49 protein-coding genes (1 of these 49 cut by a window edge) are annotated in these 57671 nt (G+C 52.5%); 36 read left to right on the top strand and 13 right to left on the bottom strand.

Annotated features, from left to right (window positions below; all coding sequences use genetic code 11):
- Positions 1-1235, bottom strand: partial view of a nucleotide 5'-monophosphate nucleosidase PpnN gene (gene ppnN / locus OGY71_RS17660; RefSeq protein ID WP_003034076.1) — the 5' portion only. It extends 130 nt beyond the left edge of the window; 1235 of the gene's 1365 nt are visible here — the first part of the coding sequence; its start codon is at positions 1233-1235; its stop codon lies beyond the left edge, outside the window.
- A 113-nt stretch (positions 1236-1348) separates the two neighbouring features.
- Positions 1349-2197, bottom strand: coding sequence for an NADPH-dependent 7-cyano-7-deazaguanine reductase QueF (gene queF / locus OGY71_RS17655; protein ID WP_003825665.1), 849 nt, complete (start codon positions 2195-2197; stop codon positions 1349-1351).
- Between the two features lie 68 nt (positions 2198-2265).
- Between queF and syd the strand changes: the two genes are divergently transcribed.
- The 8 genes from syd to OGY71_RS17615 all read left to right on the top strand — a co-directional run bounded on the left by syd (position 2266) and on the right by OGY71_RS17615 (position 10648).
- Complete coding sequence (syd, locus tag OGY71_RS17650; RefSeq protein WP_286613502.1) at positions 2266-2811, top strand: SecY-interacting protein; 546 nt, start codon at positions 2266-2268, stop codon at positions 2809-2811.
- Between the two features lie 632 nt (positions 2812-3443).
- Positions 3444-3773, top strand: a complete 330-nt coding sequence (locus tag OGY71_RS17645) for a YqcC family protein (protein ID WP_003825670.1) — start codon at positions 3444-3446, stop codon at positions 3771-3773.
- Positions 3773-4555 carry a tRNA pseudouridine(65) synthase TruC gene (gene truC / locus OGY71_RS17640; RefSeq protein WP_126317471.1) on the top strand — a complete coding sequence of 261 codons (783 nt, stop codon included), beginning with the start codon at positions 3773-3775 and terminating at the stop codon, positions 4553-4555. Before OGY71_RS17645 ends, truC begins: the two co-directional genes overlap by 1 nt.
- Before the next feature lie 19 nt (positions 4556-4574).
- The gene (locus OGY71_RS17635) at positions 4575-5024 is read left to right on the top strand and encodes a flavodoxin (RefSeq protein WP_003825676.1); all 450 of its coding nucleotides are present in this window, start codon (positions 4575-4577) and stop codon (positions 5022-5024) included.
- Positions 5025-5366: 342 nt separating this feature from the next.
- Positions 5367-6719 carry a galactarate/glucarate/glycerate transporter GudP gene (gudP, locus tag OGY71_RS17630; RefSeq protein WP_003825678.1) on the top strand — a complete coding sequence of 451 codons (1353 nt, stop codon included), beginning with the start codon at positions 5367-5369 and terminating at the stop codon, positions 6717-6719.
- Positions 6720-6721: 2 nt separating this feature from the next.
- Entirely contained in the window at positions 6722-8062 is a 1341-nt protein-coding gene (locus OGY71_RS17625; protein ID WP_048215648.1) for an enolase C-terminal domain-like protein, read from the top strand.
- A 20-nt stretch (positions 8063-8082) separates the two neighbouring features.
- A complete protein-coding gene (gene gudD / locus OGY71_RS17620; protein WP_286613501.1) occupies positions 8083-9423 on the top strand; it encodes a glucarate dehydratase in 1341 nt (446 codons plus the stop codon).
- An 82-nt stretch (positions 9424-9505) separates the two neighbouring features.
- Positions 9506-10648 carry a glycerate kinase gene (locus OGY71_RS17615; protein WP_126317475.1) on the top strand — a complete coding sequence of 381 codons (1143 nt, stop codon included), beginning with the start codon at positions 9506-9508 and terminating at the stop codon, positions 10646-10648.
- A 119-nt stretch (positions 10649-10767) separates the two neighbouring features.
- On the opposite strand, the gene barA is transcribed toward OGY71_RS17615, so the two are convergent.
- Positions 10768-13524: a two-component sensor histidine kinase BarA gene (barA, locus tag OGY71_RS17610; RefSeq protein WP_003825687.1), complete on the bottom strand. Its 2757-nt coding sequence runs from the start codon at positions 13522-13524 to the stop codon at positions 10768-10770.
- Positions 13525-13581: 57 nt separating this feature from the next.
- Between barA and rlmD the strand changes: the two genes are divergently transcribed.
- The 5 genes from rlmD (at position 13582) to eno (ending at position 21385) form a co-directional block, all read left to right on the top strand.
- On the top strand, positions 13582-14880 hold the full coding sequence (gene rlmD, locus OGY71_RS17605; protein ID WP_008785684.1) for a 23S rRNA (uracil(1939)-C(5))-methyltransferase RlmD: 1299 nt from the start codon (positions 13582-13584) through the stop codon (positions 14878-14880).
- A 100-nt stretch (positions 14881-14980) separates the two neighbouring features.
- Complete coding sequence (gene relA, locus OGY71_RS17600; RefSeq protein WP_003825690.1) at positions 14981-17215, top strand: GTP diphosphokinase; 2235 nt, start codon at positions 14981-14983, stop codon at positions 17213-17215.
- Positions 17216-17345: 130 nt separating this feature from the next.
- Positions 17346-18137 (top strand): nucleoside triphosphate pyrophosphohydrolase, encoded by a 792-nt coding sequence (mazG, locus tag OGY71_RS17595; RefSeq protein WP_003825693.1) that lies wholly within the window; start codon positions 17346-17348, stop codon positions 18135-18137.
- Positions 18138-18361: 224 nt separating this feature from the next.
- The gene (gene pyrG / locus OGY71_RS17590) at positions 18362-19999 is read left to right on the top strand and encodes a glutamine hydrolyzing CTP synthase (protein ID WP_003034127.1); all 1638 of its coding nucleotides are present in this window, start codon (positions 18362-18364) and stop codon (positions 19997-19999) included.
- 87 nt (positions 20000-20086) lie between these two features.
- Positions 20087-21385: a phosphopyruvate hydratase gene (eno, locus tag OGY71_RS17585; protein ID WP_003034129.1), complete on the top strand. Its 1299-nt coding sequence runs from the start codon at positions 20087-20089 to the stop codon at positions 21383-21385.
- A gap of 55 nt (positions 21386-21440) precedes the next feature.
- Here eno and OGY71_RS17580 read toward each other — a convergent pair whose 3' ends face one another.
- Positions 21441-22265 (bottom strand): MurR/RpiR family transcriptional regulator, encoded by an 825-nt coding sequence (locus OGY71_RS17580; RefSeq protein WP_063940947.1) that lies wholly within the window; start codon positions 22263-22265, stop codon positions 21441-21443.
- Between the two features lie 165 nt (positions 22266-22430).
- On the opposite strand from OGY71_RS17580, the gene OGY71_RS17575 reads away from it, so the two are divergent.
- The 3 genes from OGY71_RS17575 to queE all read left to right on the top strand — a co-directional run bounded on the left by OGY71_RS17575 (position 22431) and on the right by queE (position 25419).
- Positions 22431-23987, top strand: a complete 1557-nt coding sequence (locus OGY71_RS17575) for a maltose/glucose-specific PTS transporter subunit IIC (RefSeq protein WP_164562510.1) — start codon at positions 22431-22433, stop codon at positions 23985-23987.
- A complete protein-coding gene (locus OGY71_RS17570; RefSeq protein WP_126317481.1) occupies positions 23987-24676 on the top strand; it encodes an N-acetylmannosamine-6-phosphate 2-epimerase in 690 nt (229 codons plus the stop codon). The genes OGY71_RS17575 and OGY71_RS17570 overlap by 1 nt, the downstream gene beginning before the upstream one ends.
- A 71-nt stretch (positions 24677-24747) precedes the next feature.
- Positions 24748-25419, top strand: a complete 672-nt coding sequence (gene queE / locus OGY71_RS17565) for a 7-carboxy-7-deazaguanine synthase QueE (protein WP_003034139.1) — start codon at positions 24748-24750, stop codon at positions 25417-25419.
- A gap of 91 nt (positions 25420-25510) precedes the next feature.
- Here queE and queD read toward each other — a convergent pair whose 3' ends face one another.
- Positions 25511-25873: a 6-carboxytetrahydropterin synthase QueD gene (queD, locus tag OGY71_RS17560; protein ID WP_003825707.1), complete on the bottom strand. Its 363-nt coding sequence runs from the start codon at positions 25871-25873 to the stop codon at positions 25511-25513.
- A 305-nt stretch (positions 25874-26178) separates the two neighbouring features.
- On the opposite strand from queD, the gene cysJ reads away from it, so the two are divergent.
- The 3 genes from cysJ (at position 26179) to cysH (ending at position 30526) form a co-directional block, all read left to right on the top strand.
- Positions 26179-27978, top strand: coding sequence for an NADPH-dependent assimilatory sulfite reductase flavoprotein subunit (gene cysJ, locus OGY71_RS17555; RefSeq protein WP_148361526.1), 1800 nt, complete (start codon positions 26179-26181; stop codon positions 27976-27978).
- Positions 27978-29690 carry an assimilatory sulfite reductase (NADPH) hemoprotein subunit gene (gene cysI, locus OGY71_RS17550; protein ID WP_003034148.1) on the top strand — a complete coding sequence of 571 codons (1713 nt, stop codon included), beginning with the start codon at positions 27978-27980 and terminating at the stop codon, positions 29688-29690. Before cysJ ends, cysI begins: the two co-directional genes overlap by 1 nt.
- A gap of 101 nt (positions 29691-29791) precedes the next feature.
- Entirely contained in the window at positions 29792-30526 is a 735-nt protein-coding gene (gene cysH, locus OGY71_RS17545; RefSeq protein WP_003825712.1) for a phosphoadenosine phosphosulfate reductase, read from the top strand.
- 45 nt (positions 30527-30571) lie between these two features.
- On the opposite strand, the gene OGY71_RS17540 is transcribed toward cysH, so the two are convergent.
- The gene (locus OGY71_RS17540) at positions 30572-31615 is read right to left on the bottom strand and encodes an aminopeptidase (protein WP_126317484.1); all 1044 of its coding nucleotides are present in this window, start codon (positions 31613-31615) and stop codon (positions 30572-30574) included.
- A gap of 402 nt (positions 31616-32017) precedes the next feature.
- Between OGY71_RS17540 and cysD the strand changes: the two genes are divergently transcribed.
- The 12 genes from cysD (at position 32018) to rpoS (ending at position 41844) form a co-directional block, all read left to right on the top strand.
- Positions 32018-32926: a sulfate adenylyltransferase subunit CysD gene (gene cysD, locus OGY71_RS17535; protein WP_286613500.1), complete on the top strand. Its 909-nt coding sequence runs from the start codon at positions 32018-32020 to the stop codon at positions 32924-32926.
- Between the two features lie 9 nt (positions 32927-32935).
- Positions 32936-34363, top strand: a complete 1428-nt coding sequence (gene cysN, locus OGY71_RS17530; RefSeq protein WP_003825716.1) for a sulfate adenylyltransferase subunit CysN — start codon at positions 32936-32938, stop codon at positions 34361-34363.
- Entirely contained in the window at positions 34363-34968 is a 606-nt protein-coding gene (gene cysC, locus OGY71_RS17525) for an adenylyl-sulfate kinase (RefSeq protein ID WP_003034157.1), read from the top strand. The genes cysN and cysC overlap by 1 nt, the downstream gene beginning before the upstream one ends.
- Before the next feature lie 47 nt (positions 34969-35015).
- Positions 35016-35339: a DUF3561 family protein gene (locus OGY71_RS17520; protein ID WP_020996298.1), complete on the top strand. Its 324-nt coding sequence runs from the start codon at positions 35016-35018 to the stop codon at positions 35337-35339.
- Positions 35340-35553: 214 nt separating this feature from the next.
- A complete protein-coding gene (gene ftsB / locus OGY71_RS17515; RefSeq protein WP_003034163.1) occupies positions 35554-35865 on the top strand; it encodes a cell division protein FtsB in 312 nt (103 codons plus the stop codon).
- A gap of 18 nt (positions 35866-35883) precedes the next feature.
- The gene (gene ispD, locus OGY71_RS17510; protein ID WP_003825722.1) at positions 35884-36579 is read left to right on the top strand and encodes a 2-C-methyl-D-erythritol 4-phosphate cytidylyltransferase; all 696 of its coding nucleotides are present in this window, start codon (positions 35884-35886) and stop codon (positions 36577-36579) included.
- Between the two features lie 55 nt (positions 36580-36634).
- Positions 36635-37114, top strand: coding sequence for a 2-C-methyl-D-erythritol 2,4-cyclodiphosphate synthase (ispF, locus tag OGY71_RS17505; protein WP_003034167.1), 480 nt, complete (start codon positions 36635-36637; stop codon positions 37112-37114).
- On the top strand, positions 37111-38160 hold the full coding sequence (gene truD, locus OGY71_RS17500; protein WP_048215656.1) for a tRNA pseudouridine(13) synthase TruD: 1050 nt from the start codon (positions 37111-37113) through the stop codon (positions 38158-38160). Before ispF ends, truD begins: the two co-directional genes overlap by 4 nt.
- Positions 38141-38902, top strand: a complete 762-nt coding sequence (surE, locus tag OGY71_RS17495; RefSeq protein WP_003825728.1) for a 5'/3'-nucleotidase SurE — start codon at positions 38141-38143, stop codon at positions 38900-38902. The genes truD and surE overlap by 20 nt, the downstream gene beginning before the upstream one ends.
- Positions 38896-39522, top strand: coding sequence for a protein-L-isoaspartate(D-aspartate) O-methyltransferase (locus OGY71_RS17490; protein ID WP_286613499.1), 627 nt, complete (start codon positions 38896-38898; stop codon positions 39520-39522). Before surE ends, OGY71_RS17490 begins: the two co-directional genes overlap by 7 nt.
- 184 nt (positions 39523-39706) lie before the next feature.
- Positions 39707-40789, top strand: coding sequence for a murein hydrolase activator NlpD (gene nlpD / locus OGY71_RS17485; protein ID WP_223240872.1), 1083 nt, complete (start codon positions 39707-39709; stop codon positions 40787-40789).
- 62 nt (positions 40790-40851) lie between these two features.
- Positions 40852-41844, top strand: a complete 993-nt coding sequence (gene rpoS / locus OGY71_RS17480; RefSeq protein WP_000081498.1) for an RNA polymerase sigma factor RpoS — start codon at positions 40852-40854, stop codon at positions 41842-41844.
- Positions 41845-41986: 142 nt separating this feature from the next.
- On the opposite strand, the gene OGY71_RS17475 is transcribed toward rpoS, so the two are convergent.
- Entirely contained in the window at positions 41987-42391 is a 405-nt protein-coding gene (locus tag OGY71_RS17475; RefSeq protein WP_003825812.1) for a MarR family winged helix-turn-helix transcriptional regulator, read from the bottom strand.
- 160 nt (positions 42392-42551) lie between these two features.
- Here OGY71_RS17475 and OGY71_RS17470 point away from each other — a divergent pair, with 160 nt between their 5' ends.
- Genes OGY71_RS17470 through OGY71_RS17460 form a run of 3 tightly spaced genes read left to right on the top strand, consistent with a single transcriptional unit; the run spans position 42552 to position 44819 of the window.
- Positions 42552-43145 (top strand): non-oxidative hydroxyarylic acid decarboxylases subunit B, encoded by a 594-nt coding sequence (locus tag OGY71_RS17470; protein WP_063940954.1) that lies wholly within the window; start codon positions 42552-42554, stop codon positions 43143-43145.
- Positions 43145-44572, top strand: coding sequence for a non-oxidative hydroxyarylic acid decarboxylases subunit C (locus OGY71_RS17465; RefSeq protein ID WP_003825816.1), 1428 nt, complete (start codon positions 43145-43147; stop codon positions 44570-44572). Before OGY71_RS17470 ends, OGY71_RS17465 begins: the two co-directional genes overlap by 1 nt.
- Positions 44573-44582: 10 nt before the next feature.
- Complete coding sequence (locus tag OGY71_RS17460; RefSeq protein WP_126956672.1) at positions 44583-44819, top strand: non-oxidative hydroxyarylic acid decarboxylases subunit D; 237 nt, start codon at positions 44583-44585, stop codon at positions 44817-44819.
- Between the two features lie 92 nt (positions 44820-44911).
- Here OGY71_RS17460 and mutS read toward each other — a convergent pair whose 3' ends face one another.
- The 3 genes from mutS to OGY71_RS17445 form a co-directional block, all read right to left on the bottom strand.
- Positions 44912-47479: a DNA mismatch repair protein MutS gene (mutS, locus tag OGY71_RS17455; RefSeq protein ID WP_003825819.1), complete on the bottom strand. Its 2568-nt coding sequence runs from the start codon at positions 47477-47479 to the stop codon at positions 44912-44914.
- A 206-nt stretch (positions 47480-47685) separates the two neighbouring features.
- On the bottom strand, positions 47686-48198 hold the full coding sequence (locus OGY71_RS17450; RefSeq protein ID WP_003825820.1) for a YqeJ family protein: 513 nt from the start codon (positions 48196-48198) through the stop codon (positions 47686-47688).
- Positions 48198-48983 carry a winged helix-turn-helix domain-containing protein gene (locus tag OGY71_RS17445; RefSeq protein WP_063940956.1) on the bottom strand — a complete coding sequence of 262 codons (786 nt, stop codon included), beginning with the start codon at positions 48981-48983 and terminating at the stop codon, positions 48198-48200. The genes OGY71_RS17450 and OGY71_RS17445 overlap by 1 nt, the downstream gene beginning before the upstream one ends.
- Positions 48984-49438: 455 nt before the next feature.
- Here OGY71_RS17445 and OGY71_RS17440 point away from each other — a divergent pair, with 455 nt between their 5' ends.
- Positions 49439-50044 carry a helix-turn-helix domain-containing protein gene (locus tag OGY71_RS17440; protein ID WP_003825823.1) on the top strand — a complete coding sequence of 202 codons (606 nt, stop codon included), beginning with the start codon at positions 49439-49441 and terminating at the stop codon, positions 50042-50044.
- A 42-nt stretch (positions 50045-50086) separates the two neighbouring features.
- On the opposite strand, the gene OGY71_RS17435 is transcribed toward OGY71_RS17440, so the two are convergent.
- The 3 genes from OGY71_RS17435 to OGY71_RS17425 all read right to left on the bottom strand — a co-directional run bounded on the left by OGY71_RS17435 (position 50087) and on the right by OGY71_RS17425 (position 55072).
- A complete protein-coding gene (locus tag OGY71_RS17435) occupies positions 50087-51460 on the bottom strand; it encodes an HlyD family type I secretion periplasmic adaptor subunit (RefSeq protein WP_003825825.1) in 1374 nt (457 codons plus the stop codon).
- A complete protein-coding gene (locus OGY71_RS17430) occupies positions 51447-53639 on the bottom strand; it encodes a type I secretion system permease/ATPase (protein ID WP_286613498.1) in 2193 nt (730 codons plus the stop codon). Before OGY71_RS17430 ends, OGY71_RS17435 begins: the two co-directional genes overlap by 14 nt.
- 89 nt (positions 53640-53728) lie before the next feature.
- Complete coding sequence (locus OGY71_RS17425; protein ID WP_286613497.1) at positions 53729-55072, bottom strand: TolC family outer membrane protein; 1344 nt, start codon at positions 55070-55072, stop codon at positions 53729-53731.
- Between the two features lie 332 nt (positions 55073-55404).
- On the opposite strand from OGY71_RS17425, the gene OGY71_RS17420 reads away from it, so the two are divergent.
- Positions 55405-57671 (top strand): retention module-containing protein (locus OGY71_RS17420; RefSeq protein ID WP_286613518.1); only part of this gene is annotated, 2267 nt, incomplete at its 3' end.

The raw sequence follows: 57671 nt of genomic DNA, 5'->3' as shown, positions 1-57671 counted from the left end.
CCAAACTCTTCAATAGCGCGGATCCCGACTTCCTTCACGTTACCTGCCACAATACCGGAGAATGCACGCCGTAAATCGGCGGCCAATACTTCAACGGGTTGATCCGGGTACAGCTTCAGGTTGGCCATGTTTTCATGGGACGGCTCGAACGGCATCTGCAGATCGGGCGCGATACGAATCGACCAGTTAAAGCTGTAAGCATCTCCTGTGTCGCGACGGTTTTCTTTCACCAGCGGCATCGCTTTTTTCATCAGACGCGCCACTTCTGCCGCATCGTCAATGATGATGCGATAGTGGCGACGCGCATCTTCCCCCAGCGTGTGCACGATAAATTCGTCCAGCACGCGGAAGTAATCCGCACTCTCTTTTGGTCCGGTCAGGATCAGCGGTAGAACCTGATCTTTGTTGGCAGGATTCATCAGGATCCCCAGCAGATACAGCAGCTCTTCTGCTGTCCCTACGCCACCCGGGAAGATGATAATACCGTGGGCGATACGCACGAACGCTTCCAGACGTTTTTCAATGTCCGGCATGATGATCAGTTCGTTTACCAGCGGGTTAGGCGGTTCAGCGGCGATGATTGACGGTTCGGTCATGCCAATAAAGCGGCTGTCTTTGTATCGCTGCTGGGCGTGGCCGACCGCAGCGCCTTTCATTGGCGCTTCCATCGCCCCCGGACCGCAGCCGGTACAGATGTTTAGTTCGCGCAGGCCCAGTTGGGTGCCGACGCGACGGGCGTACAGGTATTCATTCTCGTTGATTGAGTGACCGCCCCAGCAGACGACCATGTTCGGCGCTTCACCAACGTGCAGCGCCCGTGCATTACGCAGGATCGAGAATACGAGGTTGGTAATATGCACCGAGCTTTCGAGATCCAGATGCTGAAAACGACCAGCGTTATGGATCTGGCCATTGACGAACAGAATGTCACGCAGCACGGCAAACAGGTTTGCCTGTAGCGCACGAATAATGCGTCCGTCAACAAACGCATCTTCAGGTGGGTTGATCAGTTCCAGCTTCACGCCCCGTTCGCGGCGCAGTACGTTAATATCGAAACTTTCAAAGCGTGACAGCAGTTCTTTGCTGTTGTCGGTCAAACTGCCGGAGTTCAGAACGGCAAGCGAACAGTTACGAAACAGTTGATACAGGTCGCTGCTGGCCGTGCGTTTAAGCATATCGACTTCCAGCTGCGACAACATGTCCATTGAGCCAAGCGGGCTAATATGTGTAATCAAGTAAACTCCTTATGGGACGCAACACGTCATTCCCTATTGATTACAATAGCCCTGGCTTATGACCTTTCACAACCTTGCGCGCGGAATCCGACACGCAAAATTGAGAAAAAAGATTACTGACGTACCAGACGACCGGTTGCCGGAGTGAAATCGGTGTTGGTGCGCCATGGGTTAATGTCCAGGCCGCCACGTCGCGTGTAGCGTGCGTAGACGCTCAGTTTCTCTGGCTGGCAGAAGCGCAGAATGTCATTGAAAATACGTTCCACGCACTGCTCATGAAATTCATTATGGTGGCGGAAGGAGACCAGATAACGCAGCAGCTTCTCTCTGTCGATTTTCCGTCCACGATACTGAATTTGTATGGAGCCCCAGTCGGGTTGATGGGTAATCAGACAGTTGGATTTCAGCAGGTGGCTGACCAGCGTCTCTTCCACTGCTTTTTCACCGCTCACGGCATTTTCCAGATACGCAGTGCTGAACTGGTAGTTGTCGATGACGATATCCTGATTGTCGATACAGGTCCCATTAAAGTGGGCTATCGGCTGCCCTTCCAGTTCGTCAAGGCGGTACAGCGCCACGCTGACATCACCTTGAGCGCAGGCGCGAAGATCGTTTTCCAGTGTCTGGCGTACCGCGTCCCAGGAATCAAAACGCGTCTGGTTAAAACTGTTCAGGTAAAGCTTAAAGCTTTTCGACTCAATCAGATTTACGCTGGTGTAATCCAGTTCCACGTGACCGACCGCGACTTGCGGTAAGCCGTTGGCATTCAGCCACGACAGTTCATATAGCGTCCAGATATCCGCACCGTGAAAAGGCAAGTTATCGGCCTTTAAATCCAGCGGGTCGCGATTCAGGCTGCGCGGAACGCCCTGCAACAGACTTGCATCGTAATTGTCTCGGTAATCCGTTGATTTACCAAGAGTCAGGCCGTTAAGCGCCTGATGATTTTCATAAGAGGACATGTTTCACCGTCATAAACCAGATACACTATGCGACAAGTGTATCCTGGCTTTTGTGAAGAGAGAAATCAGTGGACGAATTGACAGCGCAGGCGTTGATAGCCTTTACGACGCGTTATTGCGACGCATGGCATGAAAAAAACAACAGTTGGCCGCTCAGCGAAGAGCTGTATGGCGTACCTTCTCCGTGTATCATTTCTTCCACAGACGATGCCGTATTTTGGCGGCCTCAACCTTTTGTCGGCGAAAATAACCTCAATGCGGTTGAACGGGCCTTTGATATTGTGGTACAATCTGCCGTTCACGCTTTTTACACCACCCAGTTTGCTGGTGATATGCACGCGCAGTTTGCGGATGAAAAGCTCACGCTGCTGCAAACCTGGAGTGAAGATGACTTCAGGCGCGTTCAGGAAAACCTGATTGGTCATCTGGTTACGCAAAAGCGCCTCAAGCTATCACCTACGCTTTTTATTGCCACACAAGATAATGAGCTTGACGTCATTTCGGTGTGCAATCTGTCCGGTGAAGTGTGCAAAGAAACGCTGGGAACCCGTAAACGAACGGTGCTGGCGGCTTCACTTGCGGAATTCCTCACTCAACTTAAGCCAGTTCTGTAATCCAGTTTGCCCTGAATCTTGTGAGAGATCTCTTACAAACCCTGTAGGACATTGCCAGGTGATAAGTAAAGACTTAATGAATTGATAAAATAATAATTTATTATTATTCAATTGGTTAGTGTTTTATTGTCAACTTTCATACGAAAATAATCGTAAGGGTAAGCCTGTAAGCATCTTGTAAGACAAAGCGAAACAGGCGATTCTATATCTGTCGACAAGGAGTCGCACAACGAAGAGAACATCAGGATGATGGCTCTTCGCCAGGACACACCAGGACGGTGTTGCAAGGACAGGCTTCAGGACGAAGCAAAGAGGAAGACGCTGGATGCGTTAAAGGACACCTCCAGGATGGAGAATGAGAGCCGGTCAGGATGTTCGGCGGGTCTGGATGGCCAGGATACTTCAGGATGAAGTTTTCACATCGGGGTGATGTGAGCAGGATGCAAAAGTTCAGGATGAACATGGTCGTAAGACCACAGGAAAAGTTGTCACGGATGAGCAGGGAGCACTAAAAGTAGCTGGAATGCTGCGAAACGAACCGGGAGCACTGTTTTTACAGTGCTCCCTTTTTTTATTTCCCTTCACTAGTGTTATTCTCCGCGCCAGATTTTTTCATCATTGAGGTTAATTTCATGACGACTCATGACCGTGTGCGCCAGCAGTTACACGCACTTGAAGCGCTACTGCGTGAACATCATCACTGGCGGATGGATGAGCCAGCAGAGCATCTGTTTACCAGTACGCAGCCTTTTTGTATGGATACCATGGAGCCGGTCGAGTGGCTGCAGTGGGTGTTGATTCCCCGCATGCATACGTTGATTGATAACGCGCAGCCGCTTCCGCAGGCTTTTGCCGTCGCACCGTATTACGAAATGGCGCTGGCAGCCGATCACCCGCAACGCGACATTCTCCTGGCTGCATTGCAGGAGCTGGATGCGCTGTTTACAAGTGATAACGCCTGATGCTGGAAATTCTTTATCAGGACGAATGGCTGGTCGCCGTCAATAAACCTTCGGGCTGGTTGGTTCACCGCAGTTGGCTCGACCGGGATGAGAAAGTGGTGGTGATGCAAACGGTGCGCGACCAAATTGGTCAGCACGTATTTACCGCCCATCGACTCGACAGACCAACCTCCGGCGTGCTGCTGATGGGACTGTCCAGCGAAGCCGGGCGTTTACTGTCCCAGCAGTTTGAACATCATCAAATTCAGAAACGCTATCATGCGATTGTGCGTGGCTGGCTGATGGATGATGCCGTGCTGGATTATCCGCTGGTCGAAGAGCTGGATAAGATTGCCGATAAGTTTGCCCGCGATGATAAAGGCCCGCAGCCTGCTGTCACCCATTATCGTGGCCTGGCAACGGTAGAAATGCCGGTAGCGACCGGGCGTTATCCGACTACCCGTTACGGGCTGGTGGAGCTGGACCCTAAAACCGGTCGCAAGCACCAGCTCAGACGCCATCTGGCGCACTTGCGCCATCCGATTATCGGCGACAGCAAGCATGGTGATTTGCGGCAAAACCGCAGCGCCGCGGAGCATTTCGGTTGCCAGAGATTGATGCTGCATGCCAGCCAGCTTGCGCTGACCCATCCTTTCACCGGCGAACCGCTGGTTATTCGCGCCGGGCTGGATGACGTCTGGATGCAGGCGTTATCACAGTTTGGCTGGCGTGGACTTCTCTCTGAGAATGAAAGGGTTGAGTTCAGCGGGCTGTCAGGTCAGGATGAGCAGATAGATTCTTAAGTCCCAGGAGATTACGGTTATGGCGGAAATTGGAATTTTTGTCGGCACGATGTACGGAAACGCGCTGCTGGTTGCCGAAGAGGCCGAAGCTATTTTGACGGCGCAGGGTCATAAAGCTACGGTGTTCGAAGATCCGGAGCTTAGCGACTGGCAGGCATATCAGGATAAATATGTACTGGTGGTGACTTCCACGACCGGGCAGGGCGATCTGCCGGATAGCATCGTGCCGCTGTTTCAAGGGATCAAAGATAATCTCGGTTTCCAGCCAAATCTGCATTACGGGGTAATTGGGCTGGGCGACAGTAGCTACGTTAATTTCTGCAATGGCGGCAAACAGTTCGATGCCTTGTTGCAGGAACAAAGCGCCCACCGTGTAGGAGAAATGCTGCTGATTGATGCCAGCGAGCATCCTGAACCGGAAAGCGAATCCAATCCCTGGGTAGAAAACTGGGGAACCTTGCTTAAGTAACTCCCTCGCTCGTACGGGCTGCAACCCCCATTTGAACCGCAAGCCGGGCCAGGCGAAGCCGCCACCCGGCAATAAAACCCCAATTACGTGAACTAACTTCCACTACTTTGGGCTTATGCCCCAAACAACTTCTCACTGCCTCCCTAATGTTGTGTTCATGCACGGTGAGGGCAAGTGGCACTCCTTCATATACTTTTCCCGTCAGTTCCCGGAATGGCAGCGAGTCAGAATAAAACGGCCCTGAGCTGTACCAACACTGCCACACACTAACCTCTCATTCTGATCACCCTACAGGTGCTGTACAGAATGAACTGGCGAAAGCCAGGATTCAGGAGTGCAACAATGAGTTCATTAAGTCAGGCGGCGAGCAGCGCGGAAAAACGCACTAACGCTCGCTACTGGATAGTGGTGATGCTGTTTATCGTCACATCCTTCAACTACGGCGATCGCGCCACCTTATCCATTGCCGGTTCGGAGATGGCCAAAGACATTGGTCTGGATGCGGTAGGGATGGGGTATGTATTCTCCGCTTTCTCATGGGCCTATGTTATCGGCCAGATTCCTGGCGGCTGGTTGCTCGACCGCTTTGGTTCAAAACGCGTTTATTTCTGGTCCATCTTTATTTGGTCCATGTTTACCCTGTTGCAGGGTTTTGTCGATATCTTCAGTGGTTTCGGCATTATCGTTGCGCTGTTTACTCTGCGTTTCCTCGTCGGTTTAGCTGAAGCGCCCTCCTTCCCCGGCAACAGTCGTATTGTGGCGGCGTGGTTCCCGGCACAGGAAAGGGGCACGGCGGTCGCTATCTTTAACTCTGCGCAATACTTTGCCACCGTTATCTTCGCGCCAATCATGGGTTGGCTGACCCATGAAGTGGGCTGGTCGCATGTGTTCTTTTTTATGGGCGGCCTCGGGATCATTATCAGCTTCGTCTGGCTGAAGGTGATTCATGAACCGAACCAGCACCCGGGCGTAAACCAAAAAGAGCTGGAGTACATTGCCGAAGGTGGGGCGCTGATCAACATGGATCAGGCGGCAGCCAAAACTAAAGTGCCGTTTAGCGTGAAGTGGGGGCAAATCAAACAGCTGCTGGGTTCACGGATGATGATCGGGATTTACATCGGCCAATACTGCATTAACGCGCTGACCTACTTCTTTATCACCTGGTTCCCGGTTTATCTGGTGCAGGCTCGCGGTATGTCGATTTTGAAAGCTGGCTTTGTTGCTTCGGTTCCGGCCATTTGCGGATTCGCCGGCGGCGTGCTCGGCGGCATTATTTCCGACTGGCTGATGCGTCGTACCGGTTCGCTGAATATCGCCCGTAAAACGCCAATCGTACTCGGTATGCTGCTGTCGATGGTGATGGTGTTCTGTAACTACGTCAATGTGGAGTGGATGATCATCGGCTTTATGGCGCTGGCCTTCTTCGGCAAAGGTATCGGTGCGCTGGGCTGGGCGGTGATGGCTGATACCGCACCTAAAGAAATCAGCGGTCTGAGCGGCGGTTTGTTCAACATGTTTGGCAACATCTCCGGCATCGTCACGCCAATTGCTATCGGCTACATCGTCGGGACTACCGGCTCGTTTAACGGCGCGTTGATTTACGTCGGGGTACATGCGCTGATTGCGGTGGTGAGCTATCTGGTGCTGGTGGGCGATATTAAACGTATCGAACTGAAACCTGTCGCAGGACAATGATGATGACAACACAATCAAGTCCCGTTATTACCGATATGAAGGTCATCCCGGTGGCCGGTCATGACAGCATGCTGCTCAATATTGGCGGCGCGCATAACGCATACTTTACTCGTAATATCGTGGTGCTCACCGATAATGCCGGAAACACCGGTGTCGGTGAAGCGCCAGGTGGCGAAGTGATTTATCAGACGCTGGTGGATGCGATTCCGCAGGTGTTGGGCCAGGAAGTCGCGCGCCTGAATAAGGTGGTGCAGCAGGTGCATAAAGGCAACCAGGCCGCTGATTTTGACACCTTTGGCAAAGGCGCCTGGACCTTTGAACTACGGGTCAATGCGGTAGCGGCGCTGGAAGCCGCATTGCTCGACCTGCTGGGTAAGGCGCTGAACGTGCCGGTTTGTGAACTGTTAGGGCCGGGCAAGCAGCGCGATGCGGTCACCGTACTCGGCTATCTGTTCTACGTGGGCGATCGCACAAAGACCGATTTACCGTATCTGGAAAGCACGCCGGGAAACCATGAGTGGTATCACCTGCGTCATCAGCAAGCGATGAATAGTGAGGCTGTGGTACGTCTGGCTCAGGCTTCGCAGGATCGCTACGGCTTTAAAGATTTCAAACTCAAGGGTGGTGTACTGCCTGGCGAGCAGGAAATCGACACCGCTCGTGCGCTGAAAAAATGCTTCCCGGATGCACGTATTACGGTTGATCCCAACGGTGCCTGGCTGCTGGATGAAGCCATCTCCCTGTGTAAAGGGCTGAACGATGTTCTGACCTACGCCGAAGATCCATGCGGCGCCGAACAGGGTTTTTCTGGCCGCGAAGTGATGGCCGAGTTCCGCCGTGCAACCGGTCTGCCGGTAGCAACGAACATGATAGCCACCAACTGGCGTGAAATGGGCCATGCGGTGATGCTGAATTCAGTAGATATTCCGCTGGCCGATCCGCACTTCTGGACCCTTTCTGGCGCGGTACGCGTGGCACAGTTATGCGACGACTGGGGCCTGACCTGGGGCTGCCATTCTAACAATCATTTTGATATTTCGCTGGCGATGTTCACCCACGTTGGTGCGGCTGCACCGGGTAATCCAACGGCTATTGATACCCACTGGATCTGGCAGGAGGGCGATTGCCGCCTGACCAAAAATCCGCTGGAGATTAAAAACGGAAAAATTGCGGTACCCGATGCGCCCGGTCTGGGCGTGGAACTGGACTGGGATCAGGTACAGAAAGCGCATGAAGCCTATAAGGCGCTGCCCGGTGGCGCGCGTAATGACGCAGGCCCAATGCAGTATCTGATCCCCGGATGGACTTTTGACCGTAAACGTCCCGTTTTCGGCCGCCACTAATTTTGAATAAGGACTTAATTATGAGCGCACAATTTTCTACCCCATTGGTTACCTCTATGCAGGTTATTCCGGTTGCGGGTCATGACAGCATGCTGATGAACCTGAGCGGCGCACATGCTCCGTTCTTCACGCGCAATATTGTGATTATTAAAGATAACTCCGGTCATACCGGCGTGGGTGAAATTCCCGGCGGCGAAAAAATCCGCAAAACGCTGGAAGATGCGATCCCGTTGGTGGTAGGTAAAACGTTAGGTGAATACAAAAACGTGCTGAATGCGGTACGCAATACTTTTGCCGATCGTGATGCGGGCGGTCGCGGTTTGCAGACCTTCGATTTACGTACCACTATTCATGTGGTTACTGGGATCGAAGCGGCCATGTTGGATCTGTTAGGTCAGCATTTGGGCGTAAACGTCGCCTCTTTGCTGGGGGATGGCCAGCAGCGTAGCGAAGTTGAAATGTTGGGTTACCTGTTCTTCGTGGGTAACCGTAAGGCAACGCCGCTGCCGTACCAGAGTCAGCCGGATGAGAAATGCGACTGGTATCGTCTGCGTCATGAAGAAGCGATGACCCCGGATGAGGTAGTGCGCCTGGCGGAAGCCGCATATGAGAAGTATGGTTTTAATGATTTTAAACTGAAAGGCGGCGTGCTGGCCGGGGAAGAGGAAGCAGAATCTATCGTTGCGCTGGCGAAGCGCTTCCCGCAGGCCCGCGTCACGCTGGATCCGAACGGCGCGTGGTCGCTAAATGAAGCGATTAAGATCGGCAAATATCTGAAGGGTTCTCTGGCCTATGCGGAAGATCCGTGCGGTGCCGAGCAGGGCTTCTCAGGTCGTGAAGTGATGGCGGAATTCCGTCGCGCCACCGGTCTGCCGACCGCCACCAACATGATCGCCACCGACTGGCGTCAGATGGGGCATACGCTGTCGTTGCAGTCTGTTGATATCCCACTGGCGGACCCGCACTTCTGGACCATGCAGGGTTCTGTCCGTGTGGCGCAGATGTGCCATGAGTTCGGGCTGACCTGGGGATCGCACTCTAACAACCACTTTGATATTTCGCTGGCGATGTTTACGCATGTTGCGGCGGCGGCTCCGGGTAAAATAACCGCTATCGATACCCACTGGATCTGGCAGGAAGGCAATCAGCGCTTGACCAAAGAGCCGTTTGAAATCAAAGGTGGCATGGTGCAGGTTCCGGCAAAACCGGGTCTGGGCGTGGAGCTGGATATGGATCAGGTCATGAAAGCGCATGAACTGTACCAGCAACATGGACTGGGTGCGCGTGATGATGCGATGGGTATGCAGTATCTTATCCCGAACTGGACGTTTGATAATAAGCGTCCGTGCATGGTTCGCTAAGTGATCCAGGACCGCTCCTATAGAGTGAGCGGTTTTGCTCCTGGTGTATGCTTAACATAGTCAACATGCGTAAGGATGCTTTATGAAAATAGTAATCGCACCAGATTCCTATAAGGAAAGTTTGAGTGCGCTTGAGGTGGCAACGGCTATAGAGCAGGGGTTTCGTGAGATCTGGCCCGATGCGGATTACGTGAAGATTCCGGTTGCAGATGGCGGTGAAGGAACGGTCGAAGCGATGGTTGCCGCAACGCAAGGTCACCTTGTGCATGTTGATGTTACCGGCCCTTTGGGCAACACAATTCAGGCATTTTATGGTTTATCTGGTGATGAGCGCTCGGCGTTTATCGAAATGGCGGCCGCCAGCGGACTGGAACAGGTTCCTGTGGGGTTACGCGACCCGCTGAAAACGACATCCTGGGGAACCGGGGAGTTAATCCGTCATGCGCTGGACGCTGGCGTTGAACATATCATCATTGGGATTGGCGGTAGCGCCACCAATGATGGCGGTGCCGGGATGGTGCAAGCGCTGGGAGCAAAACTGCTGGATGCGCAAAATAACGAAATTGCGCAAGGCGGAATCGGTCTGGAATCTCTGTCCCGGATTGATATTTCTCAGTTAGACAGCCGTCTTGCCGGGTGCCGTATTGAAGTTGCTTGCGATGTGACTAACCCGTTGACTGGAAAAAAGGGCGCATCTGCGGTTTTTGGTCCGCAAAAAGGGGCGACGCCGGAGATGATTACCCGCCTGGATCGGGCGCTCACGCACTATGCGCAACTCATTGCCCGCGATCTGGACGTCAACGTGCTGGATCTGGCCGGTGGTGGTGCGGCTGGTGGTATGGGGGCGGCGCTGTATGCGTTTTGCGGCGCACAGTTACGCTGCGGTATTGAGATAGTGACCGATGCGTTACACCTTGATGCCTGCGTTGCGGATGCGGATTTAGTTGTCACGGGTGAAGGGCGCATTGATAGTCAGACTATTCACGGTAAGGTTCCGGTTGGCGTGGCGAAGGTCGCAAAGCGTTACAACAAGCCGGTTATCGGTATCGCAGGTAGCCTGACGGCCGATGTCGGTGTGGTCCATGAGCATGGGCTGGATGCGGTTTTCAGCGTCATCTACTCCATTTGTACCCTGGATGAGGCGCTGAAGAACGCGAGCGACAACGTACGAATGACGGCGCGAAACGTAGCCGCAACGCTTAAAGCAGGGCAGCAATTACGCTGAGTTGTAGGGCGTTTACGCCGCATTCGGCGATGTGCCCGATGCGTGACGCTTATCGTGCCTACGGTAAACAGCGAAACCTGTAGACCGGATAAGGCGGTCACGCCGCCTTCCGGCAAATATTACCCCAACAGCTTCTTTGCTTCGCGTGCAACGTTGTCCATCTCATCCAGAAGCTCTAAAAACTCAGGTTCCAGCTCTTCTTCTTTGGTTCCACTGCGTAGCTGTTGTTCAATGAGCTGACACAGGTTTTTCATGCGGGGGACACCACTATAACCGCAACTGCCGTGCAGCTTGTGAATCATATCCACTAGCCCTTCGGGGTTCTCTCCGACCAGTTGCTCTTCGATTTTGTTACGCACCTCAGGCAGAAAATCGATCAGCATTTGCAGCATATCCCGCGCCAAATCGTTCTTACCCGCGGCTTGCCTTAATGCCAGTTGCCAGTCGAGCGTCGTGTTCGGATTGACGACTGGCTCAAGAGGTTCTGCGGTGAGTGCCCGCAGCGATGTGCTTGCACCCGGTTTGTAACGTAACAGCAGATTATGTAGCTTATCTTCCTCGATAGGCTTCGCCAGGTAATCGTTCATCCCGGCGCTGAGCAGCTTCTCTTTCTGCCCGGCCATGGCGTGTGCGGTGACCGCAATGACAGGTGTCTGCTGTTGATGAGGAAGCTGGTGGATAAGTTCACAAGCGCGAATGCCGTCCATATCAGGCATCTGAATATCCATCAGGATCAGATCAAATTGCATTTGTCTGGCGCGATCCACCGCCTGATGCCCGCTGTCGCAGAGCACGACGTGCTGTACCTTATCTTCCAGCAATGCGCCAATCAGCTTGAGGTTCGCCGGGTTGTCGTCTACCGCCATGACGGTCATCGCGATTTTGCTCTCGTCTACCAGCAGCGGATCCGCGCTGTGGTTCAGCTGACAATACTCTGTCAGCGCAGGCAGTAAGCGGGTTGAGGTGAGCGGTTTCAACAGACACGCCGCCGCGCCGCCCTGTTTTAACTTCTCGGCGTTAATCTGCGCATGGCAAGGGAGGGCCAGTAACAAAAAGTCGGTCATCGCCGCTGCGCTTGCCAGCCGCTCATGCTGCATGGTGAGCGGTTCGCGTAAAGTGACCGGAATGCCGAGCAGCAGAATATCGTAGTGATCCTTCGGCAGCCCGGAGAATGAAGGGCTGTAAATCACCTCCAGCGGTGTTTCACTCAATATATCTAACGTGCATTGTGCGGCGGTGGCGTTAGGTTCGACGTAGGCCAGTCGTTTACCGGCCAGGCAGAGTGTGGTTGAGCGGTCAACGAGAACATTAGGGTTAAGATCGAGGCTGATATGGAACCAGAACGTGGAGCCCCGGTTCGGCTGGCTGTGGAAGGAGATATCCCCACCCATTTCGTTGACCAGTTTTTGCGTAATGACCAGGCCTAGCCCGGTTCCGCCATGACGCCGGGAAATACTGGCATCCGCCTGGCGGAAGGCCTGGAACAGACGGGATTGATCGCGCTCAGGAATACCGATCCCGGTATCGCGGATTTGTACTTCAATTTGCACTTTCGTGTTACTAAGGGCTCGCTTCTCGACCAGGATGTCGATGTTGCCGCCTTCGGTAAATTTGATGGCATTGCCGACCAGATTGGTGATCACCTGCTGTAAACGCAACGGGTCACCGATGACGTTGTCCGGTACGTCATTCTTAATATTCAGCGTCAGCTCAAGCCCTTTATCATGGGATGAATGTGCTAACAGTGTGACGACATCATCCAGCGTGCTGCGCAGCGGGAACGGAATGCTTTCCAGAATCAGCTTGCCCGCCTCAAGTTTGGAGAAGTCGAGTACATCATTGATGATGGCCAGCAGATTGTTAGCTGAGCGTTCAATGGTATTCAGGTGATCGCGCTGTGTGGTGTTGAGTTCGGTTTTTAGCGTCAGACGGGTGAAGCCAATCACGCCATTCAGCGGTGTTCGCAGCTCGTGGGACATGTTTGCCAGAAACTCAGACTTAATACGTGCCGCTTCCTGGGCGCGTTTCTTCGCCAGATCCAGCTCGACGTTCTGGATTTCCATCTGCTCCAGCGTTTCGCGCAGGTCAGAGGTGGCCTGATCGATGTTGTGCTGCATCTCTTCATGGTAAGCCGCGAGAGACATTGCCATCGAGTTGATGCCATTTTTAAGCATATCCAGCTCGCCCAGCATGAAACCTTCCACGCGGCTGTCGAGCTGTCCTCTACGTATTCGGTCAACGGTATTCACCATATTGCGAATCGGGCCGGTCACGTCGCGCATAAGACGCCAGCCGAAAATTAACGCGATACCAATACAAAACAGCATCATTACGCTGGAGATAAAGATCTCTTTGTACTGCTGCAATCGTACGGACTTAAGGTCCAGCTCAAGCGCCACATACCCCAGCATATTTTTGGTGTTTTTGGCGTCGCTTACGGCGGATTCATCCGGTGAATAGCTTTCCGATATAATAGGGGTTCGCAGGATCATGATATCCCCGTGCCGGGTGACGCTCAGCTTACGGGGAAACGGTGAACCGGTCGCCAACTGCATTTCAGACGGATCGAGATGAAAATTAGAGGTGACGAACAGTCGGTTATTTTCGTCATAAACAGAAATTGCCCGCACGATATCGGAATGGCGACGATGCAGCACGCTGATAAGCTGGCCGATGGATTCCCTGTTTTGCAGGTTCATGCCATATTCGCTGGAGACCGCGAGTGGTTCAATGATGCTGGCACCAGCATCTTCCAGTTGACGCTGCAAGTCGTTATAGCGATGCACAACAAAAAAGATACTGAGCAACAAACCTATCAGGACGGTCGGGGCCAGGATCAGAATCATCATGCGTGCGCGCAGGCTGTAGTTGGTCATGGAGTTCCGTTATGGGACAATTAGGGTCACACTGTTAAATAGAGAAATATCTCGTCGATGGCGCAATTCTACTCTGCAAAACGACGCGTGACGACGCGTCAGATCATAACCGTTACCGTCAATGACCTCGATCCTTTTGGTCAGGGCGTCGCTCGCCATAACGGAAAGGCGTTGTTTATACCGGAATTGCTACCCCAGGAAAGCGCCGAGGTGGTGATTACCGAAGATAAAAAACAGTTTGCCCGCGCGCAAGTAAAACGACGTTTAAACGACAGCCCACAGCGTGAAGTGCCACGTTGCCCGCATTTTGGCGTGTGCGGCGGTTGCCAGCAGCAGCATGCCAGCATCTCATTGCAGCAGCGTAGCAAAAGCGCGGCGTTGTCGCGTTTAATGAAATGTGAGGTGTCGGATGTTATAGCTGATGCCCCGTGGGGCTATCGTCGTCGCGCACGTTTGAGCCTGAACTATCGGCCAAAAGAACAAAAATTGCAGATGGGGTTTCGCAAATCCGGTTCCAGCGACATTATCGATGTCAAACAATGCCCTATTTTGGTGCCCCAGCTTGAGGCGTTATTGCCCCATCTCAGAGCGTGTCTGGAAAGTCTGCAAGGGTTACGCCATCTAGGCCATGTTGAGCTGGTACAGGCGGGAAGCGGAACCCTGATGATTTTGCGCCACACGGCGCCATTGAGTGCTGCGGATAAAGAAAAACTGGAATGCTTTTCGCATTCTCAGGGGCTGTCTTTGTTTCTGGCCCCGCAAAGCGAGATACTGGAATCAATATCAGAAGAATCGCCCTGGTATGACTCAAATGGACTACGGTTAACCTTCAGCCCGCGCGATTTTATTCAGGTCAATGAAGGGGTAAACCAACAAATGGTCGCCCGTGCGCTGGAATGGCTCGATGTACAACCTGAAGATCGTGTACTCGATTTGTTCTGTGGCATGGGCAATTTTACCCTACCGCTGGCAACTCGGGCAGCAAGCGTGGTTGGTGTGGAAGGTGTTCCTGCGTTGGTGGAAAAAGGCCGAGAAAACGCGCTGAATAACGGATTACACAATGTGACATTCTTTCATGAAAACCTTGAGGAAGATGTTACCCGACAGCCGTGGGCGAAAAACGGATTCGACAAAGTATTGCTCGATCCTGCGCGTGCGGGAGCTGCAGGTGTGATGCAACATATTATAAAATTAGAACCTATACGCGTTGTTTATGTATCCTGTAACCCAGCAACGCTGGCTCGTGACAGCGATGCTTTGCTCAACGCTGGATACGCCATACGGCGACTGGCGATGCTCGATATGTTTCCGCACACTGGACACCTGGAATCAATGGTCCTGTTTGAGCGTTTGTAATGAATTTTGTACCCATTGGATTTCGGGTTGTAATGCAGCATGAAAGACAATGGGTAGGGCTTGTCGACTTCGACAGGCCTGGCCCCTTAAGGAGAGGACAATGGTTGCGGTAAGAAGTGCACATATAAATAAAGCTGGTGAGTTTGATCCAAAGAAATGGATCGCGAGTCTGGGGATCTCCAGCCAGCAGTCGTGTGAACGCTTAGCCGAAACCTGGGCGTACTGCCTCCAGCAGACACAGGGGCATCCGGATGCGGATCTGCTGCTGTGGCGTGGCGTGGAGATGGTAGAAATTCTCTCTATGTTGAGCATGGATATCGACACGCTGCGTGCAGCAATGCTGTTCCCTCTGGCTGATGCCAACGTGGTCAGTGAAGACATCCTGCGCGAGAGCGTGGGCAAATCTATTGTTCATCTTATCCACGGTGTGCGTGATATGGCGGCGATACGCCAGCTTAAAGCCACGCATACCGATTCAGTTTCTTCCGAGCAGGTCGATAACGTCCGCCGCATGCTGCTGGCAATGGTAGATGACTTCCGCTGTGTGGTCATCAAGCTGGCAGAGCGGATTGCCCATCTGCGTGAAGTGAAAGACGCGCCGGAAGATGAACGCGTTCTGGCGGCAAAAGAGTGCACCAATATTTATGCGCCGCTGGCCAACCGTTTGGGAATCGGGCAATTAAAATGGGAGCTGGAAGATTATTGCTTCCGTTATCTGCACCCGGCTGAATACAAACGCATAGCCAAGCTGCTGCATGAACGACGTATTGACAGGGAACATTACATTGATGAGTTCGTCGGTCATTTGCGCTCAGAGATGAAAACGGAAGGCGTCAAAGCTGAAGTGTACGGACGTCCGAAGCATATCTACAGCATCTGGCGCAAAATGCAGAAAAAGCAGTTAGCCTTCGATGAACTGTTCGATGTACGCGCAGTGCGTATCGTGGCAGAGCGTTTACAGGACTGCTATGCCGCACTCGGGATAGTACATACTCACTATCGCCATCTGCCGGATGAGTTCGATGATTACGTTGCTAATCCGAAACCCAATGGCTACCAGTCAATCCATACGGTTGTGCTGGGGCCGGGCGGGAAAACCATCGAAATTCAGATCCGTACCAAACAGATGCACGAAGATGCCGAACTGGGCGTCGCGGCGCACTGGAAGTACAAAGAGGGTACCGCTTCAGGCGCGGCGCGTTCTGGTCATGAAGATCGCATTGCGTGGCTGCGTAAGCTGATTGCCTGGCAGGAAGAGATGGCGGATTCCGGTGAAATGCTGGATGAAGTCCGTAGCCAGGTCTTTGATGACCGCGTGTACGTCTTTACGCCAAAAGGCGACGTTGTAGACTTACCTGCGGGCTCCACGCCGCTCGATTTTGCTTACCACATTCATAGCGATGTGGGGCATCGATGCATTGGAGCGAAAATTGGTGGGCGCATTGTACCGTTTACCTACCAGCTGCAGATGGGCGATCAAATTGAAATTATCACCCAGAAACAGCCAAACCCAAGCCGCGACTGGTTGAACCCTAACCTTGGCTACGTAACCACCAGTCGTGGGCGTTCGAAGATCCACGCCTGGTTCCGTAAACAGGACCGCGATAAGAACATCCTTGCAGGTCGCCAGATCCTCGACGATGAGCTGGCGCATTTAGGCATCAGCCTGAAAGAGGCGGAAAAACACCTGCTACCGCGCTACAGCTTCAATGAGCTGGACGAGTTGCTGGCGGCGATTGGTGGGGGAGACATCCGCCTCAACCAAATGGTGAACTTCCTGCAGGCGCAGTTTAATAAGCCAAGCGCTGCCGAACAGGATGCCGCCGCACTGAAACAGCTTCAGCAGAAAACGCAGGCACCGCAGAGTCGTCGTAAAGACGACGGTCGTGTGGTGGTGGAAGGGGTAGGTAACCTGATGCACCACATCGCCCGCTGCTGCCAGCCGATTCCAGGCGATGAGATTGTCGGGTTTATTACCCAGGGACGCGGTATTTCCGTGCACCGGGCGGATTGTGAACAGCTGGCTGAGCTGCGCTCCCATGCGCCGGAACGTATTGTTGATGCGGTCTGGGGCGAAAGCTACTCGGCAGGGTATTCGCTGGTGGTTCGCGTCCAGGCCAACGATCGCAGCGGCTTGTTACGTGATATCACCACGATCCTCGCCAACGAGAAGGTGAACGTGCTGGGAGTTGCCAGCCGAAGTGATACCAAACAACAGCTGGCCACCATCGATATGACCATCGAAATTTATAACCTGCAGGTGCTCGGGCGCGTGCTCGGCAAGCTGAACCAGGTACCGGATGTGATCGACGCACGTCGCTTGCACGGTAATTAATGATTTTGTAGGCCGGATAACCTTGTAGGCCTGATAAGACGCGTTAGCGTTGCCATCAGGCATTGCTATGTTGCTGGATGTCGGTTGTCGCGTTATCCGGTCTACTATATTGAAATTTCAGGACATTCCAATGAATCAAATCGACCGACTGCTCGGTATTATGCAGCGCCTGCGCGACCCGGAAAACGGCTGTCCGTGGGACAAAGAGCAGACATTCTCCACTATTGCTCCTTACACTCTCGAAGAAACCTATGAAGTGCTGGACGCGATTGCGCGTGAAGACTTTGACGACCTGCGCGGAGAGCTGGGCGACCTGCTGTTCCAGGTGGTGTTTTACGCCCAGATGGCGCAGGAAGAAGGACGCTTCAACTTTGATGATATTTGTGCTGCGATAAGCGATAAGCTTGAACGCCGTCATCCACATGTTTTTGCTGATGTTTCTGCCAGTAACAGTACTGAGGTTTTGACCCGCTGGGAAAAAATCAAAAGTGAAGAACGCGCCCAGAAGGCACAGCATTCCGCACTCGACGATATTCCCCGCAGTTTACCGGCATTAATGCGCGCCCAAAAAATCCAGAAACGCTGCTCAAATGTTGGCTTCGACTGGAAAACATTAGGACCGGTTGTCGACAAGGTTTACGAAGAGATCGACGAAGTCATGTTTGAGGCTAAGCAGGCTGTTGTCGACCAGGCTAAACTGGAGGAGGAAATGGGCGATCTGCTGTTTGCTACGGTCAATATGGCCCGGCATTTAGGCACTAAAGCAGAGACCGCATTGCAGAAAGCGAACGAGAAGTTTGAGCGGCGTTTTCGTGAAGTTGAGCGAATTGTGGCTTCGCGCGGTCTGGAAATGACTGGTGTTGATCTGGAAACTATGGAAGAAGTCTGGCAACAGGTAAAACGGCAGGAAATTGATCTCTAAGGGATTTCGTCGGTCAAGGGCGATTTGTGTGATTTTTTAAATAACAAGCGCTTGATTTACGTCAAAAACATTTACCCCAAAGGGGCTATTTTCTCACTCCCGATGTTAATGTGAGCCTGGTGAAGAGGAGGAATAATGAAAGTTTGTGGCGCTCGTCATGTTCGGGTATACTACTTTCCCGTCTTGGTAATTCCATCGTTTCACCCTAACTTCTCAGGTCCAGCATGACAACGAACTATATTTTTGTGACCGGCGGGGTCGTATCCTCTCTGGGAAAAGGCATTGCCGCAGCCTCCCTGGCAGCCATTCTTGAAGCCCGTGGCCTCAATGTAACCATGATGAAACTGGATCCGTACATCAACGTCGATCCAGGTACTATGAGCCCAATCCAACACGGGGAAGTGTTCGTTACCGAAGACGGCGCTGAAACCGACCTGGACCTGGGTCACTATGAGCGTTTCATTCGTACCAAAATGAGCCGCCGCAACAACTTCACTACGGGTCGTATCTACTCCGACGTTCTGCGTAAAGAACGCCGTGGCGACTACCTGGGCGCAACAGTTCAGGTTATCCCGCACATCACGAATGCCATTAAAGAGCGCGTTCTGGAAGGCGGTGAAGGTCATGATGTTGTTCTGGTCGAAATCGGCGGAACCGTTGGGGATATCGAATCTCTGCCGTTCCTTGAAGCGATTCGCCAGATGGCCGTAGAAATTGGCCGTGAGCACACGCTGTTTATGCATCTGACGCTGGTTCCGTACATGGCGGCGGCAGGTGAAGTCAAAACTAAACCGACTCAGCACTCTGTAAAAGAGCTGCTTTCTATCGGTATTCAGCCAGATATCCTGATTTGCCGCTCCGATCGCGCAGTTCCGGCTAATGAACGTGCAAAAATTGCATTGTTCTGTAACGTTCCGGAAAAAGCGGTGATTTCTCTGAAAGATGTCGATTCCATCTATAAAATCCCGGGCCTGTTGAAATCTCAGGGCCTTGACGATTATATTTGTAAACGATTCAGCTTGAACTGTCCGGAAGCTAATCTGTCAGAATGGGAACAGGTTATCTACGAAGAAGCGAATCCGGCAGGCGAAGTGACTATCGGTATGGTCGGCAAGTACATTGAACTGCCGGATGCCTATAAGTCAGTTATCGAAGCGCTGAAGCACGGTGGTCTGAAGAATCGTGTCACCGTCAACATCAAGCTGATCGATTCGCAAGATGTCGAAACGCGTGGCGTTGAGATCCTGAAAGGTCTTGATGCAATCCTGATCCCTGGCGGCTTCGGCTACCGCGGTGTTGAAGGTAAAATCGCGACGGCGCGTTTTGCGCGTGAGAACAATATTCCTTATCTGGGCATTTGCCTGGGTATGCAGGTTGCGTTGATTGAGTTTGCACGTAACGTAGTGGGTATGGACAACGCCAACTCCACGGAATTTGTGCCAGACTGTAAGTACCCGGTGGTGGCCCTGATTACCGAATGGCGCGATGAAGACGGCAACGTCGAAGTCCGTACAGAGAAGAGCGATCTGGGCGGCACAATGCGCCTTGGCGCGCAGCAGTGTCAGTTGAGCGACGATAGCCTGGTTCGTCAACTGTACGGCGCGCCGACAATTGTTGAACGCCATCGCCACCGTTATGAAGTCAACAATATGCTGTTGAAACAGATTGAAGCTGCGGGTCTGCGTATTGCAGGCCGTTCCGGTGATGATCAGTTGGTCGAGATCATTGAGGTACCGAATCATCCGTGGTTCGTGGCCTGTCAGTTCCACCCGGAATTTACTTCCACGCCACGTGATGGGCACCCGCTGTTTGCCGGCTTTGTGAAAGCCGCCAGTGAACATCAGAAGCGTCAGGCGAAGTAAGAAGTAAATAAGTTAGAACGGCAATGCACCCATTAGGGTGCATTGTTTGTCTGGAGTTTTAGTTTAACTTGTACTGAGGAAAATCTAATGTCCAAAATCGTTAAAATCATCGGTCGTGAAATCATCGACTCCCGTGGTAACCCGACTGTTGAAGCCGAAGTACACCTGGAAGGTGGTTTCGTTGGTATGGCAGCAGCTCCGTCAGGTGCTTCTACTGGTTCCCGCGAAGCACTGGAACTGCGCGATGGCGACAAATCCCGTTTCATGGGTAAAGGCGTACTGAAAGCTGTTGCAGCTGTTAACGGCCCAATTGCTCAGGCTCTGCTGGGTAAAGATGCTAAAGATCAGGCTGGCATCGACAAGATCATGATCGATCTGGACGGTACTGAAAACAAATCCAACTTCGGTGCAAACGCCATCCTGGCTGTGTCCCTGGCGAACGCCAAAGCAGCAGCAGCTGCAAAAGGCCTGCCGCTGTATGCACACATCGCTGAACTGAACGGTACTCCGGGTAAATACTCCATGCCGGTTCCGATGATGAACATCATCAACGGTGGTGAGCACGCTGACAACAACGTCGACATCCAGGAATTCATGATTCAGCCGGTTGGCGCTAAGACTCTGAAAGAAGCCGTTCGTATGGGTTCTGAAGTGTTCCACAACCTGGCTAAAGTTCTGAAAGCTAAAGGTATGAACACTGCAGTTGGTGACGAAGGTGGCTACGCGCCGAACCTGGGTTCCAACGCTGAAGCTCTGGCTGTAATCGCTGAAGCGGTTAAAGCAGCTGGCTACGAGCTGGGCAAAGACATCACCCTGGCGATGGACTGTGCAGCTTCTGAATTCTACAAAGACGGTAAATACGTTCTGGCTGGCGAAGGCAACAAAGCATTCACCTCCGAAGAATTCACTCACTTCCTGGAAGAACTGACCAAACAGTACCCGATCGTGTCCATCGAAGATGGTCTGGACGAGTCTGACTGGGACGGTTTCGCATACCAGACTAAAGTACTGGGCGACAAAATCCAGCTGGTTGGTGACGATCTGTTCGTAACTAACACCAAGATCCTGAAAGAAGGCATCGAAAAAGGCATCGTTAACTCCATCCTGATCAAATTCAACCAGATCGGTTCTCTGACCGAAACTCTGGCTGCGATCAAAATGGCGAAAGACGCTGGCTACACCGCTGTCATCTCTCACCGTTCTGGCGAAACTGAAGACGCTACCATCGCTGACCTGGCTGTTGGTACCGCTGCAGGCCAGATCAAAACTGGTTCTATGAGCCGTTCTGACCGCGTTGCTAAGTACAACCAGCTGATTCGTATCGAAGAAGCTCTGGGTGAACAAGCACCGTACAACGGTCGTAAAGAGATCAAAGGTCAGGCGTAATCCTGTTCTTTAACTCTTAACGTAAAAACCCGCTGCGGCGGGTTTTTTTATGCCCTTAAAGCAGTAGAGGAAGGGTTGCGCTGGCGGTTTGCTGGCTCACATCACTGTACTTTTCATCCAGAGCAATCAGCGACGTAGTCAGTAGTTCTACCAACAGCATCACTCCCACCTTGGCGTTTAGCGCGCCAGCACTCAACGGACCTTCTGGTTTGGCTGCGACCAGTTGAATATCGCTTAGCGAAGCCAACGGGCTGCGCGGCGTATTACTTAACGCCAGTACGCGCACGCCTTGCTTACGCGCCAGTTTAACGACATGCAGTAGATCGCGCGTCGAACCTGAACTGGAAATCGCTACCACCAGCGTGTCTTTGTTAAGCGTTGTGGCGTTCATGGCTGCACGATGCATGTCACTGAACAATTGTGCAGGTTTGCCGAGGCGCAGGAGTTTGTAATGTAAATACTCCCCCAGAATAGCGCTGGCCGCTACGCCATAAATCTGTACCGACTGGGCCTGATGCAGTGCCAAAGCGGCGGATTCCAGTAATGTCCTGTCGAGTAATTTTGCTGTGTCCTGCAACGCTTGTACGGATTCATTGACCACATTGTCAATTTCATCCCCGCTGTGCTCTACCGGCTGTCCTTGCTGGAGATCGAGTGCCAGCGCCATTTTGAATTCGTTATAACCCTTACACCCAAGTGCGCGGCACAGACGTGTGACGCTCGCCTCGCTGGTGTCGCTTTCACGCGCCAGTTCGGTAATCGTCAGGTAGACAACTTTTGCCGGATCGCTGAGCACAAACTCTCCCAGCTTCTGCTGTGTTCGGCTATATCCGTCAACGCCCTGGCGCAATCTCAGCAGCAGGTTTTCATTTTCTGACATGCAAAATCCTTAATGCGTTTCTCTGTTGATAGTGTGGCGGAAAGCAGGGGAGAGATGCCAGTCATTTTAAAAAAGTATGATCGGCTTCCTGGATTTTGATGATAATTTTCATTATCTATATTAAATATGGTAAAAATTTTCATCATTAATCGGAGAGATGAAAAAATGATGCAAATGTTTAGCGGCGCTTCATCGGGCGCATGGTTCGAAAAGGCACAGCGGTTCGGCAAATCGTTCATGCTGCCGATTGCGGTACTGCCTGCTGCGGGGCTGTTGTTAGGGATTGGCGGCGCGCTGTCGAATCCAAACACATTGACTGCTTATCCATTTTTGGACGTTGACTGGTTACAGGCAATTTTCACGATCATGACCAGCGCAGGTTCTATTGTGTTTGCCAACCTGTCGGTGCTTTTTGCGGTAGGTGTCGCAGTAGGACTGGCGAAAACGGATAAAGGCACCGCCGGGCTTGCGGCATTGCTGGCATTTCTGGTGATGAACGCCACCATCAACGCTTTATTGACGCTCAACGGAACGCTGGCGCACGAGAATCCCGGTGCCGTAGGCCAGGGGATGACGCTGGGTATTCAGACACTGGAAACGGGTGTGTTCGGTGGGGTGGTGATTGGGCTTGTCACCTGCGCGCTGCATAGCCGTTTCAATAAAGTCTCATTACCTCAGTTCCTTGGTTTCTTCAGCGGTTCGCGCTTTGTACCGATTATTAGCTCCCTTGCCGCGATTGTCGTGGGTGCGGTCATGACGGTGGTTTGGCCGCATTTCCAGAAACTCATTTTTGGACTGGGTGGTCTGGTGGATGCGACAGGCTATCTGGGGACGCTGTTGTATGGCTTCATCCTGCGTATGCTTGGCCCACTGGGTTTACACCATATCTTTTATTTGCCGTTTTGGACGACAGCGCTTGGCGGAAGTGAAATCGTCAACGGCCAGTTAGTTGAAGGTACTCAGCGTATTTTCTTCGCGCAACTTGCCGATCCGAATACGCAGCAGTTCTATGCGGGCACCTCGCGCTTTATGTCCGGGCGCTTCATCACCATGATGTTTGGCCTGCTTGGCGCATGTCTGGCGATGTACCACACCGCCAGGCCTGAGAACAGAAAACTTGTCGCTGGTCTGCTGTTGTCAGCGGCCCTGACCTCTTTCCTGACAGGTATCACTGAGCCTATCGAGTTCTCCTTCCTGTTTGTCGCACCCGTGTTATACGTCATTCACGCCTTCTTCGATGGTCTGGCGTTTATGATGGCGCATATTTTACATATCACCATCGGGCAAACCTTTTCGGGTGGGCTTATCGATTTCCTCCTTTTCGGCGTGCTACAGGGGGAAGCTAAAACCAACTGGACGTACGTCCCCATGGTGGGGATCCCGTGGTTCTTCCTTTACTACTTCACCTTCCGCTATTTGATTAACCGCTTTAACTGGTTGACACCAGGTCGTGAAAACGCAGCGCCGACTGAATCCGGCCTGCCGCAGAGTGAGCGAGCTGCGGCAGTGATCGCCGGGCTGGGAGGCAAAGAGAATCTGGAAGAGGTGGATTGTTGCGCCACACGCCTGCGCGTGACGGTGAAAGAGAGCAGCAAGGTCGATGAAGCGGCGCTGAAAGCGACCGGAGCCCGTGGCGTCATTATTCGCGGCAACGGGGTTCAGGTGATTTATGGCCCGCATGTCACCATCATTAAAAACGAAGTCGAAGAGATCTTATCGTAATGAAAACTGTACTGGATTCCCTGAAAGGTAAATTAATTGTCTCCTGTCAGGCGCTGGAAAATGAGCCCCTGCACAGCCCGTTTATTATGTCACGTATGGCGCTGGCGGCAGCGCAGGGCGGTGCGGTAGGTATTCGTGCGAACAGCGTGGTGGACATTCGCGCGATCAAAGAGAGCGTCTCCCTGCCGGTGATTGGGATTATCAAGCGTGATTATCCGGGTAGCGATGTGTTTATCACGGCCACTTTACAGGAAGTCGATGAACTGATGACCGTTGAGCCGGAAATTATTGCTCTGGATGCGACAGCGCGCCCGCGCCCCGGTGGGCAATCGCTGGAAGAACTGGTCACGCAAATCCGCGCTCGCTATCCGTCCGTACTGCTGATGGCGGATATTGCCACCGTAGACGAAGCGGCGACCGCCGAGCGCCTGGGTTTTGACTGTGTGGGCACCACGCTCTACGGGTATACCGCTGACACTGCCGGGCATGTGCTGGCGGAAAACGACTGCGGTTTTTTACGTGATGTGTTGGCTGCGGTCAGCGTCCCGGTTGTGGCGGAAGGGAACGTTGATACCCCTGAACGTGCTGCACGATGCCTGGCATTAGGCGCTCATACCGTGGTGGTTGGTGGAGCTATCACGCGCCCGCAGCAGATAACGGCACGCTTTGTCGCGGCGATCGCCTCGTAAAGCATCGATGGGGCATGATACTTTGGCGGGGATCTGCGATAATTATCGTTTATCCCCATATTGAGAGCGCTATGCAGTACCCGATTAACGAGATGTTCCAGACCCTGCAAGGTGAGGGTTACTTTACCGGCGTCCCCGCCATTTTTATTCGTTTACAGGGATGCCCGGTTGGCTGTGCCTGGTGCGATACCAAACACACCTGGGATAAGCTTGAGGATCGGGAAGTCTCCCTGTACAGCATCCTGGCCAAGACCAAAGAAAGCGATAAATGGGGCGCTGCGAGCAGCGAAGATCTGCTGGCGGTCATTTCGCGTCAGGGCTATACCGCCCGTCACGTGGTGATCACTGGTGGTGAGCCCTGCATTCATGACCTGATGCCGCTGACTGACCTGCTGGAAAAGAACGGCTTTAGCTGCCAGATTGAGACCAGCGGCACGCACGAAGTACGCTGTACGCCGAATACCTGGGTGACCGTATCGCCGAAGGTGAATATGCGCGGTGGCTATGATGTGCTGTCACAGGCACTGGAGCGCGCGAATGAAATCAAGCATCCGGTTGGCCGTGTCCGCGATATTGAAGCGCTGGATGAACTGCTGGCGACGTTGAGTGACGATAAACCGCGAATCATCGCCTTACAGCCAATCAGCCAGAAAGAGGATGCGACGCGTTTGTGCATTGATACCTGTATTGCGCGAAACTGGCGTCTGTCGATGCAAACCCATAAGTATCTGAATATTGCCTGATAACTGTGCCGGGGGCGTTTCGCTTACCCGGCCATAGTTTATTGCTCAATGCAGGCCGGAGAAGATGCGTTGCCATCCGGCAAGCCTACAATCACTCGCCGCGATAAACGCAGCCCGCTGTGCAGGTCTCTTTCACCATTACAGCACTCAGCAGAGGGACCACAGGTTTAACCTGATCCCAAATCCATTTGGCCAGCACTTCGCTGGTTGGATTTTCTAAGCCAGGAATATCGTTCAAATAGTAGTGATCGAGTCTGTCGTAAGTCGGCTTAAACGCGGCTTTTAACTCAGCAAAATCCATGATCCAACCGGTATGCGGATCGACTTCACCGGTAATTTCAAGACGCACCATAAATGAGTGACCATGCAGGCGGCCACACTTATGCCCTTCCGGTACATGCGGCAGGTGGTGAGCGGCTTCGAAGGTGAAATCTTTAAACAAGGTGGTGGACATTATTTACTCTCAAGAATGCGAAAAACCGCGGTAGGGTACCGTAAAGAGGAAATTTTATCATTATTTAAAAGGGTGCTGAGTATCAGAACGATTCATTCATGACGTTAATATTTGGTAATTTTTTATATATCAAATGCTTATATAATCTGTTTTGCAGTTAATAACTATAACTAAAACAGGTTAGTCCATTTGGTTATTTGTTATTTCCATCCCTTCTTTAGTTGTTACTATCCCCGCCGTTAACCTTATCTTCAGTTTGGGTTTTATTGCTGAAATCCGCTTTGCTTACTGGAACATGACAACGCATGACGACACAGGCCCCACCTTCCGCTTTGCTACCGCTAAACCCGGAGCAACTGGCACGCCTTCAGGCGGCCACGACCGATTTCACTCCCGCACAGCTTGCGTGGGTTTCTGGCTATTTTTGGGGCGTGCTGAATCAGCAGCCTGGCAGCAACGCGGTGGCGCCTGCGCCTGTCGCTGAAATGCCAGGCATTACGCTTATCTCCGCCTCACAAACCGGTAATGCGCGCCGTGTGGCGGAAGCCCTGCGCGATGATCTGATCGCCGCGAAGCTCAACGTCACTCTCATCAACGCTGGCGACTATAAATTCAAACAAATCGCCAATGAAAAACTGCTGATCGTGGTGGCGTCAACGCAAGGGGAAGGTGAGCCGGCGGAAGAAGCCGTGGCGTTGCATAAATTCCTGTTCTCGAAAAAAGCGCCAAAGCTTGATAACACTGCTTTTGCCGTGTTTGGTCTTGGCGACACCTCTTATGAGTTTTTCTGCCAGGCAGGAAAAGACTTCGATACCAAATTGGCTGAGCTGGGCGGTGAACGTCTGCTCGATCGTGTAGATGCCGACGTCGAATACCAGGCCGCCGCTGCGCAGTGGCGTGCTCGCCTCGTTGATGTCCTGAAAGCGCGTGCGCCTGCGGCACCGTCTGTGCAAGTTGCCGCGAGTGGTGCAGTAAATGAAGTACACACCAGCCCATACACCAAAGAAGCGCCGCTGACGGCGTCGCTTGCGGTGAATCAGAAAATTACCGGCCGCGACTCTGAAAAAGACGTGCGCCATATTGAGATTGATTTAGGCGATTCCGGCCTGCGTTATCAACCGGGCGATGCGCTGGGCGTCTGGTATCAGAATGACCCGGCTCTGGTTAAAGAACTGGTTGAACTGCTGTGGCTGAAAGGTGATGAGCCGGTCACGGTTGAAGGCAAAACCCTGTCGCTTGCTGAAGCGTTGCAGTGGCATTTCGAGCTGACGGTTAACACCGGCAATATCGTAGAAAACTATGCCACCTTAACCCGCAGCGAAACTTTGCTGCCGTTAGTGGGTGACAAAGCACAGTTGCAGCATTACGCCGCAACCACGCCCATCGTCGATATGGTGCGCTTCTCTCCGGCGCAACTGGATGCTCAGGCGTTAGTTGATCTTCTGCGTCCGCTGACGCCGCGTTTGTACTCCATTGCTTCTTCCCAGGCGGAAGTGGAAAGCGAAGTGCACGTTACCGTGGGTGTGGTGCGTTATGAGATAGAAGGTCGCGCCCGTGCTGGTGGTGCTTCCAGTTTCCTTGCCGACCGCGTGGAAGAAGAAGGTGAAGTTCGTGTGTTCATTGAACACAACGACAACTTCCGTCTGCCGGCGAACCCGCAGACGCCGGTAATTATGATTGGACCGGGTACGGGGATTGCGCCGTTCCGTGCATTCATGCAGCAACGTGCGGCTGACGGAGCCGAAGGCAAAAACTGGCTGTTTTTTGGTAACCCACACTTTACCGAAGATTTCCTGTATCAGGTGGAATGGCAGCGTTACGTCAAAGAGGGCGTACTGAGCCGTATCGATCTCGCCTGGTCCCGCGATCAAAAAGAAAAAGTCTACGTACAAGATAAACTGCGCCAACAGGGCGCGGAACTGTGGCGCTGGATTAACGACGGTGCGCACATTTATGTCTGCGGCGACGCCAATCGCATGGCGAAAGACGTTGAGCAGGCGTTGTTGGAAGTGATTGCCGAATTCGGTGGTATGGATATCGAAGCGGCGGATGAATTTTTAAGTGAGCTGCGCATTGAGCGCCGTTATCAGCGAGATGTCTACTAATGAGCGAAAAACATCCAGGACCATTGGTGGTCGAAGGCAAACTGTCCGACGCTGAGCGTATGAAGCTGGAAAGCAACTATCTGCGCGGTACCATTGCCGAAGATTTAAACGACGGCCTGACCGGCGGGTTTAAAGGCGACAACTTCCTGCTGATCCGTTTTCACGGTATGTACCAGCAGGATGACCGTGATATCCGCGCCGAACGTGCCGAGCAAAAGCTGGAGCCGCGTCACGCGATGCTGCTGCGCTGTCGTCTGCCGGGGGGGGTGATCACCACCAAGCAGTGGCAGGCGATCGATAAGTTCGCCCATGACAACACCATTTACGGCAGCATTCGTCTGACCAACCGTCAGACCTTCCAGTTTCACGGCATTCTGAAGAAGAACGTTAAGCCGGTACACCAGATGCTGCATTCCGTCGGGCTTGACGCTTTGGCGACCGCCAACGACATGAACCGTAACGTGCTGTGCACCTCCAACCCGTATGAATCTGAGCTGCACGCGGAAGCCTACGAGTGGGCGAAAAAGATCTCCGAACATCTGCTGCCGCGAACCCGCGCCTATGCAGAGATCTGGCTGGATCAGGAAAAAGTCGCGACCACCGACGAAGAGCCGATCCTCGGTCAAACCTATCTGCCGCGTAAGTTTAAAACCACGGTCGTGATCCCACCGCAGAACGACATCGATCTGCACGCCAACGACATGAACTTCGTGGCGATTGCGGAAAACGGCAAGCTGGTGGGCTTTAATCTGCTGGTGGGCGGTGGTTTGTCGATTGAGCACGGCAATAAGAAAACCTATGCCCGTACGGCAAGCGAGTTTGGTTATCTGCCGCTTGAGCATACGCTGGCCGTGGCTGAGGCGGTGGTGACCACGCAGCGTGACTGGGGTAACCGTACCGATCGTAAAAACGCGAAAACCAAATACACGCTGGAACGCGTAGGCGTTGAGACCTTTAAAGCTGAAGTTGAGCGCCGCGCGGGGATCAAATTTGAGCCGATCCGCCCGTACGAGTTTACCGGTCGCGGCGATCGTATCGGCTGGGTGAAAGGGATCGACAATAAATGGCACCTGACGTTGTTTATTGAAAACGGCCGTATCCTCGATTATCCGGGCCGACCGCTGAAAACCGGTCTGCTTGAGATCGCGAAGATCCACAAAGGTGAGTTCCGCATTACCGCGAACCAGAACCTGATCATTGCCGGTGTTCCTGAGAGTGAAAAGGCGAAGATCGAAAAGATTGCGCAGAAGAGTGGCTTAATGAACGCGGTCACTCCGCAGCGTGAAAACTCGATGGCCTGCGTCTCGTTCCCGACCTGTCCGCTGGCGATGGCGGAAGCTGAGCGCTTCCTGCCAACGTTTATCGACAACATCGACACGCTGATGGCGAAGCACAGCCTGAGTGATGAAAACATTGTCATGCGTGTGACCGGCTGCCCGAACGGTTGTGGTCGTGCGATGCTGGCGGAAGTTGGTCTGGTGGGTAAAGCTCCTGGGCGTTACAACCTCCATTTAGGGGGCAACCGTATCGGAACCCGTATTCCCCGAATGTTTAAAGAGAACATCACCGAGCCGGAAATTCTGGCATCGCTGGATGAACTGATTGGGCGCTGGGCGAAAGAGCGCGAAGCGGGTGAAGGCTTCGGCGACTTTACGGTGCGTGCGGGCATTATTCGCCCGGTGCTCGATCCAGCGCGTGATTTCTGGGAATAACCTGAATTGCCGGATGGCGGCATAAATGCCTTATCCGGCCTACAGCCTGCGTAGGCCTGATAAGCGAAGCGCCATCAGGCAAGGCATACAGTGAGGAACTTATGTCCCAACTCGATCTAAACAAGCTAAACGAACTGCCAAAAGTGGATCGCGTATTAGCGCTGGCCGAAACCAACGCCCAGCTGGAAAAACTGAGCGCCGAGGATCGCGTAGCGTGGGCGCTGGAAAACCTGCCTGGTGAATATGTACTGTCATCAAGTTTTGGTATCCAGGCGGCAGTGAGCCTGCATCTGGTAAATCAGATTCGCCCGGATATCCCGGTGATCCTCACCGATACTGGCTACCTGTTCCCGGAAACCTATCAGTTTATTGATGAGTTAACGGACAAGCTTAAGCTTAATCTGCAAGTCTACCGGGCGAAGGAAAGTGCGGCCTGGCAGGAAGCGCGCTACGGCAAACTGTGGGAGCAGGGCGTTGAAGGTATTGAAAAATACAATGACATCAACAAAGTCGAGCCGATGAACCGGGCGCTGCAGGAGCTGAACGCGCAAACCTGGTTTGCCGGTCTGCGTCGAGAGCAATCGGGCAGTCGTGCGCATTTGCCGGTGCTGGCTATCCAGCGCGGTGTGTTTAAAGTTCTGCCGATCATCGACTGGGATAACCGTACGGTTTACCAGTATCTGCAAAAACACGGTTTGAAATACCATCCGTTGTGGGATCAGGGCTATCTGTCGGTAGGCGATACCCACACCACCCGCAAATGGGAACCGGGTATGGCGGAAGAAGAGACGCGTTTCTTCGGATTGAAGCGTGAGTGCGGACTGCACGAAGGGTAACAGGAAAGGGGGCCGGTAAGATTTACATCCTACCGGATCCCTTCTTCAGGATTTACCCGCTTTTGCCAGTTCTTTTACCAGTGGCAGCATAATGCGTACCACGTCGCGGCTACGGTGCTCTATCCGGCCCGGTAACGCTTTATCGATATGCTGCTGGTTATCCAGTCGCACATCGTGCCAGCTGTTGCCTGCCGGGAATGAGGCGCTTTTGGCGCGCTGCTGATAGCCATCTTTCTTGCCCAGGTTCCAGTTGGTCGCTTCAACGGAGAGAACGGCAATCCCCGCGTTGTCGAAGACCTCTGCATCGTTACAACATCCAGTGCCTTTCGGATAGTCTTTGTTCAGACCTGGATTGGTGCTGGCAACGATACCGCGGCTGTGCGCGATAGCCAGTGCCCGGTCGCGCGTCAGTTTTCGCACCGCTTCCGGGGTTTTCTTACCGCTATTGAAATAGAGCTTATCGCCGACGATCAGATTATCGAGGTTGATAACCAGCAGCGTGTTTTTCTTCTCGGCGGCGCTCATTCGCTTCAGGATGTTCTCCGCGCCCAGTTTGCCTTCTTCCTCGCCGCTGGTGGCGATAAATCGAATACCGTATTGCGTCGGCACGTTTTTTAGTTTTTCTGCCAGTTCCAGCATTACGCCAACACCTGCGGCGTTGTCATCGATACCTTGCAGGGTTAATCCACCCAGATTGGCATCGGAATCGGCGTCGCTTTGTGCGGCGTAGGTGTCGAGGTGCGCCATAATAATAATCTGCTGCGGCGCTTTACCTTCATGTGCTGCAATAACGGTGCTTCCCGTTACGTTATGCCAGTTTTTACGGTTATCTTTGGCGGTATAAACATAACGGCTATTAAACGTCCGAATATCGCTGCTATAGCCCATCTGCTGAAATTGTTGACGTATATAATCAGCAGACAACATTTCAGCCGGAGATCCCGTCACGCGGCCAGGGAAAAACGTTGCGATATATCGAGCCTGGGTATTTGCGATATCTCCGGGCTGCGAAGATGTTGCCTGTGCGGGAAGGATGAAGCACGCGCCGAGCGCCAGGGCGGTAGTCAGGTGGCGCGATGCGAGAAACATAATGAGTCCTTAAGAGCCTATCCCATTTGGCTATTTTATTTGTCATTTTGAATACGGGCAGTGCTCACAATCCTCACGTACTGCATGTACGCTCCGGTTGTTCCGCGCTGTCCGTATCCAAACTGACAGCAACAATGTACGCCTAATGGGATAGGCTCTGAATACCAAGCAGAAATTTTTAGCCGCTAGTATGAAACCGTGATCGAGGTAAAACAATTTCATTTGTTCCTAAATGCCCGAATTCCGGTAGCTTAAGCACTTTTTGATATTTGCTTTTCCGGATCGTTATTCCTTTGAGGAACTACTCATTCCAATTCGTAATTTCATTCGCCCTCCAGCCCTCCCTATAGTCAGGTTATCTGAGCATCGTTAGCAAAATAACGGCATTACATAGGAACGGTTATGGATCAAAAACGACTTACCCACCTGCGGCAACTGGAAGCGGAGAGCATCCATATCATTCGTGAGGTGGCCGCCGAGTTTTCTAATCCGGTGATGATGTATTCCATCGGCAAAGATTCCAGCGTAATGCTGCATCTGGCGCGTAAAGCGTTTTATCCGGGCACGCTGCCGTTCCCATTGCTGCACGTTGATACTGGCTGGAAATTCAGCGAAATGTACGAGTTTCGTGACCGCATGGCGAAAGCCTACGGCTGCGAACTGCTGGTGCATAAAAACCCGGAAGGGGTGGCGATGGGCATCAACCCGTTTGTCCACGGTAGCGCCAAGCATACCGACATTATGAAAACTGAAGGGCTGAAGCAGGCACTGAATAAATACGGTTTCGATGCCGCGTTTGGCGGTGCTCGTCGTGACGAAGAGAAATCGCGTGCCAAAGAGCGCATTTACTCTTTCCGCGATCGTTTTCATCGCTGGGACCCGAAAAATCAGCGCCCGGAGCTGTGGCACAACTACAACGGGCAGATTAATAAGGGCGAAAGCATTCGCGTATTCCCGCTCTCTAACTGGACTGAACAGGATATCTGGCAGTACATCTGGCTGGAAAATATCGACATCGTGCCGCTGTATCTGGCGGCGGAGCGTCCGGTGCTGGAACGCGACGGCATGCTGATGATGATTGATGACGACAGAATCGATCTGCAGCCCGGGGAAGTGATTAAAAAACGCATGGTGCGTTTCCGTACGCTCGGCTGCTGGCCGCTGACAGGCGCGGTGGAGTCGAATGCGCAGACGCTGCCGGAAATTATCGAAGAGATGCTGGTCTCAACCACCAGTGAACGTCAGGGCCGCGTGATTGACCGCGACCAGGCGGGCTCCATGGAGCTGAAGAAACGTCAGGGGTATTTCTAAGGAGCCGCCATGAACACGACACTTGCACAACAAATTGCTAATGAAGGCGGCGTTGAAGCCTGGATGGTTGCCCAGCAACACAAAAGTCTGCTGCGTTTTTTAACCTGCGGTAGCGTGGATGACGGGAAAAGTACCCTGATTGGCCGTCTGCTGCACGACACGCGTCAGATTTATGAAGACCAGCTTTCATCGCTGCACAATGACAGTAAACGTCACGGCACTCAGGGCGAAAAGCTCGATCTGGCGTTATTGGTTGACGGCTTGCAGGCCGAGCGCGAGCAGGGCATCACCATCGACGTGGCGTACCGTTATTTCTCTACCGAGAAGCGTAAATTTATTATTGCGGACACTCCCGGACATGAGCAGTACACCCGTAACATGGCGACCGGTGCGTCGACCTGCGATCTGGCGATCCTATTGATCGATGCGCGTAAAGGCGTACTGGATCAGACTCGTCGTCACAGCTTTATCTCCACGCTGCTTGGGATCAAACACCTGGTGGTGGCGATCAACAAAATGGATCTGGTGGACTTTAGCGAAGAGACATTTAACCGCATTCGCGAAGACTATCTTACTTTTGCTGAACAACTGCCGGGCAGTCTGGATATCCGGTTTGTGCCGCTCTCTGCGCTGGAAGGCGATAACGTGGCTTCGCAAAGCACCAGTATGCCGTGGTACAGCGGTCCGACGTTGCTGGAAGTGCTGGAAACCGTTGAGATCCAGCGCATTGTTGATACTCAGCCGATGCGCTTCCCGGTGCAGTATGTGAACCGACCGAATCTGGATTTCCGTGGTTATGCCGGAACGCTGGCCTCCGGTAGCGTGAAGGTCGGGCAGCGCGTCAAAGTGCTGCCGTCCGGTGTTGAGTCGAGCGTGGCGCGGATCGTAACCTTTGATGGCGATTTACAGGAAGCGCATGCGGGTGAAGCGATCACCCTGGTGCTGAAAGATGAGATCGATATCAGCCGGGGCGACCTGCTGCTTGATGCCGGTGAAACGCTGCCGGCAGTACAAAGCGCAGCTGTTGATGTGGTGTGGATGGCGGAACAACCGTTGTCGCCCGGGCAGAGCTACGACATAAAAGTCGCAGGCAAGAAGACCCGCGCACGCGTAGATAGCGTGCAGCATCAGGTCGATATAAACAACCTGACCCAACGTGACGTTGAAGCGCTGCCACTGAATGGCATCGGTCTGGTTAATCTGACTTTTGATGAGCCGCTGGTGCTGGATACCTATCAGCAGAATCCGGTTACGGGTGGGCTGATTATCATTGATCGCCTGACTAACGTTACCGTTGGCGCGGGGCTGGTGCGTGAACCAATCGTCCAGGAGCTTGCCACAGCTTCTCAGTTCAGCGCGTTTGAGCTGGAGCTTAATGCACTGGTGCGTCGCCACTTCCCACACTGGGGTGCGCGCGATCTGCTGGGAGGAAAATAATGGCGCTGCATGACGAAAACGTCGTCTGGCATGCCCATCCTGTTACACCGCAACAGCGGGAACAACGCCACGGTCATCGTGGTGTTGTGCTGTGGTTTACCGGGCTGTCAGGTTCTGGTAAATCCACGGTAGCAGGAGCGCTGGAAGAGGCGCTGCATAAGCTGGGGGTGAGCACCTATCTGCTGGATGGCGATAACGTGCGTCACGGTCTGTGCAGCGATCTTGGGTTTAGCGATGCCGATCGCAAGGAGAATATTCGTCGGGTTGGTGAAGTGGCTAATCTAATGGTAGACGCCGGCCTGGTGGTGTTGACTGCGTTTATCTCTCCACATCGCGCCGAGCGAAAAATGGTTCGCGAGCGCGTGGGCGAAGGGCGTTTTATTGAGGTTTTTGTCGATACGCCATTAGCAACGTGTGAAGCACGCGATCCAAAAGGGCTGTATAAAAAAGCGCGAGCGGGGGAATTGCGTAATTTCACCGGAATTGACTCGGTTTACGAAGCGCCTGAATCGCCAGAGATTCATCTTGATGGTGAACAATTGGTAACAAATTTGGTTCCTCAATTATTAGACCTGCTGAGGCAGGAAGATATTATCAGATCCTGAGACACCCGAGCTTGCATGCCCGGTCAGTCACAGTCACAGGATTAGATATGCGTAACAGCCATAACATTACTATTACAGAATCAGATACCTTCGCTGCCGACGACGAAACTACCTGGTCACTCCCAGGAGCCGTGGTCGGTTTTGTCGCGTGGTTGCTGGCGCTGGGATTCCCGTGTCTGATGTATGGCCCTAACACACTGTTTTTCTTCCTCTATACCTGGCCCTTTTTCCTCGCGTTGTTGCCCGTGGCGATTGTCGCGGGTATTGCCCTGCATTCGCTATTGAAGGGGAGATTGCTGCTGAGTATTGCCTGTACCCTGCTGGTGGTTGGCGCAATGTTTGGCGCACTGTTTCTGTGGCTACTGGGTTAGGCATACGTCCTTTCACGCGATCGCCGCTGTTGTTCACTGTCTGGCCATAATTCAAACCGTAACCAACAATGAGATTATGTTCTCCTTACACGGGGTATACGTAACAACGAGCAAATGTGGTACATTTGCCCGCGTTGTCGCGGCATTCCCGTCCGTTGATGTAAAGTTGTCAGCGGAGTTTATGGGATGTTGATGCCGTTTTTCAGGGGGCAGGATGGGTAAACTTACGTTGCTGTTGCTGGCTTTATTAGTCTGGCTACAGTATTCGCTGTGGTTCGGTAAGAACGGCATACATGACTATAGTCGCGTCAACGATGATGTTGCGGCGCAGCAAGCTACAAACGCGAAACTGAAAGCGCGTAACGATCAGCTTTTTGCCGAAATTGACGATCTCAATGGCGGGCAAGAGGCTATCGAAGAGCGCGCGCGTAACGAACTCAGTATGACTAAGCCAGGCGAAACCTTTTATCGTCTGGTGCCTGACGCGTCTAAACGCGCTCAGACTGCAGGGCAAAACAATCGATAAACCGTCCAGGGATTTAACATGGCAGCCACTTTAATGGACGTTTGCGCCGTGGTGCCGGCTGCCGGGTTTGGCCGCCGAATGCAAACAGAGTGTCCTAAGCAGTACCTCTCTATTGGCAATAAAACCATTCTCGAACACTCGGTTGATGCGCTGCTGGCTCATCCCCGGGTGACGCGAGTCGTCATCGCTATTAGCCCTGGCGACAGTCGCTTTGCCCAACTTCCACTCGCAGCGCACCCGCAAATTACCGTGGTGGATGGTGGCAACGAACGTGCCGATTCTGTCCTGGCCGGTTTGCAAGCCGCAGGTGAGGCCAGTTGGGTACTGGTGCATGATGCCGCGCGTCCGTGCCTGCATCAGGAAGATTTATCTCGTTTGCTGGCAATAAGTGAAACCAGCCGCATCGGCGGGATCCTTGCTGCGCCGGTGCGCGACACGATGAAACGCGCGGAGCCGGGCCGAACAGACATCGCCCATACGGTCGATCGCACCGATTTATGGCATGCGTTGACGCCGCAGTTTTTCCCTCGCGAGCTGTTGCATGACTGTCTGACCCGTGCGCTAAACGAAGGCGCAACCATTACGGACGAAGCCTCGGCGCTTGAATATTGCGGTTTTCATCCGCTGCTGGTCGAAGGACGCGCTGACAACATTAAAGTCACCCGCCCGGAAGACCTGGCGCTGGCGGAATTTTATCTGACCCGAACTATCTAGATACATCATTCTTCAGGTTGCCTGGAGGATGTTGTGTATATCAGGAGAAGGCATAATGCGAATTGGACACGGTTTCGACGTACACGCTTTTGGCGGAGTTGGCCCAATTATCATTGGTGGTGTGCGCATCCCGTATGAAAAAGGATTGCTGGCGCATTCTGATGGCGATGTGGCGTTACACGCGTTAACCGATGCTCTGCTGGGCGCGGCTGCGCTGGGGGATATCGGTAAACTCTTCCCGGACACCGACCCGGCCTTTAAAGGTGCAGATAGTCGTGAATTATTGCGTGAAGCCTGGCGGCGTATTCAGGCCAAAGGCTATACGCTTGGTAATGTGGATGTGACGATTATTGCTCAGGCGCCGAAGATGCTGCCGCACATTCCGCAAATGCGCGTGTTTATTGCCGAAGATCTCGGCTGCCATATGGATGATGTTAACGTGAAAGCGACCACCACGGAAAAACTCGGTTTTACCGGGCGTGGGGAAGGGATTGCCTGTGAAGCGGTGGCGTTACTCATTAAGGCAACGAAATGACTGCGTTTGAAGATCTGACGTATCTCCATGGCAAACCACAAGGCCATGGCGTTCTGAAAGCGAATCCGGAAGACTTTGTCGTCGTCGAAGATTTAGGCTTCGAACCGGATGGCGAAGGCGAGCACATTTTGGTGCGTATCCTGAAAAACGGTTGTAATACCCGTTTTGTGGCTGACGCGCTGGCGAAGTTCCTGAAAATTCACGCCCGTGAAGTGAGCTTTGCTGGCCAGAAAGACAAGCATGCAGTCACGGAACAGTGGCTGTGCGCGCGCGTGCCGGGCAATGCAATGCCTGATTTAAGCAAATTTGAACTCGAAGGCTGTAAAGTGCTGGAGTACGCGCGCCACAAGCGTAAGCTGCGTTTAGGGGCGCTGAAAGGTAACGAATTTACGCTGGTGCTGCGTGAAGTGAGCCAGCGAAATGACGTTGAAGCGCGTTTGCAGGCGATTAGCGAGCGCGGCGTACCGAACTATTTTGGCGCTCAGCGTTTTGGTATTGGCGGCAGCAACCTGCAAGGGGCGCTGCGTTGGGCGCAAAGCGATGCGCCGGTGCGCGATCGCAATAAGCGCAGTTTTTGGTTGTCGGCGGCCCGTAGTGCGTTGTTTAATCAGATAGTCAGTGAACGCTTGAAAAAAACAGACTTTAATCAAGTTGTTGACGGCGATGCGCTACAATTGTCGGGACGCGGAAGTTGGTTTGTCGCCACGCAGGAAGAACAGACCGAATTACAGCGTCGCGTCGATGATAAAGAATTGATGATTACAGCGGCATTACCGGGCAGCGGTGAGTGGGGAACTCAGCGCGACGCGCTGGCGTTTGAAGAAGCCGCTATTGCTGATGAAACCGCGCTGCAGTCGCTGTTGTTGCGCGAGAAAGTCGACGCATCGCGTCGTGCTATGTTGCTGTATCCACAACAATTAAGCTGGAACTGGTGGGATGACGTAACCGTTGAGTTACGTTTCTGGCTACCGGCAGGTAGCTTCGCCACCAGTGTTGTAAGGGAACTTATTAACACAATGGGTGATTATGCGTATATTGCTGAGTAACGATGATGGGGTCCACGCACCCGGTATACAAACGCTGGCGAAAGCGCTGCGTGAGTTTGCTGACGTACAGGTGGTTGCCCCGGATCGTAACCGCAGTGGCGCGTCTAACTCGCTGACGCTGGAATCCTCACTTCGCACGTTCACCTATGATAACGGTGATATCGCCGTACAAATGGGTACACCTACCGATTGCGTCTATCTGGGCGTGAACGCATTAATGCGTCCGCGTCCGGACATTGTCGTGTCTGGTATTAACGCAGGTCCTAATCTGGGCGATGATGTTATCTATTCCGGTACCGTTGCGGCGGCGATGGAAGGTCGTCACCTGGGCTTTCCTGCGCTGGCGGTCTCACTTGATGGGCATAAACACTACGATACTGCTGCCGCAGTAACCTGCCGTATCTTACGGGCGCTGAGTCGCGAACCGCTGCGCACCGGGCGCATTTTGAATATCAACGTGCCGGATTTACCGCTGGATCAGATTAAAGGTATCCGCGTTACTCGCTGCGGTAGTCGCCATCCTGCGGATCAGGTGATACCACAGCAGGACCCGCGCGGTAATACGCTGTACTGGATCGGGCCGCCGGGCGAAAAGTGCGACGCCGGACCGGATACAGATTTTGCCGCCGTCGATGAAGGCTATGTTTCCATTACGCCGCTGCATGTCGATTTAACCGCCTACGGCGCGCATGAAGTTGTTTCTGACTGGTTAGACAGCGTGGGAGCCGACACGCAATGGTAAGCAGACGCGTACACACTCTTCTTGAACAATTACGTGCGCAGGGCATCAGAGATGAGCTTGTTCTCGATGCACTTGCCGCCGTGCCGCGTGAAAAATTCATTGATGAGGCGTTTGAACATAAGGCCTGGGACAATATTGCTCTGCCGATTGGTCAGGGGCAGACGATTTCGCAGCCCTATATGGTTGCGCGGATGACTGAGCTGCTTGAGTTAACGCCGCAGTCCCGGGTGCTGGAAATTGGTACCGGCTCTGGCTACCAAACGGCGATTCTGGCACACCTGGTGCACCATGTGTGCTCTGTTGAGCGCATTAAAGGTTTGCAGTGGCAGGCGCGTCGTCGACTTAAACGGCTTGATTTACATAATGTTTCTACCCGTCATGGTGATGGATGGCAGGGCTGGCAAGCGCGAGCCCCGTTTGACGCTATCATTGTTACGGCAGCGCCGCCTGAGATCCCAACTGCGCTAATGATGCAGTTGGATGAAGGCGGCATTCTCGTCTTACCCGTGGGCGACGAGCACCAGTTTCTGAAACGGGTGCGTCGTCGGGGAGGCGAATTTATTATCGATACCGTGGAGGCCGTACGTTTCGTTCCCTTAGTAAAAGGGGAGCTTGCGTAGATACAGGCTCTGAATACCTGGAGTTTTCCTGGATATTCTGGAATTAGTAAGCGTATCGTGGTCACGTTTCCAGTGCCCAGTCCGATGCCTTGCACGGTGATTACGTCACTGGTTTTAACCAAATTTTCCTGGGGGATAAATGAGCGCGGGAAGCCACAAATTTACCGTTCGCCGCATTGCGGCATTGTCACTGGTTTCATTATGGCTGGCAGGTTGTTCAAATACCTCGAATCCACCAGCGCCGGTCAACTCGGTTGGTGGCAGTGCATCAACGAACACCAATTCCGGCATGCTGATTACGCCTCCACCAAAAATGGGCTCGACGTCGACAGTACAGCAAACGCCACAGATCCAGCCGGTGCAGCGTCCGACCACACAGTCAACACAGATCCAGCCTGTCGCGGAACAGCCTGTGCAGATGGAAAACGGTCGTATTGTGTACAACCGTAAGTATGGGAACATTCCGAAAGGTAGCTATACGGGCGGCAGTACCTATACTGTTAAGAAAGGCGATACCCTTTTCTATATTGCCTGGATTACCGGGAACGATTTCCGTGATCTCGCACAACGCAATAACGTTCCGGCCCCGTATGGCCTGAATGTCGGTCAAACTCTGCAAGTGGGCAACGCGTCGGGTACACCGATTACTGGTGGTAATGCTATTACCCAGGCGGATGCAGCACAGCAAGGAGTTGTGACCAACCCTGCACAAAATTCCACCGTTGCTGTTGCTTCGAAACCAACAATTACGTATTCTGAGGATTCAGGTGAACAAAGTGCTAATAAAATGTTGCCGAACAACAAGCCTGCTGGGACCGTTGTCACAGCGCCTGTAACGGCTCCAGCAGTTAGCGCAACCGAATCAACTGCAAGCTCAACGTCAACCAGCTCGCCAATCTCTACCTGGCGCTGGCCGACTGACGGCAAAGTAATCGAAAACTTTGCGGCTACTGAAGGTGGCAATAAAGGGATCGATATTGCAGGCAGTAAAGGACAGGCTATTGTCGCGACCGCAGATGGACGCGTCGTATATGCCGGTAACGCACTGCGCGGTTACGGTAATCTTATTATCATCAAACATAACGATGATTACCTGAGTGCCTACGCCCATAACGATACAATGCTGGTCCGGGAACAACAAGAAATCAAGGCGGGGCAGAAAATAGCTACCATGGGTAGCACCGGAACCAGTTCAACACGCTTGCATTTTGAAATTCGTTACAAGGGGAAATCCGTAAACCCGCTGCGCTATTTACCGCAGCGATAATTCGGCGGAACCAGGCTTTCACGTGCTAGTTCCGTTAGGGATCACGGGTAGGAGCCACCTTTATGAGTCAGAATACGCTGAAAGTTCATGATTTAAATGAAGATGCGGAATTTGATGAGAACGGAGTAGAGGCTTTTGATGAAAAAGCCTTGAGTGAAGAGGAACCCAGTGATAACGACCTGGCTGAAGAAGAGCTGTTATCGCAGGGGGCCACACAGCGTGTGTTGGACGCGACTCAGCTTTACCTTGGTGAGATTGGTTATTCACCACTGTTAACAGCCGAAGAAGAAGTTTATTTTGCGCGTCGCGCACTGCGTGGGGATGTCGCTTCTCGCCGTCGCATGATTGAAAGTAACCTGCGTCTGGTGGTGAAAATTGCTCGTCGTTATGGCAATCGTGGTCTGGCATTGCTGGACCTGATTGAAGAGGGCAATCTGGGACTGATCCGTGCAGTCGAGAAGTTTGACCCGGAACGCGGGTTCCGCTTCTCAACATACGCAACCTGGTGGATCCGCCAGACGATCGAACGGGCGATTATGAACCAAACCCGTACGATCCGACTGCCGATCCACATTGTAAAAGAGCTGAACGTCTATCTGCGTACCGCGCGTGAGTTGTCGCATAAACTGGACCACGAACCGAGCGCAGAAGAGATTGCTGAACAACTGGATAAACCGGTTGATGACGTCAGCCGTATGCTCCGACTCAACGAGCGTATTACCTCGGTAGACACCCCGCTGGGTGGCGATTCCGAAAAAGCGTTGCTGGATATTCTGGCCGATGAAAAGGAAAACGGCCCGGAAGACACCACGCAAGACGATGATATGAAACAGAGCATCGTCAAATGGCTGTTCGAACTGAACGCCAAACAGCGTGAAGTGCTGGCACGTCGTTTTGGTCTGCTGGGGTACGAAGCTGCGACACTGGAAGATGTGGGCCGTGAAATTGGTCTCACCCGTGAACGTGTTCGCCAGATTCAGGTTGAAGGTCTGCGTCGTCTGCGTGAAATTCTGCAGACTCAGGGACTGAATATCGAAGCGCTTTTCCGCGAGTAAGCACAAGTTCTATCAAGAAAGGCCAGTCTCATTGAGACTGGCCTTTTTCTATGTTTGTTGCCTGATGGCACTGCGTTTATCAGGCCTACGGGGAGCAGGACTTTGTAGGCCGGATAAGACATTTATGTCGCCATCCGGCAGATTAGTTCATCATCTTACGCACCAGACGTGTGAACTGCTCACGTTCTTCATCAGATAATCGCCCCAGAAACTCATCATCCACGCTATCGCCTAACGGAGTTGCGCTGGCCAGTAATTCTTCTCCTTGTGCGGTCAAATAAACAAACCGCCGACGCTTATCTGCCGGGTCATGTTCACGCCTGACCAGCTCCCGTTTTTCCATTCGGCTTAGCATTTCCGCAAGGGTTGCCTTGGTACAGACTGCGGCTTCGGTCAGGTCAACCTGCTCAATGCCGGGACGTTCAGCAATGGCACGCATTACCGCATACTGTGGTTTGGTCAGGTCCGGTAATTCATGTTGCCAGCGGGACGTATGCTGCTGGAAGAGCTGACGTAAAAGGTGAAATGCTTTATTTCGTAACGGCATGAGCGCTCCGGAATTCCTGTCAGTCTCTATCATAGCGGGTTACGCATCTTTTTTTAACAATTGCGGCTTTAGCGATCTGTGCGCGATGGCCTTGCCCGAAATGTTATGTGAGAGTATTTTAATCAAAACGTTCGTACACGAACAAAAATTGAGAAACTAAATGAGATTAATTGTCGGAATGACCGGGGCAACCGGCGCACCGCTTGGCGTGTCGCTATTGCAGGCGTTGCGGGAAATGCCCGAAGTGGAAACCCATCTGGTGCTGTCAAAGTGGGCCAAAACCACTATTGAACTGGAAACGCCGCACAGCGTCCGTGATGTGTCTGCGTTGGCCGATTATTGCCACAACCCGGCGGATCAGGCGGCGACCATCTCCTCTGGATCGTTTCGCACTGACGGCATGATCATTATCCCCTGCAGTATGAAAACCCTGGCCGGTATTCGTGCAGGCTACGCGGAAGGGCTGGTGGGTCGGGCTGCTGATGTGGTGCTGAAAGAAGGGCGCAAGCTGGTTCTGGTACCGCGTGAAATGCCGCTTAGCACGATTCATCTGGAAAACATGCTCGCGCTTTCCCGCATGGGCGTGGCGATGGTCCCGCCGATGCCCGCGTATTACAACCACCCGCAAACGGTCGATGACATTACGCAGCATATCGTTGCGCGTGTGCTCGATCAGTTTGGTCTGGAACACCCCAACGCCCGTCGCTGGCAGGGTTTACGGCAGGCGCAGAATTTTTCACAGGAGAATGAATAATGGCATTTGATGATTTGCGCAGCTTTTTACAAGCGCTGGATGACCAGGGGCAATTGCTGAAAATCAGTGAAGAAGTTAACGCCGAGCCGGATCTGGCTGCGGCAGCCAATGCGACCGGACGCATTGGTGATGGTGCGCCAGCGCTGTGGTTTGACAATATTCGTGGTTTTACCGATGCCCGCGTGGCGATGAACACTATTGGTTCGTGGCAGAATCACGCCATCTCTTTAGGCCTGCCGCCAAATACCCCGGTGAAAAAACAGATTGATGAGTTTATTCGCCGTTGGGATAAATTTCCGGTTACGCCGGAGCGTCGCGCCAATCCGGCATGGGCTGAAAACTGTGTTGATGGTGATGAGATCAACCTGTTTGATATTCTGCCGCTGTTTCGCCTGAACGATGGCGACGGCGGTTTCTATCTTGATAAAGCCTGCGTGGTGTCGCGCGATCCGCTGGATCCGGACAACTTCGGTAAACAGAATGTCGGCATTTATCGTATGGAAGTGAAGGGCAAACGCAAGCTTGGCCTGCAGCCGGTACCGATGCATGATATCGCGCTGCACCTGCATAAAGCCGAAGAGCGCGGTGAAGATCTGCCGATTGCCATCACGCTGGGTAACGATCCGATCATTACCCTCATGGGGGCCACGCCGCTGAAGTACGATCAGTCGGAATACGAAATGGCGGGAGCGCTGCGTGAAAGTCCGTATCCGATCGCTACCGCGCCGCTCACCGGCTTTGACGTGCCATGGGGTTCAGAAGTGATCCTCGAAGGGGTAATTGAAAGCCGTAAGCGTGAAATCGAAGGGCCGTTTGGCGAGTTTACCGGGCACTATTCCGGTGGACGTAATATGACGGTCGTGCGTATCGATAAAGTCTCTTATCGCACCAAACCGATTTTTGAATCGTTATATTTGGGGATGCCGTGGACGGAGATTGACTACCTGATGGGGCCGGCAACCTGCGTACCGCTTTATCAACAGCTGAAAGCCGAATTTCCGGAAGTGCAGGCGGTGAATGCCATGTATACCCACGGTTTGCTGGCGATTATCTCCACCAAAAAACGCTACGGCGGCTTTGCCCGCGCGGTGGGGCTGCGCGCAATGACGACGCCGCATGGCCTGGGTTACGTGAAAATGGTGATTATGGTTGATGAGGATGTTGATCCGTTCAACCTGCCGCAGGTGATGTGGGCGCTGTCTTCGAAGGTCAATCCGGCGGGCGATCTGGTGCAATTGCCGAATATGTCGGTGCTGGAGCTTGATCCGGGTTCCAGTCCGGCGGGGATTACCGACAAGTTAATTATTGATGCGACTACGCCGGTTGCGCCGGATAACCGTGGGCACTACAGCCAGCCGGTATGCGATTTACCAGAAACGAAAGCCTGGGCAGAAAAACTGACCGCCATGCTGGCCAACCGTAAATAAGGAGTAGCAGATGATTTGTCCACGTTGTGCCGATGAACATATTGAAGTGATGGCAAACTCGCCGGTAAAAGATGTCTGGACGGTATATCAGTGCCAGCATTGTCTATACACCTGGCGTGATACTGAGCCTCTACGCCGTACCTGCCGCGAGCACTACCCGCAAGCGTTTCGCATGACGCAGAAGGATATTGATGACGCACCGATGGTGCCGAGTATTCCACCGCTGCTGGCAGAAGATAAGCGCTAATCAACACGCCGGGTGCGGCTTCGCCTTACCCGGCCTACATATAGCGATATTTTGCAGGCCCGATAAGCGTATCACTATCGGGCATTACGGCGTTACACCAGACTCTTCAACCGGTAGATCCACTCCAGCGCCTGACGAGGCGTTAGCGAATCCGGGTCGAGGTTTTCCAGGGCTTCAACGGCGGGCGACGTTTCTTCCTGAGCTGACAGGAGCGACATCTGTGTGCCGTCGACCTGAGTTGCAGCAACATTCGGCGCGATGCTTTCCAGTTCGCGCAGTTTTTGCCGCGCGCGTTTAATAACCTCTTTTGGTACACCTGCCAGGGCAGCTACCGCCAGACCATAGCTCTTGCTTGCCGCACCATCCTGTACGCTGTGCATGAAGGCGATGGTATCGCCGTGCTCTAACGCATCCAGATGCACATTTGCTACGCCTTCCATTTTCTCCGGTAACTGAGTCAGTTCGAAATAGTGGGTGGCAAACAAGGTTAATGCTTTGATTTTATTAGCCAGGTTTTCTGCGCACGCCCACGCCAGCGACAGGCCGTCGTAGGTGGAGGTGCCGCGTCCAATCTCATCCATCAGCACCAGGCTGTTCTCGGTGGCATTATGCAGAATGTTGGCGGTTTCAGTCATTTCTACCATGAAGGTAGAACGACCGGAGGCCAGATCATCCGCCGCACCGACGCGAGTAAAGATCCGATCGATCGGGCCTATTTCCACTTTCTGCGCCGGAACGTAGCTGCCGATGTAGGCCAGCAGCGCAATTAACGCAGTCTGGCGCATATAGGTACTTTTACCCCCCATATTCGGGCCGGTGATGATCAGCATCCGTCGCTGAGGCGAGAGGTTAAGTGGGTTGGCGATAAACGGCTCGGTCAGCACCTGTTCAACCACCGGATGACGTCCCTCGGTAATACGAATACCAGGCTTGTCGGTGAAGGTCGGGCAGGTGTAATTCAGGGTATAAGCGCGTTCTGCGAGGTTGACCAGTACGTCCAGTTCTGCCAGCGCGCTGGCGCTTTGTTGCAAATCAGCCAGGTGCGGCAGCAGCATGTCGAACAGCTCATCGTACAGCTGTTTTTCCAGCGCCAGCGCTTTGCCTTTTGATGTCAGAACTTTGTCTTCGTACTCTTTCAGCTCCGGAATAATGTAGCGTTCGGCGTTTTTCAGCGTCTGGCGACGCACATAGTTAATCGGCGCCAGATGACTTTGCCCGCGACTGATCTGAATGTAGTAGCCGTGAACGGCGTTAAATCCAACCTTCAGCGTATCAAGGCCGGTGCGCTCGCGCTCACGGATTTCCAGTCTGTCCAGATAGTCAGTTGCGCCATCAGCCAGCGCTCGCCACTCGTCCAGTTCTTCGTTATAGCCCGGGGCGATGACGCCACCGTCGCGAACCAGCACAGGTGGAGCTTCCACTACGGCACGTTCCAGCAGTTCACGCAGGTCAGCAAACTCACCCATTTTCTCGCGCAGCATCTGTACGGGGGCACTGTCTACGCTTTCCAGTTGCGCGCGCAGTTCCGGTAATTGCTGGAAGGCATGACGCATACGGGCCAGATCGCGCGGGCGCGCAGTACGCAGGGCCAGGCGCGCCAGGATACGTTCAAGATCGCCGACCTGACGCAGCACGGGTTGCAATTCACTGGTGGAATCCTGTAGCGCGCCGATGGTCTGTTGGCGCTCAGTGAGGACTTTGGTGTCGCGGACCGGCATATGCAGCCAGCGCTTGAGCATACGGCTGCCCATCGGCGTCACGGTGCAGTCGAGTACCGAAGCCAGCGTGTTTTCAAAGCCGCCTGCCAGGTTCTGGGTAATTTCCAGATTGCGGCGCGTGGCGGCATCCATAATGATGCTGTCCTGCTGACGTTCCATGGTGATGGAACGAATATGCGGCAGCGAGGTACGCTGGGTATCTTTTACGTATTGCAGCAGGCAGCCAGCTGCGCATAATCCACGCGGGGCGTTTTCCACGCCAAAACCAATCAGATCCCGCGTGCCAAACTGCAGGTTTAGCTGCTGGCGAGCAGTATCGATTTCAAATTCCCATAGTGGACGACGACGTAATCCGCGACGTCCCTCAATCAGTGAGGTTTCAGCGAAATCTTCGGCATACAGCAGTTCAGCGGGATTGGTGCGCTGCAATTCTGCAGCCATCGTCTCGCGGTCGGCAGGTTCGCTGACGCGAAAACGCCCGGAGCTGATATCCAGTGTGGCGTAGCCGTAACCTTTACTGTCCTGCCAGATAGCGGCCAGCAGGTTGTCCTGGCGTTCCTGCAACAGCGCTTCATCACTGATGGTACCTGGCGTGACGATACGCACTACTTTGCGCTCAACCGGACCTTTGCTGGTCGCCGGATCGCCAATCTGCTCACAAATAGCAACGGACTCACCCTGGTTGACCAGCTTAGCGAGGTAGTTTTCTACCGCATGGTGAGGAATGCCCGCCATCGGGATAGGCTCGCCCGCAGACGCGCCGCGTTTGGTCAGGGAGATATCAAGCAACTGAGACGCACGTTTCGCATCGTCATAAAACAGTTCGTAAAAGTCGCCCATGCGGTAAAACAACAGTATCTCCGGATGCTGGGCTTTCAGCTTGAGATACTGCTGCATCATTGGGGTGTGGTTCGTGAAGTCCGTATCAAGTGACTCTTTCATATCGCTTTTGCTCTTTTTTTAATCTTTTTGGGGACCTGGGCAGTCTCACGTGAGCCCCTGGAAACTCACATAAACCCACAAATTTGTCATTCGAAAGCCGCCTGATGGGCAGTAACGACGAGCGTTGGCTCGACCTGAATGGTCTATCTTATCACCGACAACGACTGAGATTCATCCGTAGGTTTTGCCGCCAGAACGCTTATTGATTATTCATTTTCTGGCAAAGCATAATTCTGGCAGTACAGATAGGGGATCCCCTCTTTGGTAATCAGGTATGTCGCGCTGTTCAGCGCAAAAAAATCGACGTTGGATACGCTGGTGTTGGTCAGGAAAAAGTCGGGGAGGAGTTCCTGAATAAGGCTGGCGGGAGCCGTTTCGCGATTGGAAATTTGGATTTTCTGTGAAATCCAAACCGGGCTTGAGCCGTAGCTGGATTGTGTAAAAAGTACCATGCGTTGCACGGTTTGCTCATTATTTTCGGCATCTTTGATAATACCATCAATATTCACAATACCTTTACTGCCCCCGGTTTTAATATCAATAATCCCGCGGAACGAGCTTGTATTGCGTACAATTTCGATGGCAGAGCGGCAAGTGAGATCATGTAACTCGCCATTGTTCTTACTGTACCGATAGACGACAGTAAGAATAAGCGCAGCAAAACAAAGCAGCAGGATAATACCTGTCTGGATGCGGGACGTTCGGGGATATAAGTTCATTAGCTATCATACCGTGGATAATATACCGACTGACAGGCATTTTCTTGCCTGGCTTTTATCGGTGAGCGACACACCAGCACGGACAGTTTCTTAGACTCAGGATAGGTCGTGATATAGATAAATTTATGGTTCTGACACAGTCCTGGGTTTTTGTCGATAAACGCGGTATGCCGGGAGAAATTACTGGCATCGTTATTGAAATAATACTGACAGTCAGTGGGTGCTTTATCCGCAGTGATATAGCCTGAGAAATAATCATCGCTGGCTTGCCACGGATATAATATAAGCACACAAATTATCAGGGTAAGTGCCAACATTACTGTTTCTGCAGCCGTTATCAAAGGTTGACGCGGTGTGTCAGCCAAAAATTCCTCAATGGTGGCATCTGGCGCTAAGGATTCTTCCGCAGAAGCAGAGTTCTCCTCCGGTGTTTCAATGACCTGAATATCAAACTCTTCTTGAATGATCAGCCCTTTGCGGGGGATCGTTGTGATCAGCGGTTGTTCAAGCTCCAGCTGCTGCAAGCTTTTACGCAACGAGAGAATGCTTTGATAAAAGGCGTTGAAACTCACCTGGCGGTGATTTTTACCCCAACCGAATTCCAGTAATTCGTTTTGAGAAACCACTTGCCCGCGATGTTGAATAAGTAATAAAAGACATAACGACGCTGAGTGTTTGAGTTTTATCCGCTGATTGGGGTGATCTACCCGCGCCAGACATTGTGTGGCTGGCGTAAATATTATTCTATTTTCAATCAGATAACTGACATTGCCAGTCTCAGACATATTGTCTCTACTCTTGATGATGCGTCTGGTGGTTGTTTAGTCATGATACCACTGAGCCTATAAAGACCACCAGCATGGACCTGATTCCACAGCGAGAACCGCGAAGTGTTGCAATTTGGTATCATGATATAACAAGAATGATAACTTTTTAATGAAAATAAAACCCATTAAAATCAATTAATTGTATCTTTTTGGCTACTCTGCAAAGAACAGAAAGATGAAAAAATGTCGACAAAGATGATTGCCATTAATTCTTTATGGACAGCGCCATATACTGCCTGGCACCACCACGCGAAAACAGCATGAACCTTAACGCGTCAATGGCACCAGGGAATGCCGGTGGTAGATGTAGATGGGAATAAATGTCAGCTTGTTTGCGAGCTGACATTTATTTTTAGTGCTGAGTAAATTTAACCATCTTTTTGACTAAGCCATAATTTGCGGTAGAGAGTCCCATGTTCCAGAAAGAAATTGAAAATGCTGTAGTGCTCGTTGGCGATGAAATGAAGAAGTCGGATAATGCCTGGCTATCGTTACGTAAAAAACGTCAGCGTATTGATTTGAAGACCGATGGACATATTCTATTTCTGGAGAAAGGGACTGTCTCTGTTTATCGTGTGGAAAACGATTTAGTGACCGTGAGTATTTCTGCACCTGCTATTCTCGGCCTGCCACAAATGCGTACGGAAGTGGCTGGTCACTATTTACGTTGTGATACTGATTGTGAAATGTGGGCGATGAGCGTCCAAAATGCCGATCACCTGTTTACGACCAAAAACTTATGGAAGCAGGCGTTTGATATCTTAACGCATCATCTTCAACGTTATTTCCAGCGTGAGGCGTTGCAGTCGCACCGCACTATACGTGAGCAGATTATTGAACACGTGAAATATATCTGGGCAATGGAGCCAGGGGTTCGTGAGAAAACGTCCGTGTATACTTTTATTTTGACCCGTAACCATATCTCGCGTAGCGCCATCCATAAGGTATTACAGGAGCTGGTTAATGACGGGAAAATCATCCTGAATCGTGGAAAGCTCTCTTTTTGCACGCCGTTATAAACTCATGCGCTCCCCGGCAAAAATGTAAGGGAGCGCAACCTATCAACGTTCTCTGAGTGCTTCCGCGCGTGCGCGAATAATCGGTTTTAACAGGTAGCTCAGAATCGTTTTCTTGCCGGTGAGAATATCGACGCTCGCCACCATACCGGGAATGATCAGCATCGGATGCTCTTTTGTTCCCAGATAATTTTTATCCGTCTGCAAACGCACAATATAAAAGCTGCGGCCCTGCTTATCGGTAACGGTGTCCGGGCTTATCTGCACTACTTCGCCTTGCAGACCGCCATAGATGGTGTAATCGTAAGCGGTAAATTTCACCATCGCATGTTGACCCGGATGGAGGAAGGCGATATCGCGCGGCTGGATTTTGGCTTCGATTAACAGTTTGTCATCCAGCGGAACGATTTCCACTAGATCGCTGCCCGGTTGAATGACGCCGCCGATAGTATTCACCATCACCTGCTGGACGATACCCCGCACCGGTGAGGTGACCATGGTACGGTTCACCCGATCCTCCAGTGCTTTAACGCTTGCCTGGGTTTTACTCAGATTGGTGCGAGCTTCATTGAGTTGGGCCAGCGCATCGCTCTGGAAACGGCCACGGCTTTCACCGATTTTATTCTCAATCTCTTTAATTTCTGACGTGGCCTTGGGCAGCGACAGGCTAATAGAATTGAGCTGCCCGGCGGTTTCCACTTCGGTACGACGCAGGCGCAGCAGTTCGACTTTTGAAATGGCACCTGAAGCGAGCAGCGGCTCGGACATTTTGATTTCCTGACGGATTAACCCGAGGCTGTGCTTAAACTGATCCTCCTTTGACTCAAAGTCGCGCAGCTCCTGTTTTTTCTGCACCAGTTGTTCTTCAAGCCCGGAAATTTCGTTGTGAAATTGTTCCCGGCGGCTGTTGTACAGCTCGGTTTCTCCCCGGGCGACATCCGGCGCCTGGCTGGCTATCTCGGGTGAAATCACAAAGTCCCGGTTTTCAACTTCCGCCGTCAGGCGTTCTACCTTGGCGCGCAGACCGAGTTTGTCGGCTTCAGTTTCGCCAACGTTGGAGGCGAAGCGCGTGTCATCGAGGTGCAGTAATGGGGTTCCGGCGTTAACGATTTGCCCTTCATGCACATATAGCTCGGTAACAATCCCCCCTTCCAGGTTCTGGATTTTTTGCAGTTTTGATGAAGGGATCGCTTTGCCTTCACCGCGTGTCACTTCATCAATTTTTGCAAAACCAGCCCAGATGAAGGACAGCACCACCAGCGCGAGGATCACCCACAGCGTCAGTCGTATCACTCTTGGGGCGTCATCAATTATGGCCTGGCTAACCTCATTAATACTGTCAGTTTGATTTTCATCACGACCGCGAAAATAGTGCTGCATATAGCTGCGGGCACGAGTCAGGAGATCAGCGAGACGCATTAATTTGCCCCTTTTTCAACGCATCCATCACTACCCCTTTCGGACCGTCTGCGATGATGCGACCTTTATCAACAATAATCAGACGGTCAACCAGCGACAGCATGGAAGCGCGGTGCGTGACCAGTAATAACGTTTTTCCCGCAATGCAGGGGGCCAGTGCGTGTTTGATCTTCTCTTCGCTGGTGTTGTCCATCGAACTGGTGGGTTCATCCAGTAGCAGGAGAGGGGGATCAAGCAACAGTGCGCGCGCTAGCGCCACCGCCTGCCGTTGCCCACCGGAAAGCTGGGAGCCGCGTTCGCCGACCTGCAGGTTATAGCCGTCGGGATGCAGGCGTGCGAATTCGTTGACGCCCGCCAGTTCTGCCGCTCGCAGCATGGTTTCGTCATCGACATAGCGCGCTCCGCACAGCAGGTTATCGCGCAGCGTGCCGTTGAATAGCTGGATGTCCTGCGGCACGTAGCCGATGCTGTGGCGCAGATCGTTCACATCCAGCTGACGAGAGTCGATACCATCGATCAGCAGGTTCCCGGCGCTCGGCTGGTATAAATTGACGATTAGTTTACTCAGCGAACTTTTACCGGAACCGCTGCGCCCGATAATGCCGATGCGCTCACCGGGCTGAATGGTCAGGTTAATTTTGTGCAGCGACAGGTTTTGTTGCTCCGGGTAGCTGAAATCCACATCGCGAAATTCAATGCTGCCCTGTAACTGTTCACGCTTGAGCGGGTTTTCATCCGCACGGCGCTCCTGCGTCAGCGACATCATTTTCTCAGTGTTTTTGATGGTCAGCTTCGCCTGCTGATAGCGGGCGATAAGGCCGGTGAGCTGACCCAGCGGCATGAGTGCCCGACCGTTAAGCATGTAGCAGGCGATCAAGCCACCCATACTCAGTTTGCCGTCGATAATCATGTACACCCCGACGATGATCATCACCACGCCTGAAATTTGCTGGAACCAGCCGGTGAGATTGCTCGCCAGGCTGGACAAGGTTTTCACCCGCAGTTCGAGACGGCTCAGGCTACCAAGCGTTTGTTCCCACTGGAACTGGCGTTCGCTCTGGGCATTATTCACTTTGATGCCATCCAGACTGCTCAGGGTTTCAATCAGTAGCGCCTGGCGTTCGCTGGCGAGGCTCATGGTTTTTGCCACAGCAGCGTTGACCGGTTTTTGTAGTGCCCAACTGCACAACAGGGCAATCGGTAATGTCAGTACCGGGATCCATGCCAGCGCGCCGCCGATAATGCCAATAACAATCAGCAGTAACAGGGTGAAGGGCAAATCGATAATTGTCGTCAGAGTGAGTGATGAGAGGAAATCACGCAGCGACTGAAACTCGTGAATGTTTTGCGCAAAGCTGCCCACGCGCGCCGGGCGCTCTTTCATCTCCATGCCGATAATGCGCTCAAACAGGGTCGAAGAGATGATGAGATCGCTTTTCTTACCTGCAATATCAAGGCAGATACCGCGCAGCATTTTTAAGATCAGATCAAAGACAAAAGCCAGGCAGATGCCGACTGCCAGCACCCATAATGTGACCGTTGCCTGGTTTGGCACGACGCGGTCATACACATTCATGGTAAAGAGCGGTGTGCCGAGCGCAATCAGGTTGATTAACAGACTGGCCAATACCGCATCCATATACAGAAAACGCGACAGCTTCAGCGTGTCTTTAAACCAGGATTTGGTGCGCGGCAGAAAGGCCTCAGCCTGCAAATCGAATTCGTGGCGCGGATGCGCAAAAATGACTTTACCCGCATAGTTTTGCTCAAGCGTGGCGGCATCAACGCAAATTTCTCCACCTTCGCTTTCGCTGGGCATAAAGCGGGCGCTACCGTCATCGTTCCAGGCCAGCAACACCCCGGTTCCCCCAGAATTCAATAACAAGACCGCTGGCAGAGACATCGCTGGAATTTTATCGAGTGAGCGCGTGACGACTCGCGCCTTTAAACCGGCCCTTGCCGCCGCGCGTGGAAATATATTCAGCGTGAGCCGATCGTTTTCTAATGGCAGGCCACTGCTTAATGTTGAACGACTCGCCGGTTTTCCGTGCAGAGAACACAGAATTAGTAAGCTATCTAATAACGGGTCGTCATTATGGCTACGTGGGTCGTGATGTTGAGAATTAGGACGAGCGTGATTCTCAGGGACGTCATTTAATAATTCGGCTTGTGCACTCATTTTCGCAACCATTCTGACCGTGCACGGTTAAATAATAGCAAGCTAATTATAAGCGTGCAGGTCAGAGATTTATTGGGGATTAATAATTATTAATGAAGTTCCGGTAAGCTATTTTCTTCTGCTGAATCTACCGGTTGCCCCGATGGCGGAGGTGTAATTTTTAGAATATTCATTAATTCACCGGTGCGTTCGCTAATACGATAGCCACTGGTCATGGCCAGATAACGTAATTCAACAAGACGGCGTTTAGAGGAGAACACTTCATTTTCACTATCGAGTAAATCCAGCAGTGTACGCTCGCCAAGACTAAATTGATCCTGATAAGCCGTGCGCACTTTGACGCTGCGGTCGGCATATTCTTCCGCCGAAGGAAGCTGAGCGCGTGCGTTTTGCAGTGCGGTCCAGGCCAGGCGTAGCTCCTGATTCAGCTGGCGCAGCGTGTTATTACGTACATCCTGGGCCTGCTTGTGCAGATAAGCACGGGAGTTCATGTTGGCTTTGTCGCTGCCGCCCTGGTACAGGTTGTAATGCAGTTTGACCATCGCCTCCCACTCTTCGGTGTGCGCGCGAGTGGTATCGGTGTTGTTGCTAATCCCGCGGGAAAGCTCAACGTCCACACGTGGATAGAAGGTGGATTTCGACGCTTCGTACTGCTGGTGCGCAGCTTCGATATCCGCATTGGCAGACTTCAGTAATGGATTATTTTTTTCCATCCGACTTTTGGCATCTTCCAGCGAGGTGGGCAGTTGAGAGTCAATGCTCTCTGGCTGGCTTAAACCCTGCGGGTCCATGCCCGTCACGCTGACAAAGGTGGTTTTCGCGTCTTCAAGGTTAGTCTGCTCGGTCAGCAGGTTGTTTCGCGCCTGCGCCAGACGCGCTTCGGCCTGCATAAAATCCCCGGAGCGCCCAACGCCCTGATCGGTACGCAGTTTTATCTGGTCGTAAATGCGCTCGTGGTTCGCCAGATCGTCTTCAGCAAGGCGCACAAACTCTTCGCGTTGCAGCACGTCGAAATAGGCCTGAATCACCGCATAAGCGGTGCTTTCGCTGGTGTTCATCACGCTGTAAGCGCGTGAGTCTACGGTCGCTTTTTGTCGTGCCACTTCGCTGTTGGTCGCAAAGCCGTTAAACACATTTTGCTCAAGGCTGATAGTCGCCTCGTTAGGGGACTGAGTCAGGCCGTTATTGCGACCAGTCGCGCGGGTAGTTGCATCATCAACATTTTTGCGCCCGGCCTCGGCATTTAAATTCAGTGATGGCAAATAGCCACCTTGTGCCGCCCGCAGATCTTGCTCTGAGGAAAAACGGCTATTAATTGCAGCATTAACTTCAGGATGATTGGCTAATGCATTTTTAACTGTATTTTGTAAGTCTTCTGCATTTACTGCATTTATTGAAAAACATGAAAGCAGAAAAACTAAAAGCTTCTTCATGACATGAATGCCCTATATCTCACGGTTATGACATCCAGTTGTCATCGCTATCATCCATTTTTACAAACACGTTATATTAATTAACAAATGTGAATTATCTTAATTGAAGCCTGTAATCAGCTATTCAGCGACATGTTTTGTCACATCGTGTTTTATTTTTGGTTATTTTTTATTATATTCATTTGCCAGTCAAGTCTCATGTAATTGCATTCTATAAAATGTGTTTTTTTCTACATTGAGATATTAATGTTTACATTAATTGAATGTGATATTTGTTCGTTAATATATTAACGAGTTTATAAAAATAATGATGGTAATTAAGTGAGGTTACGGTGAGCAAATTACTCGGTGTGATCAAAGCAATTATTGGACAGGTTTACGTAGTTGATGCCAATGGTGCACAACGACTGGTTCATGAAGGCGACAGGGTATATAGCGGTGAAGAAATTGTGACCGGTGCCAGCGGTGCGGTAAGTATCTCTTTACCAGACGGAAAAACGCTGGATATAGGCCGTAATAGCCATTGGGGTGAGCATGGGCTACAGGTTAGCCATCACCCGGAAAGTAGTGCTCAGGATATTGCCGCCGCACAAAAGGCCATTGCCGATGGCGCTGACCCGACGCAGGTGCTGGAAGCCACCGCGGCGGGTAATGAAGCACCGGTAACCTTAGAAGGCGGCGGCGGGGGGCACACTCTGGTTCAGCTTGAACTGACCGGGCAGGTGGTTGATCCTACAGCAGGTTTTAACACCAAAGGTCTGGGAAGCCCGAACTGGGATATCAACTTGCCAATTGGAGGAATTGATGCAGGTTCCGCGAGTGTTTTCCCGCCTGAGGTGCAAATTACCGAGTTTGCCGGCAACGACGGTTTCATTAACAAAAGCGAATTCCACCAGACCCATTTAAGCGGCACCAGTAATCAAAATCACATCACTCTCACCTTCACCGATAGCCAAAAAAACACATTTACTGTTACTGTTCCGGTGAGCAACGGGCACTGGAATATTGATACCGATCTGGGGGGACTGGTTCCGGGAAATGTAACAGTGGTGGCAATCGCGACCGATGTGACGGGACGAACGGCAGAAAGTTTTGACCATGCACTGATTGATATTACCGGACCACACATCGACATTACCGTTGATAACGTCACGCCGGATAACATCATTAATTACGAAGAGTCACGTCAGCCGCAAACGCTGATCCACGGGTTGGTCGGCGGCGATGCTAAACCCGGCGATATCGTTACTTTATTGGTTGATGGTAACGAATATACCGGCGTTGTTACCGACCCCGGTAATGGGACTCTGACTTATACCATCCCGGTACTGACTCAGGGGTTACTGAATGACCCGAATATTCACGCCACATTAACTTCTACTGACGACGCAGGAAACACCACCATTGTTTCCACGGATCATCATGTCGATAACGACCTGTATGCGCAAAATGCCGTGACTATTGAAACGGTGGCGAATGATGATGTCGTCAACGCTAATGAGTCTCGTATGCCGACCACTATTTCTGGCGTTGCCAGCGGTGATGCGAAAGTGGGTGATCCGGTCACGTTGACCATTCAGGGCAAAGCGTTTCAAGGCACGGTTTTCGACGATCATGGCCAGCTACGCTATGAAATCGTTGTGCCTTCCGCAACCCTCAAAGAGGGGGCTAACGATGTGCAGGTGACGCTGGTCAGCCACGATGCGGCGGGCAACGAAGTGACTGCGTTCGCGCACCATACAGTGGTGCTGGATACCCAGGCACATAACGCCCTCACGATTGATGATGTCACGACAGATAACACCCTGAATCGTGCTGAGCTGTATATGCGTAACCAGGTGATTTCCGGAACCGTCAGCGGAGAAGACGCGAAAGCGGGCGACCCGGTACTGGTAGAGATCAATGGCCACCAGTATAACGGTCAGATCATCGATCTCGGCAATAGCACGCTGGGCTATCGTATTGCGGTGAACGCAGCCGATTTTGCCAACAACGTTGCAAAAGTCGATGGTTATATGGACGTGAAGGTAACGGTCACCTCTCACGATGCGGTGGGCAATCTGGCGATTGCCACCGACACCCACAGCGTGCATGTCGACAACTTCGCGGAAAACACGGTACATATCGATACCGTGGCGAACGACAATGTGGTCAACGCTATTGAAAACCGGATGACCACGCTGATAAGCGGCGTGGCAGGCGGCGATGCCAAAGCGGGGGATACCGTTACCGTCAGCGTGCAGGGGCAGGACTTTACCGGCAAAGTCGTCAACATCAACGGCGAGCAGCGCTACGAAGTGGCGGTGCCGGTCGGCACACTGCAGGAAGGTAAAAATGCGGTAGTGGTGACGCTGGTCAGCCACGATGCGGCGGGTAACGAAGTGACCGCGCTGGCGCACCGTACCGTGGTGCTGGATACCAAAGCGCATAACACCGTCAATATTCATGACGTCACCGCCGATAACACCCTGAACTTTACTGAGCTGTCGGCGGCGAAGCAGACGATTACCGGGAACGTGCGCGGGGAAGATGCAAAAGCGGGCGACCCGGTGCTGGTGGAGATTAACGGCCACCAGTATCACGGCCAGGTGATTGATAC

Source organism: Citrobacter sp. Cpo109, from assembly GCF_030332565.1.
Classification (GTDB): domain Bacteria; phylum Pseudomonadota; class Gammaproteobacteria; order Enterobacterales; family Enterobacteriaceae; genus Citrobacter; species Citrobacter portucalensis.
The sequence above is the reverse complement of the archived record's forward strand: the minus strand, read 5'-3'. Positions and strand labels throughout refer to the sequence as shown.

What these genes read in the sequence shown, in the direction of transcription:
- gudP (WP_003825678.1), top strand. Translation starts at nt 5,367, where the DNA reads ATGAGTTCATTAAGTCAGGCGGCGAGCAGCGCGGAAAAACGCACTAAC.
- OGY71_RS17625 (WP_048215648.1), top strand. Translation starts at nt 6,722, where the DNA reads ATGACAACACAATCAAGTCCCGTTATTACCGATATGAAGGTCATCCCG.
- mazG (WP_003825693.1), top strand. Translation starts at nt 17,346, where the DNA reads ATGAATCAAATCGACCGACTGCTCGGTATTATGCAGCGCCTGCGCGAC.
- OGY71_RS17460 (WP_126956672.1), top strand. Translation starts at nt 44,583, where the DNA reads ATGATTTGTCCACGTTGTGCCGATGAACATATTGAAGTGATGGCAAAC.
- cysC (WP_003034157.1), top strand. Translation starts at nt 34,363, where the DNA reads ATGGCGCTGCATGACGAAAACGTCGTCTGGCATGCCCATCCTGTTACA.
- gudD (WP_286613501.1), top strand. Translation starts at nt 8,083, where the DNA reads ATGAGCGCACAATTTTCTACCCCATTGGTTACCTCTATGCAGGTTATT.
- truC (WP_126317471.1), top strand. Translation starts at nt 3,773, where the DNA reads ATGCTGGAAATTCTTTATCAGGACGAATGGCTGGTCGCCGTCAATAAA.
- OGY71_RS17520 (WP_020996298.1), top strand. Translation starts at nt 35,016, where the DNA reads ATGCGTAACAGCCATAACATTACTATTACAGAATCAGATACCTTCGCT.
- OGY71_RS17490 (WP_286613499.1), top strand. Translation starts at nt 38,896, where the DNA reads ATGGTAAGCAGACGCGTACACACTCTTCTTGAACAATTACGTGCGCAG.
- OGY71_RS17635 (WP_003825676.1), top strand. Translation starts at nt 4,575, where the DNA reads ATGGCGGAAATTGGAATTTTTGTCGGCACGATGTACGGAAACGCGCTG.
- relA (WP_003825690.1), top strand. Translation starts at nt 14,981, where the DNA reads ATGGTTGCGGTAAGAAGTGCACATATAAATAAAGCTGGTGAGTTTGAT.
- OGY71_RS17435 (WP_003825825.1), bottom strand. Translation starts at nt 51,460, where the DNA reads ATGCGTCTCGCTGATCTCCTGACTCGTGCCCGCAGCTATATGCAGCAC.
- OGY71_RS17450 (WP_003825820.1), bottom strand. Translation starts at nt 48,198, where the DNA reads ATGAACTTATATCCCCGAACGTCCCGCATCCAGACAGGTATTATCCTG.
- cysD (WP_286613500.1), top strand. Translation starts at nt 32,018, where the DNA reads ATGGATCAAAAACGACTTACCCACCTGCGGCAACTGGAAGCGGAGAGC.
- ispF (WP_003034167.1), top strand. Translation starts at nt 36,635, where the DNA reads ATGCGAATTGGACACGGTTTCGACGTACACGCTTTTGGCGGAGTTGGC.
- queE (WP_003034139.1), top strand. Translation starts at nt 24,748, where the DNA reads ATGCAGTACCCGATTAACGAGATGTTCCAGACCCTGCAAGGTGAGGGT.
- OGY71_RS17445 (WP_063940956.1), bottom strand. Translation starts at nt 48,983, where the DNA reads ATGTCTGAGACTGGCAATGTCAGTTATCTGATTGAAAATAGAATAATA.
- surE (WP_003825728.1), top strand. Translation starts at nt 38,141, where the DNA reads ATGCGTATATTGCTGAGTAACGATGATGGGGTCCACGCACCCGGTATA.
- OGY71_RS17470 (WP_063940954.1), top strand. Translation starts at nt 42,552, where the DNA reads ATGAGATTAATTGTCGGAATGACCGGGGCAACCGGCGCACCGCTTGGC.
- cysJ (WP_148361526.1), top strand. Translation starts at nt 26,179, where the DNA reads ATGACGACACAGGCCCCACCTTCCGCTTTGCTACCGCTAAACCCGGAG.
- queF (WP_003825665.1), bottom strand. Translation starts at nt 2,197, where the DNA reads ATGTCCTCTTATGAAAATCATCAGGCGCTTAACGGCCTGACTCTTGGT.
- ftsB (WP_003034163.1), top strand. Translation starts at nt 35,554, where the DNA reads ATGGGTAAACTTACGTTGCTGTTGCTGGCTTTATTAGTCTGGCTACAG.
- OGY71_RS17430 (WP_286613498.1), bottom strand. Translation starts at nt 53,639, where the DNA reads ATGAGTGCACAAGCCGAATTATTAAATGACGTCCCTGAGAATCACGCT.
- OGY71_RS17465 (WP_003825816.1), top strand. Translation starts at nt 43,145, where the DNA reads ATGGCATTTGATGATTTGCGCAGCTTTTTACAAGCGCTGGATGACCAG.
- OGY71_RS17575 (WP_164562510.1), top strand. Translation starts at nt 22,431, where the DNA reads ATGATGCAAATGTTTAGCGGCGCTTCATCGGGCGCATGGTTCGAAAAG.
- cysI (WP_003034148.1), top strand. Translation starts at nt 27,978, where the DNA reads ATGAGCGAAAAACATCCAGGACCATTGGTGGTCGAAGGCAAACTGTCC.
- rlmD (WP_008785684.1), top strand. Translation starts at nt 13,582, where the DNA reads ATGGCGCAATTCTACTCTGCAAAACGACGCGTGACGACGCGTCAGATC.
- ispD (WP_003825722.1), top strand. Translation starts at nt 35,884, where the DNA reads ATGGCAGCCACTTTAATGGACGTTTGCGCCGTGGTGCCGGCTGCCGGG.
- OGY71_RS17645 (WP_003825670.1), top strand. Translation starts at nt 3,444, where the DNA reads ATGACGACTCATGACCGTGTGCGCCAGCAGTTACACGCACTTGAAGCG.
- barA (WP_003825687.1), bottom strand. Translation starts at nt 13,524, where the DNA reads ATGACCAACTACAGCCTGCGCGCACGCATGATGATTCTGATCCTGGCC.
- OGY71_RS17540 (WP_126317484.1), bottom strand. Translation starts at nt 31,615, where the DNA reads ATGTTTCTCGCATCGCGCCACCTGACTACCGCCCTGGCGCTCGGCGCG.
- OGY71_RS17615 (WP_126317475.1), top strand. Translation starts at nt 9,506, where the DNA reads ATGAAAATAGTAATCGCACCAGATTCCTATAAGGAAAGTTTGAGTGCG.
- OGY71_RS17580 (WP_063940947.1), bottom strand. Translation starts at nt 22,265, where the DNA reads ATGTCAGAAAATGAAAACCTGCTGCTGAGATTGCGCCAGGGCGTTGAC.
- queD (WP_003825707.1), bottom strand. Translation starts at nt 25,873, where the DNA reads ATGTCCACCACCTTGTTTAAAGATTTCACCTTCGAAGCCGCTCACCAC.
- rpoS (WP_000081498.1), top strand. Translation starts at nt 40,852, where the DNA reads ATGAGTCAGAATACGCTGAAAGTTCATGATTTAAATGAAGATGCGGAA.
- OGY71_RS17475 (WP_003825812.1), bottom strand. Translation starts at nt 42,391, where the DNA reads ATGCCGTTACGAAATAAAGCATTTCACCTTTTACGTCAGCTCTTCCAG.
- OGY71_RS17440 (WP_003825823.1), top strand. Translation starts at nt 49,439, where the DNA reads ATGTTCCAGAAAGAAATTGAAAATGCTGTAGTGCTCGTTGGCGATGAA.
- eno (WP_003034129.1), top strand. Translation starts at nt 20,087, where the DNA reads ATGTCCAAAATCGTTAAAATCATCGGTCGTGAAATCATCGACTCCCGT.
- truD (WP_048215656.1), top strand. Translation starts at nt 37,111, where the DNA reads ATGACTGCGTTTGAAGATCTGACGTATCTCCATGGCAAACCACAAGGC.
- pyrG (WP_003034127.1), top strand. Translation starts at nt 18,362, where the DNA reads ATGACAACGAACTATATTTTTGTGACCGGCGGGGTCGTATCCTCTCTG.
- mutS (WP_003825819.1), bottom strand. Translation starts at nt 47,479, where the DNA reads ATGAAAGAGTCACTTGATACGGACTTCACGAACCACACCCCAATGATG.
- cysH (WP_003825712.1), top strand. Translation starts at nt 29,792, where the DNA reads ATGTCCCAACTCGATCTAAACAAGCTAAACGAACTGCCAAAAGTGGAT.
- cysN (WP_003825716.1), top strand. Translation starts at nt 32,936, where the DNA reads ATGAACACGACACTTGCACAACAAATTGCTAATGAAGGCGGCGTTGAA.
- OGY71_RS17570 (WP_126317481.1), top strand. Translation starts at nt 23,987, where the DNA reads ATGAAAACTGTACTGGATTCCCTGAAAGGTAAATTAATTGTCTCCTGT.
- OGY71_RS17425 (WP_286613497.1), bottom strand. Translation starts at nt 55,072, where the DNA reads ATGAAGAAGCTTTTAGTTTTTCTGCTTTCATGTTTTTCAATAAATGCA.